This window comes from Methylocella silvestris (assembly GCF_002891535.1).
GTDB classification, from domain to species: domain Bacteria; phylum Pseudomonadota; class Alphaproteobacteria; order Rhizobiales; family Beijerinckiaceae; genus Methylocapsa; species Methylocapsa silvestris_A.
Genome location: NZ_PDZR01000003.1, coordinates 110,043 through 167,713 on the forward strand (window position 1 = coordinate 110,043; position 57,671 = coordinate 167,713).

Annotated in this window: 49 protein-coding genes (2 of these 49 cut by a window edge); 26 read left to right on the plus strand and 23 right to left on the minus strand. The window is 64.2% G+C overall.

Translation table 11 applies throughout. From position 1 onward, the window contains the following. On the minus strand, positions 1 to 790 hold the 5' portion of the coding sequence (locus tag CR492_RS05155) for a CobW family GTP-binding protein (RefSeq protein WP_102842670.1). The gene continues 437 nt to the left of window position 1, outside the view; the window shows 790 of its 1,227 coding nt (coding positions 1-790); its start codon is at positions 788 to 790; the stop codon falls past the left edge of the window. Beyond that, entirely contained in the window at positions 787 to 2,394 is a 1,608-nt protein-coding gene (locus CR492_RS20425; protein WP_146030175.1) for a D-alanyl-D-alanine carboxypeptidase family protein, read from the minus strand. The genes CR492_RS05155 and CR492_RS20425 overlap by 4 nt, the downstream gene beginning before the upstream one ends. A 120-nt stretch (positions 2,395 to 2,514) precedes the next feature. Here CR492_RS20425 and CR492_RS05165 point away from each other — a divergent pair, with 120 nt between their 5' ends. Continuing rightward, a complete protein-coding gene (locus CR492_RS05165; RefSeq protein ID WP_146030176.1) occupies positions 2,515 to 2,901 on the plus strand; it encodes a hypothetical protein in 387 nt (128 codons plus the stop codon). On the opposite strand, the gene CR492_RS05170 is transcribed toward CR492_RS05165, so the two are convergent. The 6 genes from CR492_RS05170 to CR492_RS05195 all read right to left on the minus strand — a co-directional run bounded on the left by CR492_RS05170 (position 2,867) and on the right by CR492_RS05195 (position 9,913). After that, on the minus strand, positions 2,867 to 4,120 hold the full coding sequence (locus CR492_RS05170) for an FAD-dependent oxidoreductase (RefSeq protein ID WP_102842672.1): 1,254 nt from the start codon (positions 4,118 to 4,120) through the stop codon (positions 2,867 to 2,869). The two genes, CR492_RS05165 and CR492_RS05170, sit on opposite strands and share 35 nt — an antisense overlap. A 305-nt stretch (positions 4,121 to 4,425) precedes the next feature. Next, on the minus strand, positions 4,426 to 4,644 hold the full coding sequence (locus CR492_RS05175) for a hypothetical protein (protein ID WP_102842673.1): 219 nt from the start codon (positions 4,642 to 4,644) through the stop codon (positions 4,426 to 4,428). A gap of 251 nt (positions 4,645 to 4,895) precedes the next feature. After that, positions 4,896 to 5,105, minus strand: a complete 210-nt coding sequence (locus CR492_RS05180; protein WP_280951521.1) for a YbdD/YjiX family protein — start codon at positions 5,103 to 5,105, stop codon at positions 4,896 to 4,898. After that, positions 5,098 to 7,161, minus strand: a complete 2,064-nt coding sequence (locus CR492_RS05185; RefSeq protein WP_210200237.1) for a carbon starvation CstA family protein — start codon at positions 7,159 to 7,161, stop codon at positions 5,098 to 5,100. Before CR492_RS05185 ends, CR492_RS05180 begins: the two co-directional genes overlap by 8 nt. A 195-nt stretch (positions 7,162 to 7,356) precedes the next feature. Continuing rightward, positions 7,357 to 8,898: a M48 family metalloprotease gene (locus CR492_RS05190; RefSeq protein ID WP_348626704.1), complete on the minus strand. Its 1,542-nt coding sequence runs from the start codon at positions 8,896 to 8,898 to the stop codon at positions 7,357 to 7,359. A 25-nt stretch (positions 8,899 to 8,923) separates the two neighbouring features. Further along, complete coding sequence (locus CR492_RS05195) at positions 8,924 to 9,913, minus strand: hypothetical protein (protein ID WP_146030177.1); 990 nt, start codon at positions 9,911 to 9,913, stop codon at positions 8,924 to 8,926. A 172-nt stretch (positions 9,914 to 10,085) separates the two neighbouring features. Between CR492_RS05195 and pyc the strand changes: the two genes are divergently transcribed. Then, the gene (gene pyc / locus CR492_RS05200) at positions 10,086 to 13,529 is read left to right on the plus strand and encodes a pyruvate carboxylase (RefSeq protein WP_102842678.1); all 3,444 of its coding nucleotides are present in this window, start codon (positions 10,086 to 10,088) and stop codon (positions 13,527 to 13,529) included. A gap of 81 nt (positions 13,530 to 13,610) precedes the next feature. Next, positions 13,611 to 14,717: a calcium:proton antiporter gene (locus CR492_RS05205; protein WP_102842679.1), complete on the plus strand. Its 1,107-nt coding sequence runs from the start codon at positions 13,611 to 13,613 to the stop codon at positions 14,715 to 14,717. A gap of 29 nt (positions 14,718 to 14,746) precedes the next feature. Here CR492_RS05205 and CR492_RS05210 read toward each other — a convergent pair whose 3' ends face one another. The 5 genes from CR492_RS05210 to CR492_RS05230 form a co-directional block, all read right to left on the minus strand. Beyond that, positions 14,747 to 14,983 (minus strand): hypothetical protein, encoded by a 237-nt coding sequence (locus CR492_RS05210; RefSeq protein ID WP_102842680.1) that lies wholly within the window; start codon positions 14,981 to 14,983, stop codon positions 14,747 to 14,749. A 169-nt stretch (positions 14,984 to 15,152) separates the two neighbouring features. Further along, positions 15,153 to 16,124, minus strand: coding sequence for a hypothetical protein (locus tag CR492_RS05215; protein ID WP_102842681.1), 972 nt, complete (start codon positions 16,122 to 16,124; stop codon positions 15,153 to 15,155). Positions 16,125 to 16,149: 25 nt separating this feature from the next. Further along, complete coding sequence (locus CR492_RS05220) at positions 16,150 to 17,574, minus strand: hypothetical protein (RefSeq protein ID WP_102842682.1); 1,425 nt, start codon at positions 17,572 to 17,574, stop codon at positions 16,150 to 16,152. A 4-nt stretch (positions 17,575 to 17,578) separates the two neighbouring features. Further along, the gene (locus CR492_RS05225; RefSeq protein ID WP_102842683.1) at positions 17,579 to 18,514 is read right to left on the minus strand and encodes a DUF6384 family protein; all 936 of its coding nucleotides are present in this window, start codon (positions 18,512 to 18,514) and stop codon (positions 17,579 to 17,581) included. Beyond that, the gene (locus CR492_RS05230) at positions 18,507 to 19,685 is read right to left on the minus strand and encodes a cell surface protein (protein ID WP_102842684.1); all 1,179 of its coding nucleotides are present in this window, start codon (positions 19,683 to 19,685) and stop codon (positions 18,507 to 18,509) included. Before CR492_RS05230 ends, CR492_RS05225 begins: the two co-directional genes overlap by 8 nt. 454 nt (positions 19,686 to 20,139) lie before the next feature. Here CR492_RS05230 and CR492_RS05240 point away from each other — a divergent pair, with 454 nt between their 5' ends. From CR492_RS05240 to CR492_RS05250, 3 genes are all read left to right on the plus strand, one after another. Further along, positions 20,140 to 21,372 carry an aminotransferase class I/II-fold pyridoxal phosphate-dependent enzyme gene (locus CR492_RS05240; RefSeq protein WP_102842686.1) on the plus strand — a complete coding sequence of 411 codons (1,233 nt, stop codon included), beginning with the start codon at positions 20,140 to 20,142 and terminating at the stop codon, positions 21,370 to 21,372. A 116-nt stretch (positions 21,373 to 21,488) separates the two neighbouring features. Next, positions 21,489 to 22,661: a hypothetical protein gene (locus tag CR492_RS05245; RefSeq protein ID WP_102842687.1), complete on the plus strand. Its 1,173-nt coding sequence runs from the start codon at positions 21,489 to 21,491 to the stop codon at positions 22,659 to 22,661. A 192-nt stretch (positions 22,662 to 22,853) separates the two neighbouring features. Then, complete coding sequence (locus CR492_RS05250; protein WP_102842688.1) at positions 22,854 to 23,891, plus strand: fatty acid desaturase; 1,038 nt, start codon at positions 22,854 to 22,856, stop codon at positions 23,889 to 23,891. 131 nt (positions 23,892 to 24,022) lie between these two features. Here the strand turns inward: CR492_RS05250 and CR492_RS05255 are convergent, their stop codons facing one another. The 4 genes from CR492_RS05255 to CR492_RS05270 all read right to left on the minus strand — a co-directional run bounded on the left by CR492_RS05255 (position 24,023) and on the right by CR492_RS05270 (position 27,690). Continuing rightward, positions 24,023 to 25,186, minus strand: a complete 1,164-nt coding sequence (locus CR492_RS05255; protein WP_210200238.1) for a trypsin-like serine peptidase — start codon at positions 25,184 to 25,186, stop codon at positions 24,023 to 24,025. 287 nt (positions 25,187 to 25,473) lie between these two features. Next, the gene (locus CR492_RS05260) at positions 25,474 to 26,241 is read right to left on the minus strand and encodes a glycerophosphodiester phosphodiesterase family protein (RefSeq protein WP_102842689.1); all 768 of its coding nucleotides are present in this window, start codon (positions 26,239 to 26,241) and stop codon (positions 25,474 to 25,476) included. A 12-nt stretch (positions 26,242 to 26,253) separates the two neighbouring features. Next, positions 26,254 to 26,727, minus strand: coding sequence for a RidA family protein (locus CR492_RS05265; RefSeq protein WP_102842690.1), 474 nt, complete (start codon positions 26,725 to 26,727; stop codon positions 26,254 to 26,256). A 93-nt stretch (positions 26,728 to 26,820) separates the two neighbouring features. Then, entirely contained in the window at positions 26,821 to 27,690 is an 870-nt protein-coding gene (locus CR492_RS05270) for a hypothetical protein (protein ID WP_146030178.1), read from the minus strand. 715 nt (positions 27,691 to 28,405) lie between these two features. Here CR492_RS05270 and CR492_RS05275 point away from each other — a divergent pair. Together CR492_RS05275 and surE are read left to right on the plus strand one after the other, a co-directional pair. Next, positions 28,406 to 29,314: a cell envelope integrity EipB family protein gene (locus CR492_RS05275; protein WP_102842692.1), complete on the plus strand. Its 909-nt coding sequence runs from the start codon at positions 28,406 to 28,408 to the stop codon at positions 29,312 to 29,314. A 196-nt stretch (positions 29,315 to 29,510) separates the two neighbouring features. Next, entirely contained in the window at positions 29,511 to 30,269 is a 759-nt protein-coding gene (surE, locus tag CR492_RS05280; RefSeq protein ID WP_102842693.1) for a 5'/3'-nucleotidase SurE, read from the plus strand. Between the two features lie 55 nt (positions 30,270 to 30,324). Here surE and CR492_RS05285 read toward each other — a convergent pair whose 3' ends face one another. Then, the gene (locus CR492_RS05285; protein ID WP_102842694.1) at positions 30,325 to 30,945 is read right to left on the minus strand and encodes a TetR/AcrR family transcriptional regulator; all 621 of its coding nucleotides are present in this window, start codon (positions 30,943 to 30,945) and stop codon (positions 30,325 to 30,327) included. Positions 30,946 to 31,032: 87 nt separating this feature from the next. Here CR492_RS05285 and CR492_RS05290 point away from each other — a divergent pair, with 87 nt between their 5' ends. The 3 genes from CR492_RS05290 (at position 31,033) to CR492_RS05300 (ending at position 33,665) form a co-directional block, all read left to right on the plus strand. Further along, positions 31,033 to 31,365 carry a carboxymuconolactone decarboxylase family protein gene (locus tag CR492_RS05290; protein ID WP_102842695.1) on the plus strand — a complete coding sequence of 111 codons (333 nt, stop codon included), beginning with the start codon at positions 31,033 to 31,035 and terminating at the stop codon, positions 31,363 to 31,365. Between the two features lie 204 nt (positions 31,366 to 31,569). After that, the gene (locus tag CR492_RS05295) at positions 31,570 to 32,274 is read left to right on the plus strand and encodes a protein-L-isoaspartate O-methyltransferase family protein (protein WP_102842696.1); all 705 of its coding nucleotides are present in this window, start codon (positions 31,570 to 31,572) and stop codon (positions 32,272 to 32,274) included. Positions 32,275 to 32,423: 149 nt separating this feature from the next. Next, the gene (locus tag CR492_RS05300) at positions 32,424 to 33,665 is read left to right on the plus strand and encodes a LysM peptidoglycan-binding domain-containing M23 family metallopeptidase (RefSeq protein ID WP_245411971.1); all 1,242 of its coding nucleotides are present in this window, start codon (positions 32,424 to 32,426) and stop codon (positions 33,663 to 33,665) included. A 6-nt stretch (positions 33,666 to 33,671) separates the two neighbouring features. Here CR492_RS05300 and cobS read toward each other — a convergent pair whose 3' ends face one another. Next, the gene (gene cobS, locus CR492_RS05305; protein ID WP_102842698.1) at positions 33,672 to 34,463 is read right to left on the minus strand and encodes an adenosylcobinamide-GDP ribazoletransferase; all 792 of its coding nucleotides are present in this window, start codon (positions 34,461 to 34,463) and stop codon (positions 33,672 to 33,674) included. A 58-nt stretch (positions 34,464 to 34,521) separates the two neighbouring features. Further along, positions 34,522 to 34,770, minus strand: a complete 249-nt coding sequence (locus tag CR492_RS05310) for a hypothetical protein (RefSeq protein WP_102842699.1) — start codon at positions 34,768 to 34,770, stop codon at positions 34,522 to 34,524. A gap of 363 nt (positions 34,771 to 35,133) precedes the next feature. Between CR492_RS05310 and cobT the strand changes: the two genes are divergently transcribed. After that, a complete protein-coding gene (gene cobT, locus CR492_RS05315; RefSeq protein WP_102842700.1) occupies positions 35,134 to 36,171 on the plus strand; it encodes a nicotinate-nucleotide--dimethylbenzimidazole phosphoribosyltransferase in 1,038 nt (345 codons plus the stop codon). Between the two features lies 1 nt (position 36,172). Here the strand turns inward: cobT and CR492_RS05320 are convergent, their stop codons facing one another. Next, complete coding sequence (locus CR492_RS05320) at positions 36,173 to 37,771, minus strand: S10 family peptidase (RefSeq protein ID WP_102842701.1); 1,599 nt, start codon at positions 37,769 to 37,771, stop codon at positions 36,173 to 36,175. A 200-nt stretch (positions 37,772 to 37,971) separates the two neighbouring features. Further along, the gene (locus CR492_RS21350; RefSeq protein ID WP_102842702.1) at positions 37,972 to 39,522 is read right to left on the minus strand and encodes a sensor histidine kinase; all 1,551 of its coding nucleotides are present in this window, start codon (positions 39,520 to 39,522) and stop codon (positions 37,972 to 37,974) included. Positions 39,523 to 39,861: 339 nt separating this feature from the next. On the opposite strand from CR492_RS21350, the gene CR492_RS05330 reads away from it, so the two are divergent. From CR492_RS05330 to CR492_RS05355, 6 genes are all read left to right on the plus strand, one after another. Further along, the gene (locus CR492_RS05330) at positions 39,862 to 40,653 is read left to right on the plus strand and encodes an MBL fold metallo-hydrolase (protein WP_102842703.1); all 792 of its coding nucleotides are present in this window, start codon (positions 39,862 to 39,864) and stop codon (positions 40,651 to 40,653) included. Positions 40,654 to 40,669: 16 nt separating this feature from the next. Further along, a complete protein-coding gene (locus tag CR492_RS05335; protein WP_245411972.1) occupies positions 40,670 to 41,221 on the plus strand; it encodes a uracil-DNA glycosylase family protein in 552 nt (183 codons plus the stop codon). A 194-nt stretch (positions 41,222 to 41,415) separates the two neighbouring features. Further along, positions 41,416 to 43,752, plus strand: coding sequence for a caspase family protein (locus CR492_RS21355; protein ID WP_180982431.1), 2,337 nt, complete (start codon positions 41,416 to 41,418; stop codon positions 43,750 to 43,752). Between the two features lie 170 nt (positions 43,753 to 43,922). Further along, a complete protein-coding gene (locus CR492_RS05345) occupies positions 43,923 to 45,083 on the plus strand; it encodes a Ppx/GppA phosphatase family protein (protein ID WP_102842706.1) in 1,161 nt (386 codons plus the stop codon). After that, a complete protein-coding gene (locus CR492_RS05350; protein WP_102842707.1) occupies positions 45,080 to 45,796 on the plus strand; it encodes an RlmE family RNA methyltransferase in 717 nt (238 codons plus the stop codon). The genes CR492_RS05345 and CR492_RS05350 overlap by 4 nt, the downstream gene beginning before the upstream one ends. Positions 45,797 to 45,904: 108 nt before the next feature. After that, complete coding sequence (locus CR492_RS05355; protein ID WP_102842708.1) at positions 45,905 to 46,771, plus strand: putative nucleotide-diphospho-sugar transferase; 867 nt, start codon at positions 45,905 to 45,907, stop codon at positions 46,769 to 46,771. A gap of 119 nt (positions 46,772 to 46,890) precedes the next feature. On the opposite strand, the gene CR492_RS05360 is transcribed toward CR492_RS05355, so the two are convergent. Continuing rightward, entirely contained in the window at positions 46,891 to 48,309 is a 1,419-nt protein-coding gene (locus CR492_RS05360; protein ID WP_102842758.1) for a DHA2 family efflux MFS transporter permease subunit, read from the minus strand. A 189-nt stretch (positions 48,310 to 48,498) separates the two neighbouring features. Here CR492_RS05360 and guaB point away from each other — a divergent pair, with 189 nt between their 5' ends. From guaB to CR492_RS05400, 8 genes are all read left to right on the plus strand, one after another. Beyond that, positions 48,499 to 49,989 carry an IMP dehydrogenase gene (guaB, locus tag CR492_RS05365; protein WP_180982432.1) on the plus strand — a complete coding sequence of 497 codons (1,491 nt, stop codon included), beginning with the start codon at positions 48,499 to 48,501 and terminating at the stop codon, positions 49,987 to 49,989. Between the two features lie 103 nt (positions 49,990 to 50,092). Then, complete coding sequence (locus CR492_RS05370) at positions 50,093 to 50,482, plus strand: MAPEG family protein (RefSeq protein ID WP_102842760.1); 390 nt, start codon at positions 50,093 to 50,095, stop codon at positions 50,480 to 50,482. A gap of 162 nt (positions 50,483 to 50,644) precedes the next feature. After that, entirely contained in the window at positions 50,645 to 50,890 is a 246-nt protein-coding gene (locus tag CR492_RS05375) for a GlsB/YeaQ/YmgE family stress response membrane protein (RefSeq protein WP_102842709.1), read from the plus strand. A gap of 73 nt (positions 50,891 to 50,963) precedes the next feature. After that, the gene (locus CR492_RS05380) at positions 50,964 to 52,256 is read left to right on the plus strand and encodes an RsmB/NOP family class I SAM-dependent RNA methyltransferase (protein WP_102842710.1); all 1,293 of its coding nucleotides are present in this window, start codon (positions 50,964 to 50,966) and stop codon (positions 52,254 to 52,256) included. A 209-nt stretch (positions 52,257 to 52,465) separates the two neighbouring features. Next, entirely contained in the window at positions 52,466 to 54,631 is a 2,166-nt protein-coding gene (locus tag CR492_RS05385) for a malate synthase G (RefSeq protein WP_102842711.1), read from the plus strand. 92 nt (positions 54,632 to 54,723) lie between these two features. Then, positions 54,724 to 55,095, plus strand: coding sequence for a DUF779 domain-containing protein (locus tag CR492_RS05390; RefSeq protein ID WP_102842761.1), 372 nt, complete (start codon positions 54,724 to 54,726; stop codon positions 55,093 to 55,095). Between the two features lie 232 nt (positions 55,096 to 55,327). Further along, positions 55,328 to 56,368 (plus strand): potassium channel family protein, encoded by a 1,041-nt coding sequence (locus CR492_RS05395; protein ID WP_102842712.1) that lies wholly within the window; start codon positions 55,328 to 55,330, stop codon positions 56,366 to 56,368. A gap of 227 nt (positions 56,369 to 56,595) precedes the next feature. Then, positions 56,596 to 57,671, plus strand: the 5' portion of a protein-coding gene (locus CR492_RS05400; protein ID WP_180982433.1) for a DUF3616 domain-containing protein. Its footprint extends 64 nt past the window's final position; only the first 1,076 of its 1,140 coding nucleotides appear in the window; the start codon lies at positions 56,596 to 56,598; the stop codon falls past the right edge of the window.

A 57,671-nucleotide genomic window follows, 5' to 3' on the forward strand; every position in this document is an offset into this window, starting at 1 on the left:
GATCGTGGTCATGATCGTGATCGGCCGCGAAAGCCTCCGCATTGAGCCAGCGACGCACGTCGAGCGTCTTGCGTTCGGGATCGTAGAGCCCGGCGTCGAGCAGCGCGCCGGCTTTGGCCTCGCCCTTGGCGGCGTCGAGGAGGCGGGCGCCGGGGTTTAGGCGGACGAGGCGCCGTCGCAAGTCCAAGAGCGCCTCCTTTCCGGCGTCGCCCTCCAGAAGGTCGGTTTTGGAGAGGATGATGCGGTCGGCCATCGCGGCCTGCTTGACCGCTTCCGCATGGGCGTCGAGCGTCAAAGCGCCATTGACGGCGTCGACCAGCGTCAGCACGCCGTCGAGGCGAAAGCGCAGCATCAGATAGGGATGATACATGATGGTGTGCAGCACCGGCGCCGGATCGGCGAGGCCGGTCGTCTCGATCACGACACGGTTGAAGGGCGCGATGCGGTCATTGTCGCGACGCCGCAAAACATCCTCGAGAGTCGTCACGAGATCGCCGCGGATCGAGCAGCACAGGCAGCCCGAGGTCATGACCAGGAGATCATCGCCCGCCGTTTCGACAAGCAGATGATCGAGGCCGATCTCGCCGAATTCATTGATGATGACCAGCGCGTCGGACAGCGCTTCGTCGCGCAGGAGACGATTGAGCAGCGTCGTCTTGCCGGCCCCGAGAAAGCCGGTGATGACGGTCAGCGGGATAGGCGGCGGCGGCCGGCGCCTCGCGGGATCGGCGTCGCGAGCCGTCCCGGCGTCCGCGTCTCTCTCTTGATGGGACGTACCCTTGTCGCTCATTCCGTGGCGGCGGCTTGCGCTTTCTTGCCGGCGGGGGCTTGCGCTCCCTTCCCGGCGGGAGTCGGCGTGGCCTTTGCGGCGGCGGCTTTGGGCGGCGTGGCTTTCGCCTCGGCGCCGCGCTTTCCCTTGTGCGGCGGAATGGGCTTTGCCTCTGGCGCCTCGACGGACGCTTGCTCTTTGGCCGCGCCATGGCGTCGGCCCTTCGCCTCTTTCACCGCCACGGCCTTGCCACGCGCCTTTGCGCTGGCGGTCGCCGCCGCGCCATGATGGCGATGACGGGTCGCGGCGCGCTCGGCCGCTTTCTCGCGGGCGGCGGCTTTCGCGCCCTTCATCGGCAGCGCCTTGGCGTCAGGGGCGAGTTTCGCTGCGCCGGCAATTGCGCCGCTTTTTGGCGCGAAGGCGCTGACCGAGGCCGGTTCTTCGTCGGCGTCGCCGCCGCGGCTTTCCGCCGCCCCGTTTGCGCCGGCATAGCCGGCGATCCGGATCGGCACCGGATCGAAATTCGGCGGCGGAACCAAAGCGATCCGGGTCGCCATGGGCGAAATGCGCGACAGCGCGCTGGAATCATAGAAGGAGGCCCCCTGCGACGAGGCGAAGGCCTGATTGGTCGACGCCTCCAGCGGGGCCAGCAGGCGCTCGTTCTCGGCATTGAAGGCGACGATCGCCGCGCCGCGGCTGCGGCAGATGGAGGCGCCATTGTCGGGCGGAGCGCCGCCTTGCAGCGGCAGGGCCGCCACCTGCAGCGAGGGCCGGTCGATCCCGGCAAAGCCGCGGTCGAAAAGAGCGGCGGCCTTGACCGTCCGCAGCGCGACATTCGGCGCGCCGAGAATGACGGCGACGAGCTTGCGCCCGCCCTGCGTCGCGCTGGCGACGACATTGAAGCCGGCGGCGCAGGTGAAGCCGGTCTTCATGCCGTCGACGCCGGGATAGCGCCCGAGCAGATTATTGTGATTGGCCATGACCTTGCCGCCGATTTCCAGCGCTCCGATGCTGAACAGATCGGCATGTTCAGGGAAGGTCAGATAGAGCGCCCGCGCCAGCAGCGCGAGATCGCGCGCCGAGGAATAATGCTGCGGATCGGGCAAGCCGTTCGGATTGACGAAATGCGATTGCTGCATGCCGAGCGCGGCCGCCGTCGCGTTCATTTCGGCGGCGAAAGCTGCGACAGACCCCGATACGCCCTCCGCCACGGTGACGGACACGTCATTGGCCGATTTCACCATGAGAATTTTCAGCGCGGTGTCGAGCGTCACCATCGTGCCGGGACGAAAGCCCATTTTGGACGGCGGCATCGCCGCGGCGCGGGGCGAGACGATAAGCGCCGTATCGAAAGCGATGCGGTGATCGCGCACGGCCTGGAGCGCCACATAGACGGTCATGAGCTTGGTCAGGGAGGCGGGAAACCACGGCTGCGTCGCATGGTCTTCATAAAGCACCGCCCCGCTGCCGAGATCCATGAGCAGGGAGGGCGCGGCTTCGGCGCGCAGCGGGACGCCGAGGCAGGCAAGAGCGGCAAGGAGCAGCGCGCCCGCCCGGCCAAACAGACCGCCGCGGCTGCGCCGATGCGCCGAAAATAGCGAACAATCCCGCGATGAGAAGTCCATGATCCTTGACGCTTCTTCAGGCCACGCGCGAATCAACCGAAATCCGGCGCGATCGATTTCCAAGTTTAGAGCGGAACGCGGGCGAAAAACCAGTTTCACGCCTTCGCGCCGGAATTATTGATGAGAGACGGCGCCAAGTTGCAAAATGCCGTCTTAAATGAACCGCCTCCACAAGCTTTGTGGAGCAGCCGCCGCTTCGCCCCCAAGCGCCTCGCTAGATTATTTGCCCGCCGCCACTTGACGATCGAGACGCCAGCGAAGGGGCTCGCCGAAATCCCGCTGAAGCAAGGACTTTGCGGTTACGATGCAGCGATATTATGGCGTTCACCTGAACTTTATGAACGATATAGGAGCGCTCACGCCCTGGATCACGAAGGTTTTTTTGAATCGAATCCGGTGCAAATTTCATTAACGCGGTCAATTTTAAAAAATCAGAGCCTGATGGCGGCCCGGAGTTTTCTCCGCCTCAGCGTCACGCTTGCGGCGATCGAACCCTTTCCGGCCTGACGCCAAGGCCAATCAGGCGCGCCGGCAGCCGCCGCAGCAGCGGCCAGATGATAAACAGACGCAAAAACAGCGGCGGCGTCAGTTTTTTGCCCGACAGCACCTGCGAGATGACCCGGCTTTGAATAAAGGCCTGCATCTTTTGTGTCGCCTTGGCCGGAAATTCGCGCCGCGCCTGCACGCGGGCGAGGCAGTCGTCCGGCGGCCGCGGCTGGCTCAGGAGCGGAACCGACAGCAGATTGGCCGCGGCGATGGCGTCCTGGATCGCGAGATTGATGCCGACGCCGCCGACCGGCGACATCGCGTGAGCGCAATCGCCGATGCAAAGCAGCCCCGGCCGGTGCCAAAGCGGCAGCCGGTCGATCGCGACGCTGAGGAGCCTTGCGTCGTCAACGCTTGCAAGCTCTGCGAGGCGGTCGCTCATGAAGGGCGCCAGCGCCTTGATTCGCGCCCGCAATGCTTCGATTCCTTCGGCTTTTAACGCGTCGGCCGAGCCCTTGGCGATCACATAGCCGCATTGCCAATGCTCGCCGCGGTTAATCAGAACGAGCATCTGGCCGCTTTCGAGCCGGCCGAAGGTCTCATTCGGATCATCGGCGCGGCGGGACAATTTGAACCAGAGCACGTCCATCGGAGCGCCGATTTCGATTGGCGCAAAACCCGCCTCCGCGCGCACCAGCGAATGGCGCCCGTCTGCGCCGAAGGTGAGATCGGCGCGGATCATCAAGCCGCCGTCCTTGGTCTTGGCCCGGACGCCGGCGATCCGGCCGCCTTCCGTGATGAGGCCGTCAGCCTCCGTCGACATAAGCAGGCGGAAGGTCGGATAGGCTGCCGCCTTGCGCGCCAGAAAATTGAGAAAATCCCACTGTGGCATGAAGGCAATGAACTTGGCATGCGTCGGCAAATGCGAAAAATCCGCAATCGGAACGCGTGTGTCGCCGATGACGGCGGCGAGTTCTTGCGCCTCCTGATGCGGCAGGCGCAAGAACTCGTCGAGGAACCCGAGATCATGCAGCGCCTCGAGCGTCGAGGGATGGATCGTGTCGCCGCGGAAATCCCGCAGGAAATCGGCGTGCTTCTCGAGGACGATCACGTCGATTCCGGCGCGGGCGAGAAGGAGCCCGAGCATCATTCCAGCGGGGCCGCCGCCGACGACGCAAGCGCGGCACGACAGATCATGCGCGCCGCCCTGCGGCTGTGAGGCGGTGTCTCCAGGTTCCAAGCGGCGCTCCTCCTTTGCTGGCGGCGCTCTGGTCATGCGCCGCGCACGACCGGTTCACCCGCACGCGCATGGCCGGCGGTCTCGATGCGCAGCGAAATCCTAAACAAAAATGGTTAACGCGGCGGGCGAGAAACGGCGCCTATTTTAGGCAAGGGTAAAACGGAGAAGAGGGCAGGTGGCCATCGGTTCGGGGACGAACAACGAAAAAGGCCGGCGTCGCGCCAGCCTTTGTCAATCGTACCATACATCGAGCGGCTGCGCTGCGACGGCGCCCGCAAGCGCCCCCTTGAAAGCAGCGACAAAGCTCAGTCGTCGCCATGCGCCGATTCGTTGATGGTGATCGTCTTCATCTTCGAGAAATCGACCGCGACCGGCATCTTCTCTTTGATGATCATGAGCTGATACGTCTTGATGACATGCTCGAGCCGGCGATAGGCGTCTTTATATTCGATGGTTGATGCGTCGAGGTTCAAAGGCTTCAGGCAGAATTCAATGATTTCGCGCGGGCGATCGAACTTGTCCATTTAGGGCGCTCCTTTTGACCGGACAAATATACAAAAAACCGGGAGCAAGGCGAATGCCAATCGCATTTTACGACAAATTCTTGTTCCGGCGCCTTCTCACGCGGTCAGAAGGGACGCCCTCGTCGCAGCTCCGTCAACGGCGTTGACGATGACGGAGACAAGCAGGATTGACCGCGAGCGGGAGAAGTCCGGAGCAGATCGCCAATTTCGATCCGTCGAACGCGGGCGGAAAGTCCCGCGTGCGGGCGCGTTCAGCAGCAGCCGCGGAACCGTCCCTTGCCCACGGCGTAGCGCGCCTCCTGACGCTCGCGGAAAAATTCCGTGTAGTTCATGATCGGCTGGTCGGGATGATTGAGCTGACGATGCGCGACATAGGTGTCGTAGTCCGGGACGCCGACCATCAGGCGGGCGGTCTTGGTCACCATCTCGCACACGAATCTGATCCCCGTCGTCTCAGTCAACCCTGCCTCCCGCCATTGCCGCGCCGCCGATCTCGACTGCAGTGCTCTTCGAACTTCCCAGCGCCTTGCGGACATGAACAACCGCATAGAACAGGGTCGTCAGGACGACGCCGACAAAAAGGGCGGCGAGCGTCGCGTCCAGATAGTCGTTGAAGATCACCCGCCGCATCGTCTCCAGATCTTTCGCCGGCGCAAGCACATTACCCGCGGTCAACGCCTCGGAGAACTTGCGGGCGTGGCTCAAGAACCCGATGGCGGGGTTGGGGCTGAACACTTTTTCCAGTCCCGCCGTGACCGTGACCACGACGAGCCAGGTGGTCGGCACGATCGTGACCCAAGCGTAGCGCTGGCGCTTCATCTTGAACAGGACAACGGTGCAGAACATCAGCGCGATCGCGGCAAGCATCTGATTGGCCGTGCCAAACAGCGGCCAAAGCGTCCAGATGCCGCCATAGGGGTCGATCACGCCCTGATAAAGGATATAGCCCCACAAGGCGCAGGCGAGCCCCGAGCCGATGATCGTGTTCGTCCAGGAGTTGGTCGCCCTGAAAGAGGGGACGACGGCGCCGACGTAATCCTGGATCATGAAGCGCAGCACGCGCGTGCCGGCGTCGACCGTGGTCAGGATGAACAAGGCCTCGAACAGAATGATGAAATGATACCAGAGGCCCATCATCGCCCGACCGCCGAGGAAACTCGACAGGATGGTCGCCATGCCGACCGCCAGCGTGGGCGCGCCGCCGGTGCGCGACAGGATGCTGGTCTCGCCGACATCCCGGGCAATCTGGGTCAGCATGTCGGGCGTCACGAGGAAGCCCCAGTTCGAGATCGTCTGCGCCGCCTGGTCGGCTGTCGTCCCGATGAGCCCCGCTCCGCTGTTCATCGCGAAGTAGATGCCCGGATGCAGAATCGAGGCGCCGATCAGGGCCATGATGGCGACGAAGGATTCCATCAACATGCCGCCATAGCCGATCAACGGAATCTGGCTCTCGTTTTCAAGCATTTTCGGCGTGGTGCCCGATGCGATGAGCGCGTGCCAGCCTGACACGGCGCCGCAGGCGATGGTGATGAACAGGAAGGGAAACAGCCCGCCGGCCCAGACCGGTCCGGTTCCATCGACAAATTTCGTCACCGGCGGCATCTCAAGATTGGGATGCACGATGATGATGCCGACCGCCAAGACGGCGATCGTGCCGATCTTGAGGAAGGTCGACAGATAGTCACGTGGCGCTAGCAAGAGCCAGACCGGCAGCACGGAGGCGACGAAGCCGTAACCAATGATGCTCAGCGCCAGCGTCGTGCCGGAAAGATCGAAATAGGGCGCGACCGCCGGATTCTCGGACACGGCGCGGCCAAACACAAGCGAGAGCAGCAAAAGGATTGCGCCGATAATGGACATCTCGCCAATGCGTCCCGGGCGGAGGTAGCGGCTGTAGACGCCCATGAACAGCGCGATCGGAATCGTGCAGAAGACCGTGAAGGTCCCCCACGGGCTGCCGATCAGGGCCTTGACCACGACAAGCGCCAGCACGGCAAGGACGATGACGCAGATCAACATCACGCCAAAGCCGGCGATGCTTCCGGCCACCGGCCCCATCTCGGAGCGGACCATGTCGCCGAGCGAGCGGCCGTCGCGCCTTGTGGACAGGAAGAGCACGGTCATGTCCTGGACCGCGCCGGCGAACACGACGCCGACGAGAATCCACAAGGTGCCGGGCAGATAGCCCAATTGCACCGCCAGAACCGGACCGACCAGCGGCCCGGCGCCGGCGATCGCGGCGAAATGGTGACCGAAGACCACGTAACGATTGGTCGGAACGTAGTCGAGACCGTCGTTGTGGCGATAGGCTGGCGTCTTCCGCGTCGGATCAATGCCCAGCGCTGTATGGGCGATGAACAGACCATAAAAGCGGAAGGCGATGACATAGATGCAGACGGACGCGACGACCAACCAGGCGGCGTTGACCGATTCTCCGCGAGTCAGGGCCACGACCCCGAAAGAAAAGGCGCCGACGACTGCCACCGCAGCCCATATCAGCTTCGCTTGCAGCGTCATTGTCTCCCCCATCGCTCGACACGAATTGTAACCCCGGTCGTTGCGCCCAGCATCTATCCTCCGGGCTCGTTTGTCCAGATTTACATGTTGGCTCAAGCTGATGGGGAGCGGCGCCTTTGATGGTCGTCCCCGTCGACCGTCTCGGGCGTGAGGGCGGCCGCTGGTCCGGCGCCCGCCAACTCCTGCAGCGGCCGCTTAGTTTTGTTCGACCACGATCTTGTAGCGCTCGCCGGCTTGCAGCGGCGCCGACGCTTCAAGGCCGTTAATCAGCCGGAAAAACTCGAGCGTGCGGTCGGGCGTCGCCATTTTCTCCGCGAAATCTTGCGGGCGCTCGCCGGGCTTTGCCGTGACAATTTCGATTCGCAGAGGACGCACGGCGCGGATTTCCTCCGGGCTCGCGCGATGGAATGAATAGAGCGCGTCCTTGAAACGCTGCTGGCTCTCGTCACTTTCTATGCGGGTCGCGAAAATCAGCCGGTAGAACTCCCCCGGCTCGAAGCGGATCACGGCGAGACGGAAACTCCAGTCGCCGGCCTTGGCCCTGGCGATCACCGCCGGCGCGCCGTTGACGTCGATGGTTTCGATCGACCCCTGCTCAAGACCATCGATCCAGTCGGAGGCCATATAGGCTTCGAGCGACATGTCGGGCGGGGCCTTGACGCTGTCGAGCCGCAGCGCCTGATTGCCGTCGGACGACACGCCGAGCAGCGCCTTTGACGCATTTTCGAGGACAAAACCTTCGGGCGCAAGGAAGGCGAAGCCTAACCTTGCGTGAAGGAAGCTGCGCCCGCGCGCCGTTCCCTCTGTCGGACTGTCGCCGAACACCATGCCGTCGATTGCGGAGAGATAGGCGTTTCGGTCTGTGACGCCGATGCCCGGGGCGGCGATCTGGCGCGCGACGGCGATCGCCTGCGTCACGCGTTCCGGCGTCGAAGGATGGGTTGCGAGGATGTCTGGCTTGTCCGCGCTGGCGTTCTGACCGATCAGCGAGGTGCGCAGGGCGGCCGAGCGTCCGAGCGCGCCAAGGAAGCGTGACGCGCCGTACGGGTCGAAACCAGCCTTGGCGATCGCCTTGATGCCCATCTGGTCGGCGTCGAGCTCCTGCTGGCGCGAGAAGGTCGCGATGGTGCGCCGCGCGGAGGCTTCGATCTCCTGGCCTTTTTCCTTGTTCTGGACGATGCTCGCCGCCCGACTGATCACCGCCGCGCGCTTTTCCTCTTCTTCTCGCCGGACCGCGTGCTTTGCGGTGAGATGAGCAATCTCATGCGCCATGACGGCCGCGACTTCCGACGCGTCATTGGCGAGCGCCAGCAGGCCGCGGGTGATGAAGAGATCGTGTGGCGGCAGGGCGAAAGCGTTGACGATGGGCGAATCGAGGATCGTCACCTTGTAGGGCTCGCCGCGCCGGTCGTCCGCCTTGGCGAGCTTCGCCAGAATATCATTGAGATAGCGCTCGGCGGCGGGATCCTTGTACTCGCCGTCGAACAGCGCAACCATCCGGTTGTGCTCGGCGCTCGCCTCGCTGTCCGGCTTTGGCGGGCGCGGCGGCAGGGGCGGCGTCTCGAGCTTGAAGGATGGCTCGCCCTGCGGCTCGATCGACGCGCAGCCTGCGAGCGCCACGGACGCGGCAAAGGCGACGAGGACCGCGGCGCGCAGGGCGGCGGCGTGAAGGAGGATCGTCCGGGCTTTGCGGCGGGGAGCGACGCCGGCAGAATGTCGAGCGCCAACGATTCTCATGAAAGGCATGCGCTCGAGACCTGTCTTACCGCCGGGACGAAGCGGCGGCGGCGTCCTGCCCTTGCGTCATCGCTTCGATCTCGTCAGGGCGCTCGATCTCGATTTGCGGCCCGAACCGCGTATCGAGCAAGCCTCGCACCCTCACCGTTTTGTCTTTCAGCGTCGAGACGTCCAATCCTGCGGCCGTAAAGAGTTTCCGGTTGCGTTGCAATATTGTAACGGAAAAATCCCAGCCGCGGCGTTCGCCAAACAGCAGAAGGACGCGAAATTTATCCTCCTCGACGCGGGCGACGCGGCCCTCGACGATGACGCTTGTCCCGGTCTTTTCAGCGAAGGAGGCGCGGTCTTCGGCGGCGATCACCGCATAATATGGATCGGTCCAAAGGCCAAGCGCGGCGGTGCGGGCGGCGCCTTCGGCGGCAAGGAGAAAGGCGCGGCACCGGCGTCCCGCCGCGCCCGATTCAAACCGCGCCAGCCCGGCGTCGAGCGCCGCCCCCGCGACGGAGATCGGCGCGGCGCCCTCGGGCGCGCCGGCCGGCGCGAAGACCTCGGCGATGATGCGCCCCCAGCGGTCCGGGGCGGTGAAAACCGGCCGGAACAGGACCGGCTTGCCGGAGAGCCAGGCGCTGAGCTTTTTCGCCGTCTCGACGTCGAGCTCCGGGCCCCCAGGCGTCGGGCGCGGCGGATCGAGGCCGGCGATCTTCAGCCGGCGACCGTCGTCCAGCATCAGCTCCAGCCGTTCGTCAACGCTTATGACATGTGCCTTTTCGAGGTCGACGCGCCGGCGGCCCTGGCTTGCCGGCGGGCTCGCGCAGTCCTCGGCCGTGTTCGCCGCCGGCGCCGGTGTAGCGGCTTGCAACACTTGCGCGCCCGGCTTGCCTGGCGCGGCGCTGAGCGCAAAGGCCGCGACGAGCGCCGCGATGAGGCCGCGCGGCGGTCCCCGACGCCGGGCGCGCGCATCGGCTCCCCGCTTGGGGGGGGCGGGTCCAAAGTCCGGCGGCCTCGCTGCGCGCAAGGCCTGTTTTTTGCTTTGAGTTATCCCCATCGCTGTTTGTGGGCCCCGTCCGACCATGATGGCGTTTTCATTTCGCTGAGCTTGCGTCTAAATGGGCGCAATCTCGATCTTCGCCTTTCCTTACGGATCCCGCCGCCGCGGGTCCGCCCCCCAGAACCGGCAGCGAGTAGCTATGGCCCGAATTCGTCGTCTATTGGTCGCCAATCGCTCTGAAATTGCGATCCGCGTGTTTCGCGCGGCGACGGAGCTCGGCATAAGGACGGTGGCGATTTACGCCGAGGAAGACAAGCTTTCGCTGCATCGATTCAAGGCCGACGAAGCCTATCAGGTCGGCGCCGGCAAAGGCCCGCTTGAGGCCTATCTCTCGATCGAGGAGGTCATCCGCGTCGCGCGGGAAGCCAAGGTCGACGCCATCCATCCGGGCTATGGCTTCCTTTCGGAAAGCCCGGAATTCGCCGACGCCTGCGCCGAGGCGGGAATCATCTTCATCGGCCCCTCGCCGCAGACAATGCGCGAACTCGGCAACAAGGTCGCCGCGCGCAATATCGCCGTTCGTTCCGGCGCTCCGGTCATGCCGGCCACGGACCCCCTCCCGGACGATCCGGCTGAAATCAAGCGCCTCGCGCTCGAGGTCGGCTATCCCGTCATGCTGAAGGCGTCATGGGGCGGCGGCGGGCGCGGCATGCGCCCGATCGAAAGTGAGGACAAGCTCCTCGACGCCGTGCTCAGCGCCAAGCGCGAGGCCAAGAACGCCTTCGGCAAGGACGAAGTCTATCTTGAAAAACTGGTGCTTCGGGCGCGTCACGTCGAGGTCCAGCTTTTAGGCGATTCGCACGGCAATCTCGTGCATCTCTTCGAGCGCGACTGCTCGATCCAGCGCCGCCATCAAAAAGTGGTGGAGCGCGCGCCGGCGCCCTATCTCGATGAGACGATCCGCCAGGGCCTTTGCGAGGCGGCGCTGAAAATTGGGCGGGCGACCAAATATTGCGGCGCTGGCACCGTCGAGTTCCTGCTCGATGCGGACACCAGTCAATATTACTTCATCGAGGTCAATCCGCGCATTCAGGTCGAGCATACGGTGACCGAGGTCGTGACCGGCCTCGATATCGTCAAGGCGCAGATCAAAATCGCCGAAGGCAAGCGAATCGGCCGCCTCGAGGAAACCGGCATCCCCGAGCAGAAGGACATCCGCCTCTCGGGCCACGCCCTGCAATGCCGCATCACCACCGAGAATCCGGAAAACAACTTCATTCCGGATTACGGCCGTATTACCGCCTATCGCGGCGCGATGGGTTTTGGCATTCGCGTCGATGGCGGCACCGCCTATTCGGGCGCGATCGTCACCCGTTATTATGATCCGATGCTCGAGAAGGTGACGGCCTGGGCGCCGACGCCGCAGGAGGTGATCCGCCGCATGGATCGCGCTTTGCTCGAATATCGCATTCGCGGCGTCGCCACCAATCTCGCCTTCCTCCACAATATCATCAACGATCCGCATTTTGTGGCGAATGACTACACGACCCGCTTCATCGACGAGACGCCGTCGCTGTTCGACTTCAAGAAGCGCAAGGACCGCGCGACCAAGCTCCTGACCTGGGTCGCCGACGTCACCATCAACGGCCATCCGGAGACGCGGGGCCGGGCGAAGCCGCTGGCGTCCGCGCGCGCGCCGGTCGCCCCCTATTTCCCCGATCGCCCGATCCCGGACGGAACGCGCCAGCGCTTCGAGGAACTCGGCGCCAAGGGCTTTGCCGAATGGATGCGCGCCGAGGAGCGCGTGCTCGTCACCGACACCACCATGCGCGACGCCCATCAGTCGCTGATCGCAACGCGCATGCGCACGCGCGACATCGTCGCAGTGGCGGACGCCTACGCCAAGGGATTGCCGCAGCTGCTCTCGCTCGAATGCTGGGGCGGCGCGACTTTCGATGTTTCGATGCGCTTCCTCTCGGAGGATCCGTGGGAGCGGCTCGCTCTCGTGCGCGAGCGCGCGCCCAATCTTTTGACGCAGATGCTGCTGCGCGGCGCCAATGGCGTCGGCTACACCAACTACCCGGACAATGTCGTCAAATATTTCGTGCGCCGCGCCGCGCAGGGGATCGATCTGTTCCGCATCTTCGATTGCCTCAACTGGGTCGAGAACATGCGCGTCTCGATCGATGCGGTGGTCGAAACCGGCAAGCTGGCCGAAGGCGCGATCTGCTACACCGGCGACATTTTAGATCCCGACCGCGCCAAATATTCGCTCAACTATTATGTCGGCGTCGCCAAAGAGCTCGAACAGGCCGGCTGTCATATTCTGGCGATCAAGGATATGGCGGGCCTGCTGCAACCCGCCGCCGCGACGATCCTCGTCAAGACGTTGCGCGAGGAGGTCGGGCTGCCGCTGCACCTTCATACGCATGACACCTCTGGGCTGTCGGCGGCGACCGTGCTCGCCGCGGTCGACGCCGGGATCGACGCGGTTGACGCGGCCATCGATTCGATGTCGGGCATGACCTCGCAGCCGTGCCTTGGCTCGATCGTCTCGGCGCTGCGCCACAGCCCGCGCGATACAGGACTCGATCCCGAAATCATCCGCCAGCTGAGTTTTTACTGGGAGGCGGTGCGCATGCAATATGCCGCCTTCGAGAGCGATCTCAAGGCCGGCACCTCCGAAGTCTATCTGCACGAAATGCCGGGCGGCCAGTTTACAAATCTGCGCGAACAGGCGCGCGGCCTTGGGCTCGAGACGCGCTGGCATGAGGTCGCCAAAGCCTATCGCGCCGCCAATGATCTGTTCGGCGATATCGTCAAGGTGACGCCGTCGTCCAAAGTCGTCGGCGACATGGCATTGATGATGGTCAGCCAGAATCTGACGCCGCAGGATGTGCTCGACCCCGAGCGCGACATCGCCTTTCCGACTTCTGTCGTCGACATGCTCGCCGGCGATCTCGGTCAGCCGCCGGGCGGCTGGCCGCCGGCCTTGCAGGCCAAGGCGCTAAAGGGCGAGAAGCCGATCGAAGGACGCCCCGGAGCGCTCCTTCCGCCAACCGATCTTGGCGCGGCGCGGATCGAGGCGGAAAAGCACTGCGGCCGCCATCTTTCCGACGACGATCTCGCCTCCTATCTGATGTATCCGAAGGTGTTCGCCGAATTTTCGGCGACGGTGCGGCGCTTCGGCCCGGTCTCGACGCTGCCGACGCCGGTGTTCTTCTACGGCATGCAGCCCGGCGATGAGATCGCGATCGAGATCGAGCCTGGCAAGACGCTTGTGCTGTTGCTTGTGACGATTGGCGAGGTTGATGAGGAAGGACACAAGAAAGTGTTCTTCGAACTCAATGGCCAGCAGCGAATCATCCGGGTCAAGGACCGCGCCGCGGCGGTCACTGCCGTTGTCCGCCGCAAGGCGGAGGAGGGCAATGATCATCATGTCGCGGCGCCGATGCCGGGCGCCGTGTCGACGATCGCGGTGCGCCAGGGCCAGGAGGTCAAGGCCGGCGACGTCGTTGCAACCCTCGAGGCGATGAAGATGGAGACTTCGTTGCATGCGCCCTGCAATGGCAAGATCAAGGAGATTCTTGTTGCGCCGGGCCAGCAGATCGACGCGCGCGACCTGTTGATGGTGCTGGAGTAGGGGGGCATAAGCAGCATGGGCCCATCATGCGATCGGCGCCGATTGAATTGAGTTCCGGAAAATATTGAGGAGTGCGCCACGATGGCCGTTGGACGTGGCGCGATCTGGCGGTCGGATTGGTTCCTCGCCGTGGCGGCGGCGACCTGCGCCATTTTCTGGCTGTCGAGGGGCGCGTTTTTCTCAGGCCTCGGCAACCCCCTCGTTCTGGGGGCGGTTTTTGTCTGGCTCTTCGTCGTGATCCTCGGGTCGGCGCTCTCCGCCGTTCGCCACGCGGATCATCTCGCCGCGCGGTTCGGCGAGCCTTCGGGAACGCTGATCCTGACGCTGGCCGTGACCTTCATTGAGGTCATGAGTATTTCCGCCATCATGCTGCACGGCGATCCAAATCCGACGCTCGTGCGCGACACCCTGATCGCGGTCATTATGATCAGCCTTAACGGTCTGGTCGGCCTGTCGCTCCTGATCGGCGGCCTGCGCCATAGAGAGCAGGCTTACAATCTGCAAGGCGCCAACGCCTATCTCGGCCTGATTCTGCCGCTTGCCGTATTGAGTGTCGTGCTGCCGGACTACACCGTTACAACGGCGGGCCCGACCCTCTCGTGGCAGCAACGGTTCGTTCTGGCGGTGTTCTCGATCGCGCTCTACTGCGCCTTTCTCGCCATCCAGACCGGGCGCCACCGCGGCTATTTCACGCTCGGCGACGAGCCAGGACATGCAAAGCGCGGGGAGGGCGGCGGCAGCGTTCCGTTTCACGTCGCGATGCTGGCGGCCTATCTCATTCCGGTCGTCTACCTCGCCGAGCAGATGGCGCATCCTGTCGATTATGTGATCGAAACCCTGAAGCAGCCGACCATTCTTGGCGGGGTCGCAATCGCGCTGCTGGTGACCTCGCCGGAGGGCGCCAGCGCGGTCCGCGCGGCGCACGCCAATCACCTACAGCGCTCGATCAACATCCTGTTTGGATCGGTGCTGTCTTCGATCGGCCTCACGGTTCCGATCATGCTTGGCGTCGTCTATTGGTATGACCTGCCGATCACAATGGGAGTCCAGCACGCTGATCTGGTCGTTTTACTTTTGACGCTCGCCCTCAGCATCGTGACCTTCTCCAGCGGACGAACAAATGTGCTGCAAGGCGCCGTGCATCTTTTGTTGTTCGTGTGCTTCCTGCTGCTGATCGTGCAGGGCTGACGCGCGGCCGGCGCCGGCCGCGCTACGCCTCAATGCGCGTCGTCGCTGTCGTAGCCGTGCTTTGAATCATAGGCGCTGGAATGGTCGCCGACTTCATCGCTGGGGCTCAATGTCTTGTGGGCATTGCCAGAGCTTTCGGTCGTGACGCCGCTGCGCGATTCCGGCGTCTGTTTATGCTCCGAGGCTTTCTGGCCCTCGGCAGAAGCTGCGCCGGTAAAGGCGAGCATGAGCAGAGCCGCCGAAGCGTAGATGAAATTCTTCCGCATTTGAGTTCTCCGTTGTGAAGCGAATATCACCGCCGCCGGCGGCGTGATCGACTTCTGGTTCCTTCAGAGCATCTGAAGCCTTCACAACAGTGGGGAATGCGGCGCTTTTGATCCATTATACTTAGGTTTGCGGCCGGCGAGAGATCAGACGCGGGACGCAACAGGAGGTTTAGCGGCTCCTTGAATCTGGCCCGTCGGTCTCGATCCATACGGTCTCTGATTTTGGATCGAACACGATCGTCCCAAAGCTCTTCAGAAAGGATGCGCCGAGTTGCGCCGCGGGCGTCGCCATTGTCGCGATGCCGCCGCAGTTGTTCGGCGCCTTCACCGTAAGATAAAAATCCGCAATGCGGCGGATCGGGGCGCCAGCCTCCGATTCGATCACGAGCGGGCGGTCCTTCAGCCGGTAGACCGAGCGCGGCTCCGCCCCACTGCAAGTCGTGACGGTTGTTTGCGCGACAAGCTCCATTGCGGCGCCGCTGGCGGTGATCTGATCGAACAGCGGCCGGTTGATATCGACGCTGTGCAGATATTTCACATCGTCATAACCGGTGTCGATCTGCGCTGAAATGGGCGCGCCGTCGCCAAAATCCAGGAAAACCACCGGCACATTGGGCCGGCCGGCGGGAAGGCGTGAGGGGTCCCACGAAAAGAATCCGGCCTGCGCGATCGGTTTGAGGCCCTTTGCCGCGAGCGCCGACGCCGGGCAGGGTTCCGGCCCGAGAAAAGCCGCCTCGCCGCTAAATTGCGCACTAAGCCGCGCCAGGAAATCGGTTCCGACGACGCCAAGCTGGCCGCCCTCAGGCTGGAGCGACAGGCGCTCGAACGAGCCGGGCTTGAAGCGCCCGCGCGAAAAACTGGGAAGCGAAAAATTGGAAATCTCCGCCGATCCGTCTCCGGGCGGGAGCGCGGCGGAGGAGATCAGGCTTTCGGTCGCGCCATAGTCCAGAAGGAAGGCGCCGGTTGCAGAGCCGGCGGTGAGTTGGATGTAGGGCGAGGCGCCGGTTGGTGCGCGCGCGATGGCGAACCGCTCGCCGCCGCAAAGGGCGTCCGCCGTGCGCGCTGAGAAAAGCGCGGAGGCTGCGAGCGCCAGACCGGCAATGGCGAAAATTGGAAAGCTGGCTTTGGCGAGCGCCTTCATGCGTCAGCTCTCGAAGCAGAGCGTTTCAGAACCCGCCGCCGGTGCTAAAACCGTCGTCCCCGCCAAAGCCGCCGCCGCCGCCTCCGCCGGAATCGATCCAGCCGCCGCCAGCTCCACCCGGAAAATTGAAGCCGCCGTCGCCGCCAAAGCCGCTGTCAGCGCGGCGGTCGCGCTCCTGAAAGCCGCCCTGAAAAACCTGGCCGAGGACGGCGCCGGTGATCGCGCCTTTCAGAAAGCCGCCGAGCGCGTCGGAAATCTGCGGTTCGTTGGAGAAGCCGCCCATCGGATTGTCATAGCCGCGGCGATAGAACCGCGCCCGCTCGGTCTCGATCTCATGGCGGCGCTGCGCGATCGCCTGCGCCTTGCCGAGAAGATCGACGCGCCGCCGCTCTGCGGCCGCGAGCGTCTTGTCGCCGGCCTCGATCTGCCGCACCAGGCTGTCGTCGGCCGGCGACATGGTCATCGCCGCCTTGCGGTAGAGCTCGGCGATCGACGCGCGGGCGTCGGCCTCGGAGACGAGCGCCACGGCTTTGGCGCCGGTGGTTTGCGCGGCGGATTTCAGCGCCCTGTCATGCTCGGCGTCGAGCCTTTGCAGCGCGGCGTCCGCCGCCTTCAGCCGGCCATCGGCCTCGCTCAGCGCCAGCCGCGCCGCGTCGAGGCGCTCATTCAGCGGCTTTGCGCCGGCGGCGTCGAGGCCCGCCGCCTCGATCGCGGCCTGCTTGCGCCGCTCCTCGTCCACCGCGATGCGGCAGCGCTCGGCGTGCTGGCGCAGCCGGGCAGGGATCTCCTTCAGCATGGCGTAATTCGGCCGCGCAATCTGAAAGCCGACCAGCTGCGAGACCTTTTCGTCGATGAAGCGGGTGATGAGCCCGGCGCGATAGGCCGACGTTCCAAAGCCGCGCGACCACAAATACATAAAAAGTGGATCGTCCTCATAGGGTTTGGCTTTGGCCGCGCTGTCTTCCGCCGCGGATGCGGCTTTCGATTCCGCCGCCGCGAAAATTTTTTGCGCGCGATCGACCGCCTCCTTGCTGGCGATCCAATCGCCTGAGGCGCGCACCTTCGCCTCGACGCCGGCCTGGAGATCCTCGAGGGCGTTGAGGATTTCCGCGGCCTCGTCGGCTTTGGCGCGGCGGGCGCCTTCGGCGGCCATGCGCGCGGCCTGCGCCGCGGCAATCTTCGCCATCAGCTGCTCCAGCGCCGCTCGGCCGTCTTGGAGCAGTTTGAGAGCGCTCTGTTCGGCCGAGGCAAGATCGCCGGCGATTTTTTCGCTTTGCATGGCGTCGAGCCGCGCCCCGGCGAGCTGGCGCAGCAGGGCCGTGCGCGCAGAGCGCAGCGCGGCGAGCTCCCCGTCAGCCGCCGCAAGCGCGTTGGCGCTTTGCGTTTCCTCGGCGCGGACGGCCGCCGTCGCCTGCTCCAGGCGCCAGAGCGCCTGCTGGCCGGTGATCATGCGCTCACCATTGGGTAATCGCCGCGCCGGACGCCGGCACGGAATAATCGACGTCGGGGAAGCCGCGCCGCTTCTCGCCGAGGGTCCGATTCTGGATGATCCCGTCATCGGCCTTGTCGGCGCCGACCCGATCGTAGGTCTGCTTGTCGACCCGCAGGCCCCATTTGGTCGTCATTTTGGTCGTCCCGTCTTCCTCGCTCTTGATCGGCAGCGCGATCGGCTGGCCGTCCGCGCCGATCGCCTCGACGATGAGATAGTAATTGCGCGCATTGGTGTTGCGGTTTGGAATGCGAAAAACGCCGCTCTTCTCGCCCGGGGCGGCGACGACCCGGATCTGATAGGTTTTGCGCAACTCCGCGCTCAGCGCCTCAAGGCCTTGCAGCGCTGACTTCGCGCCGGCCGGATCGCCGTTTTGCGCCGCGCGCTTGCCGTCGGCAAGCAGCTGCGCGGCTTTTTCGCGGGCGGCGGGCGCCTTGGCCTCGGTGCTGGCGTCGGCATAGGCCGCGTCGAGCGCCTTCGGCAGGCTGGTCGAAAGCGCGATGTGCGCCTGCTCGGCCGGCCGCTCGACGGCAAAATAATATCCAGCGGAGCCGAGGAAGGCGAGGCCGATGAGCGCGGCGAGCATGGCGCCGACGCGCCCGCGCCGCACCCACAGGCGCGCGAGGGTCACGCCGAGACCAGGCCGCGGCGGCGTATAGACGAAGCGACTGTCCTTCAGGGCTTTGACGCCTTCGGCGATGACGTCGTCCGAAACATCGATGCCCTGATCGCGGTAGATCTTGCGCAGGCGGGATTTCAGCTCCTGCTCGCGACCCTCGTCGTCGAGCTCGCGCGCGACGAAAGCCTCCTGATGTCGCAGCGTGTCGACGACGTCCATGGCCAGCATGAGGTCGTCGAGCTTTACGGGCTGCGCGGCGCTGGCGGCCGAACTGTCAGCCATTGACGTCGAACGCCTTGCCTTCGGTAATCAGCTGGGCGATGCGGCGGTTGCCGGCTTCCACCGCGTCGCGGATCTCGGTCGAGTTTTTCGTCGCCATGTCGCGCATTTCATCGACGATGCCGATCGCTCGCTCCTGATAGTTCACGACGCTGTCGACGAGCTTCTTCACCGCGTCGGCGCGAATGGTCGGGCCGTAGCCGCTGCGCAGGGCCGCCTCCTGCACCGATCCGCCGATCTCGGCTAGCACTTCGATGGATTTCGACACGCCTTCCTTCATCGCGTCGAGCGTCGCGGTGGATTCATGCAGCCCGAACAGACCGGTAAAGGAGGCCCGGAGTGCGGTCAGCACGCTGTCATTGGTCGAGAAGAAGCTGACCGATTGAGCATAGACGCGCTCCTTGGCGTTGGTCGTCTGCATCAGCCGGGCCATGATGACCTCGGAGGTATTGTAGCTGATGGTCAGATTGTCGGCGAGATCCTTGGCGATCTGATAGCGCTTCTCCTCGTTCTGGACCCGGCGAAGATGCTCGTCGCGCACGAGCTCCAGATTGGCGCGTTCCGCCGGCGCCGTCCCGGCAAAATTGGCGACGGCGTCGGCCGCGGTCTTGAGGCCGGCCTTGGCGGCCTCAAGCTTCGCCTCGGCCGATTCCTGAACCTCGAGCGCCATTACTTCGGACTGTTTCATCGCGCCGCGAAAATCGCGATAGGCTTCGAGAATGCGGCCCTCGCGATCGATCTGATCATGGGTCGCCGCGGTCACCTCGAGATAGACGGATCTGATCTTGTCGAAGCGCACGCCAATGTCGCCGCGGCTGACCTTCATCCAGACGTTATTGACTCGCTCCATCAGATCGATCTTGCCGTCGTCGAGCTGATCGACCATCATTTTGGCGTCGTCGCGGATCGAGTCGAAGCTTTTGGCGATCTCCTGGTAGCGCTGGCCGATCGACATCGCTGCGGTCTCGTTGCGCACCACTTCGTTGAAGACCGAGGCTTCGCCAAGCGTTTTGGCGATGACGGCGATCTTTTCCGGATCAAGATCGGAGATTTTCTCCAGCAGCGCGTTGATCGGCGCGGCCTCGATCTTGGCCGGCAGCAGACCAAGCTCGCGGAGCGCGCCATTGGCCCTGTCGAGATATTGCATCGGAGTGCGCAGGACGACATCGTTCATGGCGTAATCCTTCAAAGTTGGAGCACGGCTGGACGCCTAAGCTTTATGTCAAAAGGCGGTCGACCGGAAGGCAGGAGCGGATTCGGCGGGCCAAGAGTTTTTCGTCCCCATGGCGCGGCGTTTTTGCGGGGCGTTCTGACGGCGGGAGCAGGCGGCGGGACGATTCGAAGGCGGCGATTTTGTCCCCGCGGCGCGCATTTTTCGGCCGGGCGAGGCGTCGAAAGCTTGTGTTACGATTTGTAACCCGAATTGAGAAGACTGTTAACCTTTTGAAAAACATATATTTATAGATGTTTAACGGACGAGGTGGCGGCAAGGGTCCAGTTTGGCTTTTGCCCCCTTCAAAACTCGATGCTATTGCTCGCGTTCATCATGGCGATCCGATTGAAATTTTCAACCGGCGCTGCGCCGCCGATGATCAACCTTTTCTTGAACCATTGGACATCCGAGCTAAGTGACCAAGTTCAACAGCCTTGAAGATCACGCGACGCGCCGCTTTCGCCTCGCCGGTAAGGCCTATCTCGAAGCCGGCGACCCCTTTTTCGCGCCGATCGACAGTCTGCGCCAGGAGGCCGCGGCGAGCGGCCGGCGCTTCACCAGCTTCGCCAATTATGACTACCTCGGCCTTTCCAGTCATCCCGCGGTAAGAAGCGCTGCGGCCGGGGCGCTCGAAACGTTTGGCGTTGGCGCGCTCGCCTCCCGCCTCGTCGGCGGTCAGCGTTCGCTGCACCATATTCTCGAAGACGATATCGCCAGATTCATTGGCGCAGAGTCGGCCGTCACCCTTGTGTCAGGCTATCTTGCCAATGTGACGACAATTTCACATCTGCTTGGCTCGCGCGACGCGCTCTTCATCGACGAACTGTCGCATAACAGCATCGTCAGCGGCGCCAAAAGCGCCGTCGCCGAAACCATCATGTTTCGGCACAATGATTTCGATCATCTCGAATTCCTGCTGCGCGAGCGGCGCGATCGCTATCGCAATGTGATGATCGTCGTCGAGGGCCTCTACAGCATGGATGGCGACATCGCCGACCTGCCGCGCCTCGTCGAGATCAAGGAGCAGCACAACGCCTGGCTGATGATCGACGAGGCCCATTCGCTTGGCGTGCTCGGCGACGAGGGCCGCGGCCTTTGCGAACAATGCGGGGTCGATCCGCAGCGGGTCGATCTGATGGTCGGCACGCTCTCGAAGGCGCTTGCATCCTGCGGCGGATTTGTCGCCGGCAAGACCGCCGTGATCGACTGGATGCGTTACACGCTGCCGGGCTTTGTCTATTCGGTCGGTCTGTCGCCGGTGATTTCCGCCGCCGCCGCCGCCGCCCTGCGGCTGATGCAGGAAGAGCGCTGGCGGATCGAGCGTCTGCGCGCCAACGCCGGATTGTTCGTGACTCTGGCGCAGGAGGCCGGGCTCGACACCGGCCCCGCGATCGGGCGCGGCGTCGTGCCGATCCTGTTCGCCGACAGCCTCGAGACCCTCGACGCCTCGCGCCACCTCATGGAAAATGGTTTTTACGTGCCGCCGATCATCCAGATCGGCGTTCCGAAGGACCAGCCGCGACTGCGCTTTTTTATCTCCGCCGCGCATACGCAGGAAGAGATCAAGGCGGTTATCGACCTCCTCGCCAAGCGTCCCCCGGTTTCGGCGGCGATGGCGCATGCCTTCGGCGCCGTGAGCGCGACCTGAGCCATTTGGCGCTTGCTTGACGCCCGCACGGCCGGCTTATGGCTTGCGCATGTCCGCCCGCCGGCGGCGCGGGCCGCACGCGACCGGCCAGACAATCGCACAGGAGCGCTGCCCTTTTGAACGCCAGACCAGGAACCGCGCAGTTGAGCGCGGTCGAGATCGTCGAGGCCGACGGCGTGAAGAATTTTCTCGCTTTCTGCCGTTTGCCGCGCCAGCTTTACAAAGGCATGGAGGGTTTTGCGCCCCCACTCGACGCCGAGCGCTGGACGATCCATGGCGCGCGGCTCAATCCGCATTTCAAGCTGGTCGAGTGGCAGGGTTGGCTCGCGCTAAAGGGCGGCAAGCTCGTCGGCCGCATCATGGCCCAGATCTATAAGCCGGAGGTTCCGGCGCCGATTGGGGCGCCGCGGGCGCAATTCGGCTGCCTCGACGCCATCGACGACGACGAGGTCGTCGCAGCCCTGACGCAGACCGCCGAAGGATGGGTGCGCGCGCGCGGCGAGAAACGGATCTGCGGCCCCTTCTCGCCGTCGATCAATGGCGAGCTCGGGCTACTCGTTGAGGGGTTTGACGCGCGGCCGATGGTCTTCATGACCTGGAACCCGCCCTATCTCGTCGCGGCGCTCGAGCGCCTCGGCTATGTCAAGGCGCGCGATCTGCTTTCCTATCGCTATGAAGTCACCCAAAAGGACCGCGAGGCGCGCCCGAGCGTGATCACGCGTCCGGAATGGCGCGACCGGCTGAAGATCCGCGAGCTCCGCCTCAACAATATGGCGGAGGAAGCCAAGATCATCGTCGATATCTTCAACGACGCTTGGGCGGAGAATTGGGGTTTCGTTCCGTTCACCCTGGAAGAATTCATGTCGAGCGCCGAAAGCTTGCGCTACATCATGCCGCCCGAGGGCGGCGTCATGATCGAGCTCGATGGCGTTCCCCAGGCCTTTGCGGTGGTGCTGCCCAATCTGCACGAAATCACCGCCGACCTCGACGGGCGTCTGTTTCCGTTCGGATTGCCGAAAGTCATTTCGCGCTTGAGAAAGCATAAATTCAGCTCGGGACGGCTGCTGCTGTTCGGCGTGCGCCGGGCGCTGCAGCGCAAGGCCGTGGGCGGCGCCGTCATCCTCGCCTTTATCGAGGAAATCAGGCGGCGCAGCGCCACCAGCTCCTATTCCAACGTTGAATTCGGCTGGGTGCTTGAGGACAATATGGGCATGCGCCGGCCAATCGAACTCGCCGGGGCGCGCATCGACAAGGTGCACCGGATTTACGAGAAAAGTCTCGCCGCCTGACCGGGCGCCTATTCCTCGGAAAGGCGCGCAACCTGCCGGCGCAACTAGAGTTATTCCAAGTGTTCGCCGATCACGCGGCGGCCATGAATGGCGCAAGACTGTCGCATGATTTGAAGTATGATATGAGCTGGATCAGATCGACATGAAGCGGCTCGCTCTAATCTTGGCGCGATCCATCTTCAGGAGACAAAAATGAACCTGCACGCATCAGAGTTCCGAGGCGTTGGAGTCGACGCCGGGGCCCCCGCGGCGGATGGTTTTCTCAAAACCACTGTGCCGCGTCCGCATCCGATCCGCCGGCGCGCAATTCTCGCCGCCCATCCCGAGGTTGCTCAGCTCGTCGGCTATGATCCGTTGACGGGCGTCATTACTGCCGCCGTCGTCGCTTTGCAGGTCGCGATCGCGGCCTACATGGGCTCGCTTGGGCTCGGGCATTGGTGGGTCGCGCTGATCATCGCTTTTTGCGTCGGCGCCTTCGCCAATCACGCCATGTTCGTCGTCATCCATGACGCCTGCCACAACGCCATCTTCAAGGGGCCGGTGTGGAACAAATGGGCCGGCATTCTCGCCGATCTTCCCAATGGCGTGCCGACCGCGATGGGCTTTCGCTATTATCACATCAAGCATCATTCCCATCTTGGCGACTATGACTATGACGCCGATCTGCCGAGCCATTGGGAGGCGCGAACCTTCGGCCACAGCTGGTACGGCAAGGCGACGTGGATGTTCTTCTTCGCGGCGTTCCAGCTCGCCCGGCTTGGCCGGCTGCGCGGCACGGTGCCGATGTGGGGGCGCTGGACCTTCATAAACGCCGCCTGCGTCATCCTGTTCGACGTCGCGATCCTGCTGGCGTTCGGGCCGAACGCGCTGCTCTATCTCCTCGCCTCATTCTGGTTCTCGGTCGGCGGTCTGCATCCGCTCGGCGCGCGCTGGGTGCAGGAGCATTTCACCGACGATCCGGCGCAGGAGACATTCGATTACTACGGCCCGCTCAATTTCGTCGCGCTGAACATCGGCTATCACAACGAGCATCATGATTTTCCCGACATTCCGTGGCGGCGGCTGCCGGAGCTAAAGCGCATGGCCCCCGAGTTCTACAATGGGCTGAAGACGCATAAATCCTGGGCCGGCCTGTTGGTCAAATTCATCTTCGACCCGGCCTATACGCTCTACACCCGCGTCGACCGCAGCGCGGCAAACAAGCCCGCGGCGGCAAAGGCTGGCGAATAGTCCGGCCTGGGCGCAGGCGACGTCGAAACGTCAAGGTAGATTGTCCGATATAAGGACAGGCGCCCCGTTGAACGCGCCCTGCTGGGAAATCGAAGACGCCGCTTGAAATCAAGCGGCGTCTTTTGTTTCGGCTAGCACACCAACGGCGAGGCGGCGCAGGCGGCGTTGACAAGGTTCAAGATATTATTGCTCGTGAAAGGCGACGCCCCCTGTTCCTTGGGGGTCGTGATTGTGTAGCCCCAGCTTGTCACGCCGACCACGACGTTCGGGTCTGGATCAACCCCGGCGTCTTCGCCGGTAAACGTCGGGCTGATGCCAAAATTGACGATCCACGGTCCGCCGCTGGAGCCGCCGTCCATGTTGGACCCGATGATCGTGTTGTCGGAGTTGGCGGGATCAATGTAGCTTTGCGAATCGCCACGCTCCATGACGGCGCCTTTGTCGAGGCCGACAGGATATCCAAGCTGAGTGATGTGCGCCTGGCCTGAAGCATTCATGCTAAATCCGCCGTATGCGTAGCCGAGCCAGCCCGTCCGCTTGCCCGGCAGCGAACGGCCTTTGTAGAGCGTGATGACCGCGACGTCATTTTCGCAGACGACGCCGGGGGTGGCGCAGGAATCGCTTCCATTCACATAGCTCGGCAGCGCGAAAGCCTGAACGCCTTTCCATTTCCCATAAGGCGCCTTGCCATTATCGTAGGCCGGGACATAGACCCAGTCCGAATAATATTGGCCCGTGCCGAAATTTGCCACGCAATGAGCGGCGGTGACAAGAAGTCCGGACTTGATGAGTGACGCCGAGCAGACGAAGGTTTGGCCGTTGTTGAGAAAGAACAGCTTCCCCGTCGCGCGATAGGGATAGGACTTCTGCGTGTTGTCCTTGAGCGCGCTCGCCTGGGCGATCGTGTAAGGGTGATTGGGAGCAGCCTGCCCATAGGCCTGCGACGTCACGCCAGTCGAAGGCGTTGCGGCCTTTGCCGAGGATTTTGACGGCGCGAGCTGAATAGGGCTCGTCTGGCCGTCTCCCGAATCAGAGCCGGGAACCACGCCAACCGATGATTTTTTAGCCGAAGACGGAGCCCGCGGCGCCCCGGCTACGGGCGCCTTATCGATACGGGGCAGCGGCATCGGCTTTGCGTTGGCGAAATCGATGACGCCATTGGGGTTGCCGGAAACAGGCTGCACGCGCGATGACGATACGGTCTGCGCCTGGATTGGCGCCCCAAATCCGCAGATCAGGACGGACAAACTGGCTGAGCCGGCAAATTTTGCAAGGCCGCGGTTGTTGAATTTCATTACCTCTCCCCGAATTCGCGAATATCATCGTTAACGGCTGACAAACGACACTATATAACTCTATCCTTTCGAGTTGCTATAACATCTCGTATTCTATTGCGGCTATTTTTCGGGATAAATTGTTATTATCACGTTCTTTTATCTATTCCTTTACGTATACAGCATCGGCGGCGATGCAAACAACGGAGCGTTAGCCATAAATATTGTCGCTTCAGGCGATGTCAGCTCCGTCTCGGATATGCGAAGTCGGGCTGACAACTCAGTTCGCTCGACCCCGATGACTTCAGCTACGGTTCGAAGCCTTCAAAAATGATTTGGTCGGCGAAATGCGCGGCGCGGCGCCGTTCTTCGTCCGTCCGAACGGTCCAGGTCATGACGGGAAGCCCAAGGCTGTGGCGGCAGAGCTGCGGCGCCGCATGCGGCAGATCGGCGACATTCCAGGAGAGAAAATCCGGCCGCGCCAGCGCGAAATCCGTGAACGCTTCCAGACAGACGCGCTGCTTGACCGAAAGATGCGGCCAGTCGGCCGCCGTAAAATGCGCCTGCGCGATCAGGCCGACCGGCCGTCCCGGCCGGCGCGCCCGCAGGAAGGCGACAATAACGGGATCGAAGCTTTTCAACGCGGCGGGGCCGGCGTAGGACGACAGAGCTTCGAGCGCGCGCTCGGGGAGGCGGAAATCGCCGTCGAAGCGGCTCTTGATTTCGATGACAAGCGGCGTCCGGCCAGCCACCGCGGCGAGGAAAGCGGGCAGGGTTCTGATGCGGGCGTTAGCGCCGCGAAAAGCCACAGTTTCGAGCTCGGCGCTCGAGAAGCGGGCGACGCGGCCCTCAGTGAAAGTCAGCCGGTCCAGCGTCTCGTCGTGAAACACCACCGCCTCGCCATCGCCCGCCAGTTCAAGGTCGCATTCAATGGCGCAGGCTTTGGCGATCGCCGCTTCCGCCGCGGCGATGCTGTTTTCGACGACGCCGCGCGCGATGCAATGCAGCCCACGATGGGCGATCGGGCGCGCCGTCAGCCATGCCGGAGCGTCAACCGTCGCGCAGTCGCGTTTCACCGTGGCGCGCCGTCAGGCCGAAATTTCGAACATGGCCTCGACTTCGACCGCGCTGTTCAGCGGCAGTTCCGCGACGCCGACGGTCGAGCGCGCGTGGCGTCCGGCCTCACCCAAAATATCGACGATGAAATCCGAGGCGCCGTTCATCACGGGCGGCAGATTGACGTAGCCGGGGGCGGCGTTCATGAAGCCGCCAAGCCGCACGCAACGCACGATCCTGTCGAGATCGCCGACAGCCGCCTTGGCCTGAGCCAGCACATTGATAATGCACAGCCGCGCCGCCGCCTTGGCCGCCTCCGCCGAGACCTCTGCGCCGATCTTGCCAATGTGAGCGGGATCGATCTTGCCGTCAGCGCCGAAGGGCAGCTGACCAGAAATGACGAGCAGCGAGCCCGTCGCCACAAAGCCGAGGTAATTGGCGACCGGCGCGGCCGGGGTCGGCAGAGTAACGCCGAGGGCGGCCAGTTTTGCTTCCGTCTTGCTCATGCATAGGCTCCGATTGTTTTGCGGAGCATATAGAGCATATCGGCGCCGGGCAGTAGCGTAGAAGACGCGAAAATTCGAGGTTTCCGCCGCGCCCTACCAGTAGCAGGCGTTCTCGTTCTTGTGGACTTCCTGCGGCGTTTCGGCGTCGCTCGGCCTCACCCAGCTGTCGTTGAAGAAGCGCTGGAATTCCTTGTCTTCTTTCCACCTGTTGCCATAGACGCCGAACAGCAATTGCAGCGATCCGCCCATGTGAACGCCAACGCCGCCCCGCTTCTTGGCGTGGGTCGCCAGCGGCAGCGAAAAGGCGCCGGCGCCGATCAGCGCAACGTCGAAATCGATCGCGTCCATCTGCGCCTTCAGCTCCTCGACCGCGGCGATCCAGTCCGGCTGCTTCGGCGGGACGAGCCCCGCGCTGAACGGCGCCCGGAGCGAGAGCATTGTGAAGGCCGGCAGGATGCTCTTGTCCTCCCAGATCTCTTCGCGGCGCTTATATTGCTGTGAAATTGTGTCGATGAAGGGCGAGACGATCAGGACCCGTTTGCCTTCGAGAGCCGCGGTCCAGGGAGCGGGCTGCAGATAGGGCTCAAGGCTCATCCGCGTGACGAGAGTCGCCTCGGGCGCGACGGTGTTGAAGATATGGGCTTCTCCGGCGAGGCCCCAGGACGCCAGGACATCCATATCGGCGATGGCCTCGATGAAAAAGGCGCCGAAGCGGTCGTAGAATTCGTCGGTCTTCGGAAACACTCCGGAATTGATGAAAAGCGTATCCGCCGCATAGGGCGGATAGGGCGGCAATGATTGCCGTTTCGCGCGCGCTTCCTTGCGCTTGACGAAATGACGCACGCCCAGCAATTCGGTGAAGCCGATTTTTCCGGCGGCCATTGGCCGCCCCGTGCGAATGGCCTCGATCACGACCGGACCGGCGTCGACGATTGGCCGTTTTGGCTGTCCGATATTTTGCAACGCCCAGATGGCCTTGCGCGTCCGCCAGACCAATCGATGTAGAGCCGGGAACCGCCTGATAGAGTCTCTGAAGTAGATGAAGGTTCCATACAGCATCAGATAGCCCTTGCGCCTCAAGAGTTGAGGTCATTCGCCGACGATAAATATTACAGATCGTCCGTCCTGACAATGACGGCGCCCACATTCTGCGGGGAGGACAGACCGCAATCCGTTATTGCTGTGAACCTTGTGTGAAATCTTCAACGGCAGGCCGCGCAATCCTTTCTGCTTCCTTCTAAATCTCGCGTCCGCCGTAATCCTCGGCCTTCATCATCCGCCAGCTCAAACGTCGAATAGTGGCATTCTGTAAGAGAAATTTAACAAAGCCCGGACCGATGCGCCCTGACGCGTGTGGCGCGGCTGCCTGGCGACAGGGTCGTCGCGGCGCCAGTCGCTTCGTCGTTCAACGCCATTGGATGCGCCCGCTCGAAGATGTTCGCGCTTCATTCAAGAAACCCGAAGCAAACATCGCGCCATCCGTCGAATTGCGGGCGCGGCGGGCCGGCCCCCGGAGCAGTAAAACCCGGCCGGCGCTTCGCGCGTGAGTCTGTCCGACGCGTCGCCGCCCTGTATAAGTTGCAAGCGCTGTCCAATCACCTTAGGCTGGAGGCATTGGCAAGATTCGTTTCCTGGGGAGGAACCGTTTGGCCGTCGCCATCATCAAGGATCAACGAACATGTCTTACTCACATGCACGGCTCCTGATTTCCGGCGCGTTTATTTGTCTAGTCGCCGGCGGGGCCGTTGTCCGCGCCGAGGCCGGCCGAACGGCGCCGGATCAGATCAAGCCCGATCACGTCAAGATGGATCAGCTGAAGGACGCGAGTCCCACGGAAGCCATTTCATTGACGCCTCATCGCGCCGTCTATGAGCTGAGCCTGTCGAAATCGGTCGGCGCCAAGAGCCCGACCGCCGCGCATGGGCGCATCGCCTTCGATTTCACCGGCTCCCCCTGCGAAGGCTATGTTCAGAATTTCCGTCAGATGACCGAGTTGCAGCCGGCCGAAGGCCCGACCCGCGTCTCCGACATGCTTTCGGCGACCTTCGAGGATTCGGACGGCAAGACATTTGACTTCAAGATGCAGACCCGCGTCGACAACGGCCTTGCCGAGTCGATCGACGGCAAGGCGGTGAAGTCCGGCCGCGGCGCGCTGCTCGTCAATCTCGCCAAGCCGAAGCGCAGCAAGCTTGAACTCGGCGACGACGTGGTCTTTCCGACCGAACACTTAAAGCGCATCATCGCCGCGGCGGAAGCCGGCAAGAATCTTCTCGAACTCAAGGTATTCGACGGCTCCGACACTGGCGAGAAGCTCTTCGAGACGACGACCTATATCGGCCGTCCGATCAATACGCCGGTTCCGGAAAAGGCGGCGCAGATCGGCGAGCTTGCCGGAATGACGCGATGGCCGGTTTCGATCAGCTATTTCGAAACGGGCAAAAAGGATGAGGGTCCAAGCTATATTCTTGCTTTCGACCTTTATCAGAATGGAATTTCCCGCGCGCTCAAGCTCGACTATGGCGATTTTATCCTGTCGGGCGAGCTTTCCAGCCTCGACATCATTAACGAATCCGCCTGCGCAAAATAAGCCGACGGCATACCGCTGCGGCGATCGGGCCGCAGGACCAGTCCTCATTCCGTTTGACGCACGAGCCTCCCTGCTCCTATAGAGCGGACGCGATGGGCTCCCCCCGTCCTCCAAGCTTTTGTTTGACACATGGCCGGCCGGATGCCTTCGGCGCGGTGGTGGCGACGCTGCCGCGGGCGGTTACAGGAGCGGATCGATGCGCATTCTCGTGACCAATGACGACGGCGTCCATGCGCCCGGCCTTCGCGTGCTGGAAGAGATCGCCGCGACGCTTTCGGATGATGTTTATGTCGTTGCGCCTGAGAGCGATCAGTCCGGCGTCGCCCATTCGCTGTCGCTGAACGATCCGCTGCGGCTGCGCAGGATTTCCGAGCGGCGCTACGCCGTGAAGGGCACGCCGACCGATTGCGTCATCATGGGGGTGCGGCGGATCCTTGACGGGCGCGAGCCCGACGTCGTGCTGTCCGGCGTCAATTCCGGCCAGAATGTCGCCGAGGACGTGATCTATTCGGGAACGGTGGCGGGAGCGATGGAAGGCGCCATTCTCGGCATTCCGGCGATCGCCCTGTCGCAGGCGTATGGCCGCGCCGGGCGTGAGAAGGCCTTCTGGAGCTGCGCGCAGACCCATGCGCCGGGGCTCATTGAAAAAATCCTGACGGCGGGCGTGGCGCCGAACACGGTGGTCAACATCAATTTTCCCGATTGTCCTCCCGATGCGGTGGAAGGCGTCGCGGTGACGGCGCAAGGCCGCCGTGGCTATCTCGTCAATATCGACGCGCGTTCGGACGGCCGCGGCAACCCCTATTACTGGATCGCCTTTGATCGCCCCTATTCGGAGCCGGGGCAGGGAACCGATGTCCAGGCGCTGGCGCAAAACCGCATCTCTGTGACGCCGCTCCGCCTCGACATCACCGACACGCCGACGCTGACCCGCTACGCGCAGGCCTTGGGGTAGATTCATTCGCTCCACGCGCTTTGGCGCGATGCGCTTGTTTGTGGCCCTCACTGGATCAATGGGGACGAAGCTGGCTCTCGACAGCCTCGACGACGCTCCGAAATCCTTTCGCGCCGTCCAGCAAACGCTCCATCAACAAGGCGCCTTCAAGCAGGGCGATGATCATGCGGGCTTGGCGCTGCGGATCGGCGTCGGCTCGAATGGACCCATTGGCGCGGCCTTCCTCGATCATCTGTTCCAGCCAATGGAAATGCTTCTTGAAGAAGCGCCCGACAGCGTCGCGCATTTCGACAGGAAGAAAATCCGGCGTTATCGCCAGAATGGCGCAAAGGCAGCCGAGGTTCTGCTCCAGCCCATCGAGATAAAGGTCGGCGTAGGCGCTGATGCGGCGCATGCCGTCCTCGGTTGAGCGAACGATCTGCGCCATCGCGGCGTCATATCTCTCGTCATATGACGCGATAAGCGCCACGCCGAGGTCCGTTTTACTTGGAAAATAATAGTGAATACTCGCGGTGCGCACGTCGACCGCTGAGGCGAGATCGGCATAGCTGAATCCGTTAAAGCCGCGCGTGCGAACCAGCGCCTCTCCGAAAGAAAGGAGACGGCGGCGCGTGTCGCTCGCGGCCGCTTTCGGTTGCCGGCCCGGGACCGTGGTCGCTGTTGACGCTTTTGTCATTGGATAATTCTTGGGATCAGGCTTGCCTCCAAATCAACTACCTATTAATAGGTAGAATATTAGAAACAAACAAGGGAGACGCCAGATATGATGAATTGGGCCGGCTATCGCGAACAGCTCATGGGAAAGCTCTCGACGATCGGAGAGATCAGTCCGGGAATATTGAAGGGGAACCAAATTCTCTCCGACGCGGCTCCGGCCGGCGCCGGCCTTGGTCCCAAAATGCGCGAGCTCATCGCGCTCGCCGTGGCGGTCACGACGCGGTGCGACGGCTGCATCGCCTTTCATTCCGACCTCGCCCGCAAGGCCGGCGCGACGAAGGAAGAAGTGGTTGAAGCGCTGGGCGTCGCGATTGCGCTGAACGAGGGCGCGGCGCTCATCTATTCAGCGCGGGCGATGGACGCATTTCAATCCGCCTGAAAAGGACTGTCGCGAACAAGCCTGGAGCATCGGCGGTTGCGGCCTGGCGATCATGAGCCGGCTCTCCGCCGTTTAAACGGCGCGGCGCGCGGTATTGCGTAGCGCGGCTGTGCCAATCGGGCAGCCAATGCTATGAGCGAACGGGCGAAGCGCCCGGGCGCCAGAGGATGATGCGCCGGGCTCCGCCAGAGGGGAGCCCGAAGCATGCGCCAAATCGACGGGGCGCCGCCAGATCCGATCGTCGCCGCCGGCTTCCCGGCGCTGCGTCCGCAGTCGAAGGCGGCGTTTCTTCTCGAGATGCGCGCGCGCGGCATCCAGGACGTCAATCTTTTGCGCGCGCTAGAGACGGTTCCGCGCGAGACTTTTGTGCCGCACCGCTATCGCGATCTCTCCCGGCGCAATCTCGCCCTGCCGCTGCGCTGCGGCCAGACCCTGCCGGAGCCCTGGCTCTGCGCGCGGATGATTGAAGCGCTGTCGTTGTCGCCGCGCTGCGTTGTGCTGGAGATCGGCGCCGGCTCCGGCTACGCCGCCGCGCTGATGGCCCGGATCGCCAGCCGGATCGTGTCGTTCGAGCGCTTTCAGACCCTCGCCGTGGAAGCCGGGGCGCGGCTCGAACAGCTTGGCGTTCAGAACGCGCGTGTGATCTGGGGCGACGGCCTCGTCAGCGCCGGCGCATTCGGGCCGTTCGATAAAATCATCGTCCAAGGCGCATTGGCTGAGCCGCCCGACGCGCTCCTTGGCGTTCTGGCGCAGGGCGGCGTTCTGGTCATGGCGCGCCCCGATCGCGGCGAGCCGCGGCGCCAGCATATTGTGCGCGTTACCCGCAACGGCGCTGGCGGGTTCGACGTCGCGCCGGTCTGTCCGTGCCGGATGCAACCGATCCTCGCCGGTAAATCCCGCGCGCTTTGAGCCGGCTGGCCGAGCGTTCTGAACGACAAGCTTAATGTTCCTCTCTTTTTATTGAAGTTCGATTCATCTTAAACCTCCCCTTAACTCGCGTAGCCCTTAATGCGGTCATAGCTGCTGCGTCGGTGGGTTGCGTCATGAGTCACATTGCATTGGTTTATCGCTCACGCCTCGCGTTCCGGTTCGCTCTGATTGGCGTCTCCGCCAGCGTGCTTGCCGGCTGCGCCGGATCGGAGCGCATGGCCGATCCTTTCACCAATCCATTTTCGACGGCGCAGGCGCCGACCGATCCCGCGCCGACGTCGAGCATCAATCCGGGCGCGCCCGTGACGCCGGTGCAGTCCCGCCCGCTCGCCGCGGCCTCCCCGCAGCACCCCGCGGTCGTCGCCTCCCTGCCGGCGCGCGGCGCGCAAGGTCCGGCGGGCTGGACGGCTGCGGGCGGCACGCCGATCTCCGTCGCCCAGGGCGAAAGCGCCGACCTGATCGCCCGCCGCTACGGCGTTCCGACCGACGCGCTGCTCAAGGCCAATGGCTTTTCGAGTGCGGCGCAGGTGCAGCCCGGCGCGCGCGTCATCATTCCCGTCTATCATGCGGTTGGCGCGCCGACAGCAGTCGCGCAGGCCGCCGCGCCCGTTTCCGCTCCCAAGCCGGCGCGCACGCCCGCCGAGATGCATGCGCAAAAGATCAAGCTTCTGAAGGGCGCCCCGGCGACGCAGCTCGCGAGCGCTCCCGCCAATACGGCGACACGGGGCGAAAAGCTCGGCGCTCCGCCGCGTTCAGCGGCCCTTGTCGCTGAAACCCCGAAGAAAACCGCCGAAGCCGCGAAGGCGACGGCCAAGGCCGAAGCCGCCCAAACCACTGCGAGCGCGAAAGTGGCTGCCTCAGCAAAGACTGAGCCAGTGAAGACCGCCGCTTTGACAAAGCCAGACGCGCCGAGGGCCGAGCAGGCGAAATCCGCAGCCCCGGTCGTCGAGGCGAAAGCGGCGGCAGAGGACGAGAGCGACTCCGGCAAGGCCGCCGGCGCGAACCCCGAATTCCGCTGGCCGGCGCGCGGCCGCATCATCCAGGCGTTCAAGCCCGGCGGCAATGACGGCATCAACATCGCCGTGCCGGAAGGCACCTCGGTCAAGGCGGCGGAGAGCGGCGTCGTCGCCTATGCCGGCAGCGAATTGAAGGGCTATGGCAATCTCATCCTGATCCGCCATCCGAACGGTTTCGTGTCGGCCTACGCCAACAATGGCGACATCGAGGTCAAGCGCGGCGAGACCGTCAAGCGCGGCCAGACCATCGCCAAGTCGGGCCAGAGCGGCAACGTCGCCTCGCCGCAACTGCATTTTGAATTGCGCAAGGGCGCGACGCCGGTCGATCCGACGCAATATCTCGCCGGTCTCTGACGCGCGTCAGATCGCGGCCGCGAAAACGAGATAGAACAAAACTTCGGCCATCTGCTCGGCGGCGCCGGCGACGTCGCCGGTCTGCCCCCCCAGCGCGCCCCTGGCCAGCGCGCTCGCCGCAAGTCCCGCGAGGACGCATGCGGCGAGGGCGAGCGCCGGCCGCAAGGGATTTGCCCCGGCAAAAATCGTCAGAGCGGCGAAGCCGGCTCCGAGCATCATTGCGACGACCAGTGAAGACGCGCGCAGGCGCCCGGCCGAGAAACCGGCGCCGCTACTGCGCGCCGGCGGCAGGACAGAGAGCGGAATGAGAGCGGCCGCGCGCGCCGCCGCCGCAGCCCCGATCAACACCGTCCCGGCCAGAAACAGCGAGCGCTCGGCAAGGGCGGCGAGCGCGACGATGCGGATGAACAGGGAAAGGCCGAGCGCTAATGCGCCAAAGGCGCCGATTCGGCTGTCGGCCATGATCTCGAGCTTGCGCGCGCGCGTGGCGCCGCCTGCCGCGTCGGCGCAATCGGCCAGTCCGTCCTCATGCAGCCCGCCGCTTGCCGCAATGAGGGCGGCGACCGAAAGGGGGGCGGCGAGGAGAGGAGCAAGGCCAAGCGCGGAAGCGGCGGCCAGAACGGCGCCGGCCATCAGACCGATCAGCGCGCCGGCCAACGGCAAAAGCCGCAGCGCACGGCCAAAATCAGAAAAATCCCGCGGCGTTGCGGCCTCGAAAGCGAAAACCGGCAGCGGAATTCGCGTCGCGAAACGCAGACAGGTCAGAAGATCGATGAGAAGCGAAGAGCCAGAGCGCATCGCTTCTCATCAAGGATAGAAAGCCCCTTGTCGAGGCTCGCATCGCGCAAGACGCGACTCAGCTTTCGTGGGACGGGGCGCTCGTATTGTCGAGCTGGCAGACCCAGCCGCGCTGCACCTTAAGCCCGTCGCGGGCCGCGCCATTGAAGCAATAGACCCTGACGCCGTCCTTTTCGGGGGAGGGCGCAGCGATCGAGCCGGTCGGCTCGCGATCGATTTGCTGGACGGCCGGCGCGGCGTAAACGGCGGAGACAAATGCGACAGCGCCGGCGAGACCGAGGGCAAGGGGCGATAGCTTGTTAATCATTCTCGGGGCTCCATTTATGCATTCAAGAGACAACGATTTGCTTCCACCCTATGAAATCCGTTTCATCTGTTAAGACGTTATGTAGACGCCAAGATATCGCAGTGCAATATGGTTGTTGCAGGACAGTTTGACGCGGCCTGGCTGCTTGGCGTGTACAATGAAGCATCTTCTAAAGCGTTAGATAAAATTGATTTTTGCTTTCATTAAATAAAATTTGACGCCGCCCGTGTGCAAATGTCGCGCTTGGCGCAAAAGGCAGGGAATGCTGCGGCGCCGAAGCAGGCCAAAGGCGCTGCATCTTTCCGGCGACATGGTAAGAGGGCGCCTCTGCCAAATTCGGCTCCCACTCGCGAAAGATCCGCCATGCTCGTAGACGCAGCTCCGCTCGACTCGATACGCCATCTGATCGGGCAGATGCCTGCCGCCTCGGATGAGGCCGCCGCCGCCGCCAGAGCCCGGCAAGCGGAGCTGACCAAGCCGCAGGGCTCGCTGGGGCGGCTGGAGGAGATCGCCGCCTTTCTTGCGAGCTGGCAGGGCAAGCTCGCGCCGACGCTTGACCGGCCGCTGGTCGCCGTCTTCGCCGCCAACCATGGCGTCGTCGCCAAGGGCGTCTCGGCCTATCCGCCTTCCGTCACCCGCGCGATGATGCAGAATTTTTCGGCCGGAGGGGCGGCGATCAACCAGATTTGCGGCGCGTTCGGCGTCGGTCTGAAGGTGTTCGAGCTCGCGCTCGACATCCCGACCAAGGACATCACCGAAGAGCCTGCGATGGAGGCGGCGGAGACCGCGGCGACCTTCGCGTTCGGCATGGAGGCGATCGATGGCGGCGTCGACCTTCTCTGCGTCGGTGAGATGGGCATTGGCAACACCACGATCGCGGCGGCGATTTTTTATGCGCTCTATGGCGGAAGCGCCGCCGATTGGGTCGGGCGCGGCACGGGCGTCGAGGATGAGGCGCTCGCCCGTAAGATCGCGGCCGTCGAGACGGCCGTCGCCCTGCACCGCCCATTCTTGAGCGACCCTCTCGAAGTGATGCGCCGGCTCGGCGGCCGCGAAATCGCGGCGATGGCCGGGGCGATCGTCGCGGCGCGGATGCAGAACATTCCCGTGGTGCTCGACGGCTATGTCGTTTGCGCCGCCGCGGCGATTTTGCACGCGCTCGACAAGAATGCGCTCGACCATTGCCTCGCGGGCCATCTGTCGGCCGAAGGCGCCCATGGCGAGGTTTTGCGCCGGCTTGGGAAAGTTCCGCTGCTGGACCTTGGCATGCGGCTCGGCGAGGGCTCGGGCGCGGCGCTCGCCGTTGGGCTGATCAAGGCGGCCGTCGCCTGCCACACGGGCATGGCGACTTTTGCGGAGGCGCAGGTGGCGGGCAAGGTCGCGGACGGCGCAAAAATCTAGCCTATTTCCCCTCGATCAGTTTGCGCGCGTCGTCGCGGAGCGCGGCTCTGGCGCCGTCGCGCAGCCAGGGCATGTGGCCGCCTTCATAGATTTTGAGCGCGACGCGGCCAGGATCGCCAAAGGGTGGGATCTGGCCGATCAGAAGCTTTGAGGCGAAATAGGGCGTCACCAGATCGGTCAGCCCATGGACGATCAGCACGCGAAATTCGGGGTCGATGGCCAGCGCTTGGCTGAGATCGCTCAAGGACTGGTTCTTGCCGCGTCCGCCGTCCCAATTCCACTGGCGGCTGACGGATTCGTTCAGGATCTCGTAGCGCGCATCGACCGGCCAGCCGAGCTTCGTTGCCGTGAGATTCGCCATCGCGCTGGCGAAAGGCGTTTTCGTCGCATCGAGCACCGGATCGGAAAAATTGGTGTCGGCGGCGTGCGGCGAGGGGTCGAAGCCGGCGATCGTCATGTCGTAGCGGCTGAAGATTTTCGCTTCCGCGCGGCCCGCCTCGCGCGCAAAGCTCGATGGGTCCACCCGGCCGCCGAGGCGTCGGACAAAGGCGGGTTCGAGGCCGGTCAGGCGCGCGACGCCGTCAACGATGCGGGTCAGGGCGGCGGGATCGCGTTCCGAGCGCAACAGATCCGTGAGATAGGGGCCGGAGGCAAAAGCCTCGACTTCGTCGAGCGCCTTGGCGTCCGCCGGCTTCAGGCCCCGCCCCGCGGCGGCGAGCGAGGGCAATTGGGTCATCACCGGCAGGGGGCTGTTGGCGGCTTCGAACCAGCTGAAATCGATGACCGGAGAGATCAGAATGATCCCCTTGATCCCGACGCCTTCGTTTTCCTGAAGGCGCCGCGCAAGCTTTGGCGCGCGAAAACCGCCGTAGCTTTCGCCGACGATGAATTTCGGGCTCTCGAGTCTTTGATTGGAAGTCAGCCATTTGCGCATGACGACGGCGAGCGCCTCGATATCGCCGTCGACCGAAAGGAACTGACGCCGCGCGCCATCGCCCTTGGCGAGGATGCGGCTGTAGCCGGTCAGAGGCGGATCGATAAAGACGAGATCGGCGAAATCGAGCCAGGTCTCTGCATTGCCGACCAGCGCCGCCGGGGCGGAGGGCGAGACCGGCTCCTTGCCGAGATCGAGCCGCCACGGACCCAGCGCCCCGAGGTTGAGCCAGGCCGAGGCGGCGCCGGGGCCGCCATTGACGACGAAGGCGACGGGACGTTTGGCGCTGTCCTGACCTTCGAGGCTATAGGCGACAGTGGCGACATCGGCCTGCGCCTCGCCGCTCTGCGCCTCGCTGAGCCGGATCGCGCTGGCGACCGCCTTGAAGCGCAGGGCGCGGCCCGGCAGGGCGACGCTTTGCAGCGTCGTCGCCGGCGGCGGGAGGGGATGAGGCGGCGTCGTCGGCGCCGCGGCTGCAGGTTTTGACGCCGCAGCCGGGGCGGGCTCTGCCTCGGCGTTGGGCGCCGGAGCGGCTTCTTCCGCCGCCGCGTGGGCCAGGAAAGGCGCCGTAAAAAGGGCCGCGGCGTTCAGGATGAGCGAGGCCGACATAAAAACGATGGCAAATGCGGCCGCTTGCCGAAGCGCTGCCAAAACGGTGCGGATCAAGGCCTCTCCTCGCTGTTTTTCCCCGCGCCGTGGTCTGTAGCGCTGTCGCCTGCGCTTTATCAGCTTTTGGCGCGCCGATCCCCGCACAAAGGCGTTAGATAACGCGGATTTTCCAGGAATCATTGTCCTTCGGAGCGGATGCGCAGACCGCAATCAGCGCAATGCCGTCTTGCAAAGGCCGAAGAAATCAGGCGCGCCGCTCATGGGACCTGCCGCGCCTCGCGCCGGGCGCGTCTTCGTTGTCGCGCCGCGCCAAGGTCCATGTCTAGGCCGGCGCCGGGCGGAATGATGCGGGAGGCCGGAAAGATCACGATCGCCTCGAGGCCTTCGCCGACGTTGGATTTCAGAATGAAGGTTCCCTCGTGGAGCTCGACGAGGCCCTTGACGATCGGGAGGCCGAGGCCGGAGCCCTCCTCGGCATTTTTGCGGGCGAGCGCGCCGCGGCCGAAGGAGGACATGACAATCGGGATTTCCTCCGCGGGAATGCCCGGCCCTGAATCGCGCATGGCGAGATATTGGCCTCCGCTGGCGGTCCAGCCGATGCGGATCCTGACGCTGCCGCCGGGCGGAGTGAATTTGACCGCGTTCGAGAGCAGATTCAGCGTCATCTGCCGCACGGCGCGCTCATCGGCGCGGATGCGCGGCAAATCCGGCTCGACCGCCTCGTTGATCGTGACGCCGCGCTTCTTGGCCCGCAGCGCCAGCAGATGACGGCAATCCTCGACAATATGGTCGAGCGCCACGGCTTCCTCCTTCAGTTCCAGCCGCCCGGCCTCGATGCGGGAGAGATCGAGAATCTCATTGATCAGCATCAGCAGATGATGGCCGCTGGCGTGGATGTCGTTCGAATATTCCTTGTAGGAAGCGACGATGTGGGCGCCGAATAATTCGCCCTTCATGACCTCGGAAAAACCGAGGATGGCGTTGAGCGGCGTGCGCAGCTCATGGCTCATGGTGGCGAGGAAATGGGATTTGGCGAGGTTCGCCTCTTCGGCGCGCCGTCGCGCGAGATCGCTGTTCGCCTTGGACTGCTCGAGTTCGGCGATGAGATCGTCCTTTTCGCTCTGGAAGGAGAGGGCCTCGAGGGCGCTGGCGTAGAGCTTTCGGGCCAGCATCAGGAAGCAGAGCTGGGCGCCGAAGCCGAGCACGATCATCTGCGCTGCGCCCTCGGCGAGATGCGCCTCCCACAGCAGACTAAGCATGGCGAGGGCGACAGGGGCCATGCCGCCCGCCGCCGCCGCCGGAATCGACGGGCTGATGGTTGCGTTCATCGCGGCGATGAGAAGCCCCATCACCACCGCGCAAGCGAGCGCGGCTGGATCCTCCGCGTGCCCGACAAGCGCGACGAGAAGGGCAAAAATGGCGCCCTGAATGGTTTCCGTAACGATGAAATCGCGCCGCCAGCGCCGCGTATCGGCGTGAGAGAGGTCCTGTTGCGGGAACCGGCGCGCGATCAGCTGCGTCAGAATCTGCGCCGCGAGGCTGACGCAGAGCCAGGTCACGACGGCGTCGACCTCGATCCAGGTTAGCGCGATTGCTGCGAAAATCGCGCTCAGAGTCGCCAGGGTGACGGCCGAAGACCGCCGTCCCCTGGCGAACAGGCCGAGCAGGGCGGCGTCGAAATCGCGGGGATCGACGTTCGGGGTTGCGATCCGATCCGCGGCGGCGGAGATTGCAGTCTTGCGTCCTTCGCCTCTGAGGCGGTCCGGCGCCGGCGCCATCGCGATGAGGTCTGCGGCAATTTCCGTCATGGTCAGGCGGTTCCGCTCTCGTCCTTCGAACCCTTGCGAACTGCTCGGGACCGTGCCGCAAAGCCGTTAAAGAGGGGCCCTCCGGATCATTCGCATTGTTCGCAGTCGAAGCTGGATTGAGGCTGGCCACGCGAGCTGCCGGCAAATCCGGCGCAAGGCAGAACTGGAAAATGCCGAGCGTGCAGCCGGCATGTGCGCCAGCGCACTTTTCAATCGGTCCATATCACTTAAGTTGCTTTTTTCACTCTGCAGCGAGGCGCACGGACGGGTCCGGGAGCGTCGGCGCCGCTCGACGTCGTTGCCGCCCGGCGAGGCCGAGCGCCGGCGACAGGACGGTTCATGAAAGTCACCATCGTTGGGTCGGGAGACGCCTTTGGCAGCGGCGGCCGCGCGCACACCTGTTTTCGAATCGACTCAGCCTCAGGCGCGGCCATCGTCGATTTCGGCGCGAGTTCGATCGCCTCCTGGAAGAGGCTTGGCCTGTCCTTTGACCAGATCGACGCCGTGGCGATCTCGCATCTGCACGGGGATCATTTCGGCGGCCTGCCTTTTTTGCTGCTCGACTGCCAATTTGTCGAACGCCGCACGCGGCCGCTGCTGCTGATGGGCCCGCCTGGCTTCAGGGAGCGTCTGCGTCAGGCCTGCGACGCTTTCTTTCCGGGCGGCGCGAGGATGCAGTGGAGCTTTCCCTGGCGCGTCGAGGAGATCGCGCCGGGCGAGCCCGGCCAGCTTTGCGGCTTCGCGATCGAAACCTTCAGCGTCGTTCATTCGTCGGGCTCCGCTTCGGCCGGCATCCGGCTCAGCGACGGAGGTTGTGTGTTCGCCTATTCCGGCGACACGCAATGGACGGATACGCTGTTCGACATTTCCGCCAACGCCGATCTCTTTCTCTGCGAATGCTATTCGGGCGACATCGCCGTTCCGCATCATATGGATTGGCCGACGCTGAAGGCGAAGCTTCCGCGCTTTTCGGCGAAGCGCATCGTCATCACCCATATGAGCGCGACAGCTTTGGCGCGGCGCGCCGATATGGAGCGGGAGGGGCTGACAGTCGCCGATGACGGACAAACCTTCTGCCTCGAGCCTCTCAGCGATCACGCAGCGCATCAGGGCGTGTCGGCTCTGCCTTGATTCGCCGCGCGGCGCCGTGCTGCCGCATGAGCCGCGGCCGGTGCTGCGGGTCTCCGGGTCCGCGCGGCTTCTGATCGCGAGTCAGGCGCCGGGCGTGCGCGTGCATCAAAGCGGTCTGCCGTTCAACGACGCTTCGGGCGATCGCTTGCGGCAATGGATGAACCTGTCGCGCGACGCCTTCTATGACGAGAGCCGCATCGCGATCGCGCCGATGGGCTTTTGTTTTCCCGGCCATGGACCGGCCCGCAGCGATCTGCCGCCGCGTCCGGAATGCCGCGCGCTCTGGCATGACGAATTGTTCGCGGCGATGGGGCAGGTCGATTGCGTACTGGCAATCGGCCGCTATGCGCAGGATTATCACTTTTCGCGTCTCGGCCGACCCTTGCCCAAGGGAGCCCGGCTCGACGAGATCGTGCGCCGCTGGCGCGAATTCGCCGGCTCCGCGCCGAAGATCATCGCTCTGCCGCATCCATCCTGGCGCAATAGCGGCTGGCTGAAGCGCAATCCCTGGTTTGACGCCGAGGTTCTGCCGGCGCTGCGCGAGGAAGTCGCGCGGCTGATCGCCTGAGGGCGCGTCTTTATGCGGTCCCGTCTTTCCCGCGCATTCAGCCAATGTTCAGCCGCAATGCTTCTTTCTAACGCAGAATGGCGCCAAATGCCGAAAGCGTTGGCCGATCGATTCTGCAACATCTGCGAAAGGCGCATTCGACGCATGCGCCAATCGTCAAGACCCGCCGCGAACCTCTTTCCCCGGGAAAGCCAATGCTCAGATCTGTCCTGTCCGGACTCCTTGTAGCCGCTTTGACGCTTTGCCTCGGGCCGGCGCGAGCCGCGGAGGTTGGCGCGCGGTTGGCGCTTGTCGTCGGCAACGCCCAATATGCCGCGCCGCTCGCGACCCCGGCCAATGACGCCGGGCTTGTCGCCGAGACCCTGCGGGGCGCAGGTTTCGACGTCACGGGCGCGGCGAACCTCGATCAGGAGTCGCTACGCCGCGCCTTTCGCGATTTTCTCGAGAAGGTGAGCCAGGCGGGACCGAACGCCATCGTCTTTGTCTATCTTGCCGGCCGCGGCCTGCAATATGAGGGCGAAAACTATTTCGTCCCGATCGACGCCGTGATTTCGCGCGAGGGCGACGCTGCGTTGCAGGCGGTTCGGATTTCGGATTTGACGCGCGGGCTTGCCGGCCTGCCGCTACGCGCCCGAATTGTCGTCCTCGACGCGGCCCGCGCCAATTCCTATGCCCCCGGCGGCCACCTCGCCGGCGGGCTTGCTCTCGTCGACGCCGACCCCGGCGCGCTCTACGCCTTCAACGCCGCGCCCGGCACGATAGCGCCGGACGAGCCGGGCCCCTATGGCCCCTATGCGCAGGCGCTGTCGGAATTGCTGCGGCAGGGCGGCGCGCCGATCGATGTCGTCTTTTCGCAGGTACGGCTGCGCGTCAACGAAGTCACAAAGGGGGCGTTCGCGCCCTGGGACACGGCGAATATTTCGCCGCCGCTGATTTTGCTGGAGGCTGCGCCGAACGCCCCGGCGGCGGTCGCGGAAAATTATGCGGCGCTTCAGGCGCGCCCGATGCGCTCGTTTCCGACGCCGGGCGAGGCCTATGCCGCGGCGCTCGAGCGCGACACCATCGACGGATATCAGGAGTTCCTGAGCCTTTATCCAAAGGACCCGCTGGCCCGGCGGGTGCGGGCGCTCGTCGCGGCGCGGCGCGAGGCGATCACCTGGCGCCGCGCGGTGTCCAACAATACGGCCGACGCCTATTGGAGCTACATGCAGCGCTATCCGAAGGGGCCGCATTATTATGACGCGCGGCGCAGGCTTACGATTATTGCCGCGCCGGTCGAGCCGCCGCCCGCCTTCGACGTCTATGATTTTGGCGGACTGCCGCCGCCGCCGCCGCCCGAATATGAAATTATCGACGGCCCGGTGGTGATCTTTGACGCCGGCTATCCGCCGCCGCCGCCGCCGCCGCTCTATTTTCTGCCGCCGCCGCCAGCGGAATTCGTCAGCCTGCCGCCGCCGCCGCCCGCGCAGGGCTTCGGATACCTGCCAGTTCCCATTCCGATTCCCATTCCGTTCGGACGCTACAACGGTCCGGCCGGCCGCTTCGATCAGCCGGACTTCGGTCATCGTGGACAGGGCGGCCCAGGCTTTGGAGGGCCAGGCGGAGGGCAGGCGGGCGGACCGGGTGGTCAACCGGCACAGCCTGTTCCGGGGCAGCCGGCGCCCGGCCAACCGCTGCCCGGCCAACCGACGCCGGGTCGTCCCGGCCAGGGGGGGCCGCCGATTCATGGCCTGCCGGGTCCGGGCGGACTGCATCAGCCGCCAGGCGCTGTCGCTCCGGGTCCCGGTCAAGGGGGGGCGCCCATTCACGGCCTGCCGGGTCCGGGCGGGCCGCATCAGCCGCCAGGTCCCGGCGCTCCGGTTCAGAGCCAGCCTGCGCCAGCTCAGCCCGTTCCGGGTCAGTCGGGGCAGGGTGGGCCTGGAAAGCGGGGTCGTCACGGTCAGCCGGGCGCCGTTCTAGGCGGCCCGGTGGCTCCAACTCCCCCGGCATCGCCGGGCGCGGCGGCTCCGGGGGGCGCAGCGCCGCCGCCCGATCACGCACTGCCGGCAGGCAATAATCTGCCGCCGCTGCCCGCCGGTGGTCAAAGGCCGCGGGGTCCGGGCGGCGCGTCGAAGCCGGGCGCCGTCGGCACGGAGCCAGGCGCAGCGTCAGGCGGCGGCGGGCGTCCGCAACGGCATCCCGGTGCGCCGCCGGCGGTTCTGCAACCGACGCCGTCCGACGCGGCTCCCGGCGCTCCGAGACCGGGCCGGCCCGGGGGGGAGCGGCCAGCGTCGCCCAGCCCCCAGCAAATGCAGCAGCAAAGGCCCCAGCCGCAGCAGATGCAGCAGCAAAGGCCCCAGCCGCAGCAGATGCAGCAGCAAAGGCCCCAGCCGCAGCAGATGCAGCAGCAAAGGCCCCAGCCGCAGCAGATGCAGCAGCAAAGGCCCCAGCCTCAGCAAATGCAGCAGCAAAGGCCTCAGCCTTCGCCGCAACAGCAGGGTCGCCCGGCCGGCAAGCCTCCGGGCAAACCGGGAGAGGACAATCATCAATGAGGGAGCCGCCAGGCGCCGTCATTGCCGGGCCGGCGCCGCAAAAAGTGCAACTGCCTGAGAAATGACGGCGCTTGGCGTTTGATCAAGCGATCGTTACAGTGAATTTGTACGATGGAGCCGCCCTTGTCGTTCCGGCGTAGCGATTGCGCGGTGGCGTATGGGAGCGCGTAGTGAGAGCAGGAGATCGTGTCGATACGGCTTTTTCACGCGTCGACGCGGCGTCGTCCCCTGCCTTCCGACCCGAGGATCGCCAGCCGCCCCTCGAGGACTCTGAGCGGGAGCCCTGTTCGACGCGGCGGGAGCGAAACGGCCATGTCTATGCGGCGCTCGATCTTGGCACCAATAATTGCCGCCTGCTGATCGCCCGGCCGGCGCCGGCTGACCATGGCGAACCCGGCTTTCGCGTCATCGATTCCTTTTCCCGCATCGTGAGGCTCGGAGAAGGGCTGTCGATCAGCGGACGGCTCAGTTCCGACGCGATCGAGCGGACGATCGACGCTCTCGATATCTGCCGACAGAAAATGCTGGCGCGCGGCGTCACCCGCGCCCGGCTGATCGCAACCGAAGCTTGCCGTGCGGCGCAGAACGGCGCCGATTTCCTGCGCCGGGCGCGGCTCGCGACGGGACTCGAACTCGAAATCGTCGATCGCGAGACGGAGGCCCATCTCGCCGCGGCGGGTTCGGCTTCGCTTGCGGATGCTGCGGCCGCCAGCGTCGTCCTGTTCGATATCGGCGGCGGATCGTCCGAGATCGTCTGGCTCGGGCAGGGCGATGCGCCCTGCGACAAGCCAGCTGAAATGCCGCTACGCGAACGGGTTCGGTTCTGGGCCTCGCTCAAACTCGGCGTCGTCACTCTGGCCGAGCGATTTGGCGGCCTCAATGTCTCCGAGGCGACCTTTGACGCCATGGTCGACCATGTCTCCGGGGAATTGCAGGATTTCGTCGCCATGGTGCAGGCAGAGCAGCGCTGTGGCCGGTTTCACCTGCTCGGCACGTCCGGCACGGTGACGACGATCGCGGGCGTCTTCCTTGGCCTGTCGCGCTATGATCGTCGTCGCGTCGACGGCCTCTGGATGTCGAGCGAGGAGGTCAGCGGCGCCATCGCCGCCCTGCGCGCCATGAGCTATGACGAACGCGCCATGAACGGCTGCATTGGCGCCGGCCGCGCCGATCTGGTGCTCGCCGGCTGCGCCATCCTCGAAGCGATCCGGCGCTCTTTTCCGGCCGAGCGGGTGCGCATCGCTGACCGCGGTCTGCGCGAAGGGATCTTGATGCAATTGATCGATGAGGATATGGCCCGCGGCGCAGCTACCGGGCGGGCGGCCGGATGAGCGGCGCAAGTTCCGGCCGCGAAGGCGGGCGGTCCCTGAAGACGCGGGTCAAGACCGCCCGCAAGCGCTCGCTCTCCTCGACGCTCTGGCTGCAGCGGCAATTGAACGATCCCTATGTGGCGCAGGCCAAGCGCGAGGGGTTCCGCTCCCGCGCCGCCTACAAGCTGATCGAAATCGACGACCGCTTCCACTTTTTGAAACCTGGCCAGAAGATCATTGATCTTGGCGCCGCGCCGGGCGGCTGGTCGCAGGTCGCGGCCGTGCGGACCGGCGCCGCCCAGGGCGAAGGCCAAACCGGCAAGGGCGGCGCGCGAATCATCGGCATCGATCTGCTGCCGATCGAGACGCTGCCGGGCGCCGAATTCAAGGTGATGGATTTCCTCGAGCCTGAGGCGCCCCGTCTGCTGACGGAATGGCTGGGAGGGAAGGCCGACGTCGTGCTGTCGGACATGGCGGCGAACGCCACCGGCCACAAGAAGACCGACCATCTGCGCATCGTCGGGTTGGTCGAACTCGCTGGCGACTTTGCCTGCGAGGCGCTGGCTCCCGGCGGCGCCTTCTTGGCGAAGGTGCTTCAGGGCGGCACGGAAAACGCGCTTCTTGCAAGGTTGAAGCGCGATTTCACAGCTGTGCGCCACGTCAAACCGCAGGCGAGCCGGGCCGATTCCTCGGAGCTTTATGTGCTGGCGACGGGGTTTCGGGGCAAATCATAGTTGAAAGAAAATTGAACGGACGGGGCCAGAATTTTGGCGCATCCCGCTCGTCGAAGTTGGCTTTTCCGCTACGAAGACACGAAGCGAAAGCCGCCCTCGGAGCGAACGATGTCCACCCGAATCGTGACTTTCGCCAACGCCTCTTTCATGCCGATCCTCGACAATTGGCTTGCGTGCATGGCGCGGCTGGGTCTTGCGGAACTGGCGACTGTCGTGGCGCTCGACGAGGCGACCTTCGCCGCCATGAGGGCGCGCGGCGTTAACGCGCTGTTCAGGCCGCCATTGTCCTTCCGTCGCGGCGATTTCTGGCTGCATCGCATTGATGTCATCGCGGAGATGCTTGTTGCCGGCGACGACATTGTCCATTCGGACGCAGACGCGGTCTGGCTGCGCGACCCACTGGCGAGACTGACGGCGACGTCCGCCGACCTCGTCTTTACGCAAGGCACGGTTTTTCCTTCGGAAACTCTGCAGCGCCGGGGGTTTGTCGTGTGTTGCGGCCTCATGTTCATTAGAAGCAATGCGGGCGCCATCGAATTTTGGCGAAATGTGCGGGACGTCGCCGTCGATGTTCGGGACGATCAATGGGCGGTCAACAAGGTTATCGATCAATCGGATTGCGTTTGGACACTGACGGATCGATACGAAGCGCCTTGTTTCGACACGGTGTTCCATGCGTCGCGCTTCATTATCACGGGTTCGATGAAGGACCTCGCGATAGAGGTTTTACCCCATCATGAATTTCCGCGCCTGATGGAGCTCGGGGAAAATCCGTTCGTTGCGCACCCTCTCGCGGATAGCCCAATCGACGATAAGATCGATGTTCTGTCCGAGAGCGGCCTGTGGTTCGTCGATCGACCGCCGCGAGCGGTCGATCGCCCGGACGGGGGCGCGCGCTCGCGAGCAGTGGCGAGGCGCGTGACAATTTTTTCCAATTGGCGGGCCGGGCGCGGCAAGGCCGATGCGCCTCGCTAGAGTTTGTCCCGTTCAGACGGAATCATCTGGACGATAAGGACATGCTCCAACTTATTGATGGGGAGCGATTTCTTATCGATCATATGTTTCCATGTGATCGGAAAACGCGCCACGCAGTCTCAATGCGCGGCCTCGGCGTCGTCGCCGGACCTTGACCGCTGCGTATTGAGCTCCGCGCCAGCGTCTGGCGGCAGGCGGATGAAAACCGCCGCCGAGCTGACGCCCAGCAGCCCCATCATGACGAAGGCGAAGGCAAAACTTCCGGGCGAAAACACGCCTTCGCCCGGATGAAGATGCGCCCAACCCTGCAGCGCCGCGGCGCCGGCGGCGATGCCAAGGCTGAGCGACAGTTGCTGGATCACCGAGGAGAAGCTGACCGCCCGGCTCATATCCGCCGTGTCGATTTCGGCATAGGCGATGGCGTTGAGCCCCGTGAACTGGAGCGAGTTGACAAAGCCGCTGACGAGCAGGACGCCCATCATCAAAAGCGTCGGCGTGGCCGGCGTGAAGAAACCGTAGGTCATGAGCAGGCAGCCGCTGATGAGCGCCGCCTGGACCAGAACGCGGCGGAAGCCGAAACGGCGCAGGATTGGCGCGGCGGTCGTCTTCATCAAAAGCGCCCCGGCCGAGGCGATGAAGGTCACCGAGCCGGATTGGAAGGCGCTATAGCCGAAGCCGACCTGAAGCATAAGCGGCAGCAGAAAAGGGATCGAGCCGATGCCGACGCGAAACAACGCGCCGCCGAGGACGCTGGCGCGAAATGTGTGCAGCCGCAACAGCTTGAGGTCGAGCAACGGCGAAGCCGCCCGTCTTGCGTGGATGAGATAGAAGATCAGCGCCGCGGCGCCGACCGCGACCAGGACGCCGATCAAGCCCTCAGAGGCGAGGCCGCCGCCGGCCGCAGCGAGGCCGAAGAGGATGGCCGAGAGGCCGACGCCGGACAGAATGAAGCCCAGCACGTCGAGCGGGCCGGGATTTTCTTCGCGCACGTCTTCGATGAAGATCGAGGCGAGGACGATTCCGAGGACGCCGATCGGCGCGTTGATCCAGAAAATCCAGCGCCAATGGAAATAGGTGGTGATGAACCCGCCCAACAAGGGTCCGGCCACGGGGCCGAACAGGGCCGGGACGGTCAGATAGGAGAGCGCGCGCACGAGATCGCCGCGGTCGATCGAACGCATCAGCAAGAGCCGCCCGACCGGCACCATCATCGCGCCGCCGAGGCCCTGCGCGAGACGGCCGAGCACGAGCTCCGGCAAGGTGCTGGCGAGCCCGCAGCCGATCGAGGCGAGGGTGAAGATCGCGATCGCCAGCCGGAACACCAGCCGCGCGCCATAGCGGTCCGCGACCCAGCCGCTTGCCGGAATGAACACGGCGAGCGAGACGAGATAGGAGGTCAGCGCCAGCTTCAGCGAGATCGGATCTTCGCCGAGATCGGCGGCGATCGCTGGCAGCGAGGTGGCGATGACGGTGGAGTCGAGCGTCTCCATGAAAAGAGCGCAGGCGACGATCAGCGCTGTGACGGCGTAGCGGGGCATGCGGCTCCGGAAACAGATTTTGCGGCGCTTATAGGCGTATTTGCGCGCCGCCGCCAAACCCGCTTCGCTTTGCGCCCGGCGATCAACGTGCTATGAGCCGCCCGCAACTCTGGTCGACTCAAGCGCGGACCGCGGGCGCATTTTCGCGGGACCGTCGCTGCTTCGCCGGCAATTCAAGGAGTTGACAGATTGACCTCGATCAAGCGCCCATCGCTCTACGAAGCCTTTACGTTCGATGACGTCCTGCTGCTGCCAGGCCATTCCGAGGTCATGCCGAGCGGGGTCGATCTCAGGACGCGGCTCACGTCGACGATCACGCTCAATTTACCGGTGATCTCCTCGGCGATGGACACCGTGACGGAGGCGCGGCTGGCGATTGCGCTGGCGCAGGCTGGCGGGATCGGCGTCATCCACCGCAATCTCGAGCCGGCCGAACAGGCCGAGGAAGTGCGCAAGGTCAAGCGCTACGAGAGCGGCATGGTGGTCGATCCGATCACCATCTTCCCCGACGAGACGCTTGCCGATGCGCTGGCGCTGATGCGCCGCCACGAGATCTCCGGCATTCCGGTCGTCGAGAGAAGCCCGGCCGGCAAGCCGGCGCGCCTCTGCGGCATACTGACCAATCGCGACGTGCGCTTCGCCGATAATCCGCTGGAGCCGGTCTCCAATCTGATGACCAAGGAGATCATCACGGTTCGCGAGGGCGTGAGCCAGGATGAGGCGCGCCGTCTGCTGCACCAGCACCGCCTCGAAAAGCTCGTCGTCGTCGACGATGATTTCCGCTGCGTCGGCCTCCTCACCGTCAAGGATATGGAAAAGGCGACCCTGCATCCGCTCGCCTCGAAGGACGCTGAAGGGCGGCTTCGCGTCGCCGCCGCCTCGACGGTCGGCGACAAGGGTTTCGAGCGCGCCGAAATGCTGGTCGACGCCGGCGTCGACTGCATCGTGATCGACACGGCGCATGGCCATTCGCAATCGGTGCTGGATCAGGTCTCGCGGGTGAAGCGCATCTCGAACAAGGTCGCGCTGATCGCCGGCAATGTCGCGACCGCCGACGGAGCGAAGGCGCTGATCGACGCCGGGGCCGACGCCGTCAAGGTCGGCATCGGGCCGGGCTCGATCTGCACGACGCGAATCGTCGCCGGCGTCGGCGTGCCGCAACTGACCGCCATCATGGACTGCGCCGAAGCCGCGCGCGCGCAAAACATTCCCGTGATCGCGGACGGCGGCATCAAATATTCCGGCGACCTCGCCAAGGCGATCGCGGCGGGGGCCGACACCGTCATGATCGGCTCGCTGTTCGCGGGCACCGACGAGAGCCCCGGCGAGGTCTATCTCTACCAGGGCCGCTCGTTCAAATCCTACCGCGGCATGGGCTCCGTCGGGGCGATGGCGCGCGGCTCCGCCGACCGCTATTTCCAGCAGGACATCAAGGATCATCTGAAGCTCGTGCCGGAAGGCGTCGAGGGGCAGGTGCCTTACCGCGGCCCGGTCGCAGCAATCGTGCATCAGCTCGCCGGCGGCCTTCGCGCGGCGATGGGCTATGTCGGCGCGCGCGATATCGCGACATTTCAGTCGCGCGCGCAATTCGTGCGGATCTCGGCGGCGAGCCTGCGCGAAAGCCACGTTCACGACGTCGCCATCACGCGCGAAAGCCCCAACTATCCGACCGGCGGCTGAGCCAGCAAAAGCCGCCGCCATGCGGCGCGAAAAACCATTGTTGAAATAGTCTATGGAAGCGGGCGCTCCCGCTTCGCAAAGCGCGTCCGCTTTGGAGATCATCTTGTCAATTCAATCCATCCTTCTTCCCGTCTTCGTCGAGGTCGCGCTGATCTTCGCGCTCTGCCTTTGGATGATTGCGGCGCGCCACGGCCAACCGGCGGACCCCTCCGAGCCGGCGCGCGCAAAGCTCATCTCCGACTGCTTCTCCAATCAGTTCGAGATCCCGGTTCTCTTCTTCGCGCTGGTTCCGCTGGCGATCATGACCCGCAAGGCGGATTTGCTGTTTGCCGTCATGTCGTGGATTTTCGTGCTGTCGCGGCTGGCTCATGCGGGGATCCATACGACGTCAAATCGGCAGCCGCATCGCGGCGCGCTGTGGCTGCTTGGCGCCGTGACGCTCGCTGTGATGTGGATCGTTTTCGCGATCCGCATCCTTGCCGCGCCGCTCTGACGGAACGAAACGCAAAATCGCAACGGGGTTGCCGCCCCGGAGGAGCGCGCACATGCTGCCTGGCTCCTCCGCGCTGTCCTTTCAGCCTGTTTGCACTATAACTCGCGCGCGACATGTCGACGGCGGCCCTGTCGACGGACGGAACGGAATGGGAATCGGCTTATGTTAGGCATCATCATCTGGTTGCTGATCGGAGCAATCGCCGGCTGGCTCGCCGGGGTCATCATGAAGGGCGGCGGCTTCGGGGTCGTCGGCAATATCGTCGTCGGCATCCTCGGGGCGGCGATCGCCGGAGCGATCCTGCCGCGAATCGGGCTCTATATCGGCGGCGGGGTCCTCGGCGACATCATCAACGCGGTCATCGGCGCCTGCATCCTTTTGTTCGTCATCAATCTCGTGAAGCGTTAGGCCGGCGCTCCGCAATGACGACACGCTTCGCTTTCAGCACACGCTCGCCGCGCCTCTCCACGCCGGCGCCGCTGTGATTCCCGGCGCGCGCGTCGCCGCCGCGATCGAGATTTTGGACGACGTCGAGGCGCGCCGGCGCCCTGCTTCCGACGCCCTGAAGGACTGGGGGCTTGGCCATCGTTTCGCGGGATCGAAAGACCGCTCGGCGATCGCCTCCCTTGTATTCGACGCGCTGCGCAAGCGGGCCTCGAGCGCCTTCCTCATGGATGAGGGCGCCTCGCGCGCGATCATGCTCGGCGCGCTGCGTCTCGCGCGCGGCCTGTCCGATGAAACGATCGAGGCGCTGTTTACCGGGGAGGGGCATACGCCGGCGCAGCTGACGTTCGCCGAGCGCGAACGGCTCCGCACGGGCAGTCTTCAGGGGGCCCCGGCGCATGTCGCTGGCGATTTTCCCGATTGGCTGGAGCCCGCCCTTGCAGCCGCTTTCGGCGACCGGCTGATCGCGGAGACCGCGGCGCTCGCCGAACGCGCGCCGCTCGATCTGCGCGTCAATACATTGAAGGGCGAGCGCGACAAGGCGCTGGCTCGTCTCGCCCACCTGCATGCGGAGCCGACGCGTTTTTCGCCGGTTGGCCTGCGGCTGCCGCTGACCCCGGACGGACGCAATCCATCGCTTGCCGCCGAGCCGGATTACATCAGAGGCCGCGTCGAAATTCAGGATGAAGGCTCGCAGCTGGCGGCGCTGCTCTGCGCGGCGGCGCCCGGCGAGCAGGCGCTTGATCTTTGCGCCGGCGGCGGCGGCAAGTCGCTCGCGCTTGCCGCGATGATGCAGAACAAGGGACAGATCTACGCCAGCGACGACGAGGGGCGCAGGCTGGCGCCGATCTATGCGAGGATCGCCCGCGCGGGGGCACGAAACATTCAGGTGCGACCACCGCGCCGGGGGCAGGATTTTCTCGCCGATCTCGAAGGCCGCTGCGATCTCGTGCTGATCGACGCCCCCTGCACCGGCATCGGCGCCTGGCGGCGCAATCCTGACGCCAAATGGCGGATGCGGCCGGGCGCGCTGGAGCAGCGCATCGCCGAGCAGGACCAGCTGCTTGCCGAGGCTGCGCGTTTTCTAAAGCCGCGGGGGAGGATCGTTTATGTGACCTGCTCGGTGCTGCTCGATGAGAACGAAGAGCGCGTCGCGGCGTTTCTTGGCGGGCGCGATGAGTTCCGCCCTGTCCCGGCGCAGGCGATGGCCGAGCGCGCCGGCCTGCCCGAGCTTGCCGGCTTCGCCTCGATGCGTGGACCGGGACTGAGGCTCTCGCCGGCGTCGAGCGGAACGGATGGATTTTATATCGCCATGCTTGAGCGTGGCTGAAGCGGGCGCGTTTCTTTACGCGGTGGAATTCCGCGCGGATGATAGCCCAAAAGGCCTATATCTTGGGCGCCGCCTTGCGTCTATTTGCGAGGGCTGGCGCCTGCTTTGCTTTGTTCTGTTTTGACGCAGGGCATCGGCGCGCGCCTGTCCCGCGACGCCGTGAGACAGGCGAGGGGGCAGGGGGCGCTTAACTCGAGGACGAGAGGCTCATGGCTTACGCGCAGATCGGACCGATAAGCGTCGACACGGCTTTGCGGGATTTCGTCGAGACCGACGTGCTCCCTGGAACAGGCGTCAAGGCCGACCAGTTCTGGACCGGTCTTGCCGGATTGATCGCGGAGTTCGCGCCGCGCATCAGGGCGCAATTGCGCTTCCGCGACGAGGTTCAGTCCAAGATCGACGCCTATCACAAGATCTACGCCGCGAAATCTTTCGATATGGCCGGCTATGAGTCGTTCCTGCGCGAGATCGGATACATCGTCCCCGAGCCGCCGGATTTCGCCATCCGCACCGAAAATACGCTGGAGGTCGCTCGCGTCTCGGGTCCACAGCTCGTCGTTCCCGCCTCCAATGCGCGCTTTGTCCTTAACGCGGCCAACGCCCGCTGGGGCAGCCTGTTCGACGCGCTCTACGGCTCGGACGTCATTCCGGAAACGCCGGGCGCCGAACGCGGCAAGGGCTACAACAAGGCGCGCGGCGCGCGCGTCATCGAATATGCGCGCAACCTGCTCGACGAGCTGGTTCCGCTGTCCAAGGGAAGCCACAAGGACGTCATCAGCTACAAGGTCGCCAACGGCGAACTCGTCGCCGAACTCGACAATGGCCTTGAGACGCGCCTGAAACATCCTGGCCGTTTCGCCGGCTGGCGCAAGACCGGCCCCGGCTCCTTTGTCGTGCTGCTGCGCCAGCACGGTCTGCATATCGAACTCGAAATCGATCCGGTCAGCCTTGTCGGCTCGGAGAGCAAATCCGGCCTCGCCGATGTCATTTTGGAAGCCGCGCTCAGCGCGATCGTCGACCTTGAGGACAGCGTCGCCGCGGTCGACGCGCAGGACAAAGTCGACGTCTACCGCAACTGGCTCGGCCTGATGAAAGGCGAACTGTCGGCGACGCTCGAGAAGAAGGGCCTGCTGATGGAGCGGCGGCTCAATCCCGACCGCGTCTATACCGATCGCGACGGCGCGCCCATGGCCCTGCACGGACGCAGCCTGCTCCTCGTGCGCAATGTCGGCCATCATGTGCGCACCGACGCCGTGCTCGATGCGGAAGGCAACGAGGTTCCCGAGACCATCGTCGACGCCGCCGTCACTGCGCTGATCGGCGTGCATGACGTCAAGGGCGCGGGCCCGATCCACAACAGCCGCAGCGGCTCGATCTACATCGTAAAACCCAAGATGCACGGGCCAGATGAAGTCGCCCTCGCCAATGACCTGTTCGGCCGCGTCGAGGATATGCTGGGCCTTGATCGATTCACCCTCAAGATGGGCATCATGGATGAGGAGCGGCGCACCACGATCAATCTGAAGGCCTGTATTTTCGCCGCCGCGGACCGGGTATTCTTCATCAATACCGGCTTCCTCGACCGCACTGGCGACGAGATCCACACCTCGATGGAGGCGGGTCCGATGATCCGCAAGGATGAGATCAAGGGGACGCCGTGGATCGCGGCCTATGAAAACAACAATGTGGATGTCGGGCTCGCCTGCGGATTGCCGGGCAGGGCGCAGATTGGCAAGGGCATGTGGGCGGCGCCCGACAACATGGCCGAAATGGTCGCGAAGAAGATCGCCCATCCGCTGTCCGGCGCCAACACCGCCTGGGTGCCCTCGCCGACGGCCGCGACGTTGCATGCGCTGCACTACCACCGCGTCGACGTCGCTGCGCGCCAGGCCGAGCTGCGCAAACGTCCGCGCGCCAAACTCACCGATATTCTGACGATTCCGCTGGCCAAAACCAATTGGGCGCCGGACGACATCAAACAGGAGATCGAAAACAACTGCCAGGGCATTTTGGGCTATGTCGTGCGCTGGGTCGATCAGGGCATCGGCTGCTCCAAGGTGCCGGACGTCCATGACGTCGCCCTGATGGAGGACCGCGCGACTCTGCGGATCTCGAGCCAGCACATCGCCAACTGGCTGCGCCACGACATCGTGACGAAAGATCAGGTGCTGGCCGCATTGAAGACCATGGCCGTCGTCGTCGACCGGCAAAATGCGGGCGATCCGCTGTACCGGCCGATGGCTCCGAATTTCGACGGGCCGGCGTTCAAGGCGGCGCTCGATCTCATCTTCAAGGGCCGGCAGGAGCCGAACGGCTACACCGAAGGACTTCTCGCCTCCTGGCGGCGCGAAGCAAAAGCTCTGCAGGCGTGCTGATTTTGGCCGCGCCGGCCTGCAATGCTATGGTCGCGTCCAATTTTTTCGAACGAAGCCGCTCAGACGGCCGGCACGATGGGACGGAGCGCAAAATGGTCGAGCGCGTCATTGCGACGGACAAAGCGATCGAGATGATCGGCCGCCTCAAGGCGGTTCACGGCGACCTCTTGTTTCATCAGTCTGGCGGCTGCTGCGACGGCAGTTCGCCGATGTGCTATCCGCTTGGCGAGTTCAAGACCGGCAAGAGCGACGTCAAGCTCGGCGCGATCGCCGGTTGCCCCGTCTTCATCGGCGCCGAGCAATTCGAACTCTGGTCGCATACCCAGCTGATTATCGACGTCGTCAAGGGGCGCGGCGCGGGCTTTTCACTCGAATCGCCCGAGGGGGTTCGGTTCCTGACCCGCGGGCATGTTTTTACCGATGACGAAACCGCCGGGCTCGCGCCGCTCGAATCCGCGGCCTGATTGCAATAAACCTTCCTTCGCAAGCGGCGCTGTTTTTGCTAAAGCTCAGCGGGACTTCCGACCAACCATCGGGTAACGCCAGCTTGGCCTTTTCTCGCGCCCTCGAGCATATTTCGATTGGATTGGATCAATCTGATCGACAAGATTATGCTCCAGCTCTTGAATCTGGACGGATTTCTGATCGGTCGAATGATTTCATTCGATCGGAAAGCGGTCTGGCGCCGCCCCGGCCATGAAATGGCTTTCGAACTCGCTGGCGCGCAACCTCATCCTTGGCGTCGTCTTTGTGGTGATCGTCGCGGCGCTCGGCGTCATCGGCTACATGCACAATGGCTGGAGCTTCGGCGACTCCCTGTTCATGGTGGTGCTGACGATCTTCACCGTCGGCTATGAAGAAGTCCACCCGCTCGATACGATCGAACTGCGCGCGCTTACGATCGGACTGATCGCGCTCGGCTGCACCGGCATGATTTACCTGACCGGCGCGCTCGTGCAATTCATCACGCTGACGCAGATTCAGCAGATGTTGGGGCTCACCCGTATGAACAAGCAAATCGAGGTTCTCTATGACCATGTCATTGTCTGCGGTTTCGGACGAACCGGGGCGATGCTTGCCAAAGAGCTCAAAGCCGGGAAAGCGAAATTCGTCGTCGTCGAGCCCAATGCGGACCGCTGCGCCGAGGCGCGCGAACTTGGCTATCTCTGCATCCACGCCGACGCCGCCGAGGAGGCCGCGCTGAAGCAGGCCGGCATCGAGCGGGCGCGCGCGCTCGCGACCGTCGTCAGCTCCGACCCCGTCAATGTTTTCATCACTCTCAGCGCGCGCAGCCTCAACGGCAAGGTGCAGATCATCGCGCGCGGCGAGGAGCCGTCGACCGAGCGCAAGCTGCTGCAGGCCGGGGCGGATTCGGTGATCTTGCCGGCGCATATCGGCGCCGAGCAGATCGCCTCGATGATCCTGTTTCCCTCGATCGCCGGCGTCATCCAGTCGCCAGAGCGGCGCCGGCAAATGGATCTTGACCTCCGCACGCTCGGGCTCGAACTCGAAGTGGTGGTCGCGGCCGAGGGCGGCGTCTTTACCGGACTGACTGTCGAGGAGATCGAAAACAAGGCCGAACGCAGCTTCTTCATCATCGCCGTGGAGCAGGCCGGCAGCAGCATGGCCGAACGTCCCCTTCCAGGGACGCGGATCGGCGCCGGCGACGGCGTGACGATTCTCGGCCGGGCCGGACGCGCCAATATCCTCAACAAATTCGCCGAAGCAGCGCATTAGAGCCAAAGCCGATAACCCACTGTTTCAACGCATCCGCTTGGCCCAAAAAAGCCTTCAGCTTTTTGGGCGAATGCTCGAGAGCAGGTCCCGTTGAGAGCGATTTCTTATCGATCATATGTTTTCATGTGATCGATAAGCAGTCCAAGGCCAGGAATTTGTTTGCGCCGCGCCCGCGCCATGCGAATCTCGGCGTCAGGCATTTGCGACGCGTCATGGGGTCTCCCTTCATGTTGAAAACGGCGGCGATTTTGCTCGCGCTTGTCGCAGCATCACATGGCGCCCGAGCGGCCGACGCCGCAGCGCTCGCTCCGGCGCGCCAGATCGCCGTCGCGGGCGAATTCGTCAATGACAAGGGCAAGATCTCGCGTGATCTCAGCGGAATCGCGTGTCAGCCCGAGGCGGCCGGACGCCGGATCTGCGTTGTCATCGACGATCAGAGCCGCTTCGCTCAAATCGCGTTTCTTGAACAGGGGACGCTAAGGGCTGGGACGCGCATAAAACTGATCGCGGAGGAAAGCAGGGCGACAATCGTCGGCTCCTCTCCGACGACGGCGCAATGCCCGAAAGAGGACGACAAATTCAAGGACCTTGACGGCGAGGGCGTCGCTTACGCCGCTCCCTATTTTTATGTCGTCGGGTCGCACGGATGTTCGCGCCGTTCCGGCAAGTTCACGCCGTCCGCCTTCGTCACCGTGCGCTTTCGCCTTAACACCTCGGGCGACCTTGTCGACGGGGAGGGGAAGCCTGGTCTCGACGCCTCCGCGCCAAACACGAGCGTCGAGGCGACCTACCGCCTGTCGGACGCCCTCGCCGCCGCAGATTCCGTCGGCTCAAGCTTTGGCCGCGTGCTGAAGGGGCATGGCGGGAAAAGCGATGGGCTGAATGTCGAGGGCCTCGCCGTCATTGACGGGATGCTTTACGCGGGCGCGCGGGCGCCCTCCGTCGACGGCGACGCCTTCATCATCGGCGCAAAAATCGCGGATCTGTTTGCGCCGGGCGCAGATCGCATTCCGTTGCAGATCTTCGATATTCCATTGGGTTTGGGAAAAAATACAGGGATCAGGGATCTCGCCGCGCTGCCAGGCGGCAAGCTGCTTATCCTCGCCGGACCGACGCAGGATGATCCTGCGACGCCCTACAGCCTTTTCATCGCATCCTGGCTGCTGACCGGCCGCGCCGCGGCGACCCCGCTCGCGCGGCTGGAGGATGTCCACACAACCGACAAAGACGGTCAGCCGATCCGGGCCAAGGCCGAAGCCGTGCTGCCAATCGCGGCTTCCGATGGCGAACTCCGGGCGATCGT

Coding starts and splice junctions, on each gene's coding strand:
- cobS (WP_102842698.1), bottom strand. CDS start 34,463: ATGCGCTCTGGCTCTTCGCTTCTCATCGATCTTCTGACCTGTCTGCGT.
- CR492_RS05190 (WP_348626704.1), bottom strand. CDS start 8,898: ATGAGAATCGTTGGCGCTCGACATTCTGCCGGCGTCGCTCCCCGCCGC.
- CR492_RS05375 (WP_102842709.1), top strand. CDS start 50,645: ATGTTAGGCATCATCATCTGGTTGCTGATCGGAGCAATCGCCGGCTGG.
- CR492_RS05225 (WP_102842683.1), bottom strand. CDS start 18,514: ATGGCTGACAGTTCGGCCGCCAGCGCCGCGCAGCCCGTAAAGCTCGAC.
- CR492_RS05265 (WP_102842690.1), bottom strand. CDS start 26,727: ATGAGCAAGACGGAAGCAAAACTGGCCGCCCTCGGCGTTACTCTGCCG.
- pyc (WP_102842678.1), top strand. CDS start 10,086: ATGGCCCGAATTCGTCGTCTATTGGTCGCCAATCGCTCTGAAATTGCG.
- CR492_RS05210 (WP_102842680.1), bottom strand. CDS start 14,983: ATGCGGAAGAATTTCATCTACGCTTCGGCGGCTCTGCTCATGCTCGCC.
- CR492_RS05285 (WP_102842694.1), bottom strand. CDS start 30,945: ATGACAAAAGCGTCAACAGCGACCACGGTCCCGGGCCGGCAACCGAAA.
- CR492_RS05255 (WP_210200238.1), bottom strand. CDS start 25,186: ATGAAATTCAACAACCGCGGCCTTGCAAAATTTGCCGGCTCAGCCAGT.
- CR492_RS05360 (WP_102842758.1), bottom strand. CDS start 48,309: ATGCCCCGCTACGCCGTCACAGCGCTGATCGTCGCCTGCGCTCTTTTC.
- CR492_RS05390 (WP_102842761.1), top strand. CDS start 54,724: ATGGTCGAGCGCGTCATTGCGACGGACAAAGCGATCGAGATGATCGGC.
- CR492_RS05220 (WP_102842682.1), bottom strand. CDS start 17,574: ATGATCACCGGCCAGCAGGCGCTCTGGCGCCTGGAGCAGGCGACGGCG.
- CR492_RS05350 (WP_102842707.1), top strand. CDS start 45,080: ATGAGCGGCGCAAGTTCCGGCCGCGAAGGCGGGCGGTCCCTGAAGACG.
- CR492_RS05205 (WP_102842679.1), top strand. CDS start 13,611: ATGGCCGTTGGACGTGGCGCGATCTGGCGGTCGGATTGGTTCCTCGCC.
- CR492_RS05215 (WP_102842681.1), bottom strand. CDS start 16,124: ATGAAGGCGCTCGCCAAAGCCAGCTTTCCAATTTTCGCCATTGCCGGT.
- CR492_RS05230 (WP_102842684.1), bottom strand. CDS start 19,685: ATGAACGATGTCGTCCTGCGCACTCCGATGCAATATCTCGACAGGGCC.
- CR492_RS21355 (WP_180982431.1), top strand. CDS start 41,416: ATGCTCAGATCTGTCCTGTCCGGACTCCTTGTAGCCGCTTTGACGCTT.
- CR492_RS05295 (WP_102842696.1), top strand. CDS start 31,570: ATGCGCCAAATCGACGGGGCGCCGCCAGATCCGATCGTCGCCGCCGGC.
- CR492_RS20425 (WP_146030175.1), bottom strand. CDS start 2,394: ATGGACTTCTCATCGCGGGATTGTTCGCTATTTTCGGCGCATCGGCGC.
- cobT (WP_102842700.1), top strand. CDS start 35,134: ATGCTCGTAGACGCAGCTCCGCTCGACTCGATACGCCATCTGATCGGG.
- CR492_RS05165 (WP_146030176.1), top strand. CDS start 2,515: ATGAGAGACGGCGCCAAGTTGCAAAATGCCGTCTTAAATGAACCGCCT.
- CR492_RS05275 (WP_102842692.1), top strand. CDS start 28,406: ATGTCTTACTCACATGCACGGCTCCTGATTTCCGGCGCGTTTATTTGT.
- CR492_RS05175 (WP_102842673.1), bottom strand. CDS start 4,644: ATGGACAAGTTCGATCGCCCGCGCGAAATCATTGAATTCTGCCTGAAG.
- CR492_RS05185 (WP_210200237.1), bottom strand. CDS start 7,161: ATGACGCTGCAAGCGAAGCTGATATGGGCTGCGGTGGCAGTCGTCGGC.
- CR492_RS05290 (WP_102842695.1), top strand. CDS start 31,033: ATGATGAATTGGGCCGGCTATCGCGAACAGCTCATGGGAAAGCTCTCG.
- CR492_RS05395 (WP_102842712.1), top strand. CDS start 55,328: ATGAAATGGCTTTCGAACTCGCTGGCGCGCAACCTCATCCTTGGCGTC.
- CR492_RS05385 (WP_102842711.1), top strand. CDS start 52,466: ATGGCTTACGCGCAGATCGGACCGATAAGCGTCGACACGGCTTTGCGG.
- CR492_RS05310 (WP_102842699.1), bottom strand. CDS start 34,770: ATGATTAACAAGCTATCGCCCCTTGCCCTCGGTCTCGCCGGCGCTGTC.
- CR492_RS21350 (WP_102842702.1), bottom strand. CDS start 39,522: ATGACGGAAATTGCCGCAGACCTCATCGCGATGGCGCCGGCGCCGGAC.
- CR492_RS05250 (WP_102842688.1), top strand. CDS start 22,854: ATGAACCTGCACGCATCAGAGTTCCGAGGCGTTGGAGTCGACGCCGGG.
- CR492_RS05330 (WP_102842703.1), top strand. CDS start 39,862: ATGAAAGTCACCATCGTTGGGTCGGGAGACGCCTTTGGCAGCGGCGGC.
- CR492_RS05355 (WP_102842708.1), top strand. CDS start 45,905: ATGTCCACCCGAATCGTGACTTTCGCCAACGCCTCTTTCATGCCGATC.
- surE (WP_102842693.1), top strand. CDS start 29,511: ATGCGCATTCTCGTGACCAATGACGACGGCGTCCATGCGCCCGGCCTT.